Origin of the sequence: Streptomyces monomycini, from assembly GCF_022271435.1 — a bacterium.
Lineage (GTDB): Bacteria > Actinomycetota > Actinomycetes > Streptomycetales > Streptomycetaceae > Streptomyces > Streptomyces monomycini.
In genome coordinates this window covers 1-48,399 of sequence record NZ_JAFIQY010000057.1, presented here as the reverse complement: position 1 = coordinate 48,399, position 48,399 = coordinate 1, and the positions used below count along the sequence as shown (strand labels likewise).

The following is a 48,399-nucleotide window of genomic DNA, read 5'->3' as shown; positions in this document are numbered from 1 at the left end:
CGACCGCGGGCCGCTGCGCCCCGAACGGCAGCGCGGCCAGCGCCGCTCCCGCCACCGCCCCGCCCAGCAGCGTCCGCCGGTGCACACCGCGCGCACCGGCCGGCGCGTCCGCCGTGCCGTCCGGTACGGCGGTGCCGGCGGGGCCGGTGCTGGCCGTCCGCGCCCACTGGTCCTCGGTCAGGTCCGCCCGCGGCGGGATCAGCTCGTCGTCGCACATGGCTGGCTTTCTCTCACGGGCGGCGGGGCAACTGGTGACGGAGCCATGAACGCCGTGTGGACGTCTGGCAAGTACGGCGTGGCACGGCCCGGGCGTGCCACGCCACCCGGCCTCCCGGCCGGCCTTCGGGTCAGCGGGCGCGACGGGCCAGCCGGCGCAGTGTCCGGCCGCAGTGCCGGGCGTACAGGCGCTGGAACACCGGCACCACCGGCCCCGCCAGCCGGGTGTACCAGCGGCCCGGCACACTGAAGGCCGTCATCGTGAACCACACCGCGCCGTCCTCCCGCATCTCGACCACGAAGGACTCCTCGCCGCGCTGCGGGTGGCCGGCCAGCGTGCCGTACGCGAAGCCGATGCGCTCGCTCTCGTACTCGCTCCACACCACCCGGCACGGCGCCCACAGCCGGGCGGGGCCGAGCCCCAGGGCGCACTCCACCCGGACGCCGGGCGCGGCCTCCGGCGCCGAGGCCCGCACCCGGACGCCCGCCGCGCGGTGCATCCGGAAGGACGTGACCGCGTGGCCCGCGGCTTCGAGGACCGCGCGGCCGTGGCCGAGGTAGGTGGCCTCGTGCAGCTGGCGGTATCCGCCGGGCAGCGGACGGTGGCGGGTGGCGCCCTGCTCGGCGTAGTTGAAGGGGCTGGGGGCGGAGGTGCTGCCGGTGGTCATGGGGGCCTGCTTCCTCGGGTGGCGGTGGATGCGGGTGGCGGTGGATGTGGCGGCCGGGGCGGTCGGTGGAGCGGTCACGCGGGTACGGGGGCGGCCGGAGGGGACGCGGCGGGCTCGTCCCTGAGGCGGCGCCAGGCGAGCAGCGCGCACAGGGCGAAGCCGAGCGCGTTGCCCAGGCCGTGGGTGGCGGCCATCCATGCCAGTGTGGGGTGCGGGATGCCGGTTGCCTCGCCGAGTGCCCAGCTCAGGGCGAGCAGCATGGTCGCGACGAGGACGACGGCCGAGGTGCCGAGCAGGGCCCGGGTGGTCCGGTCCGGCGCGGTGGTACGGACGTCCCGCCAGGTGACCAGGGCGACCAGCCACATGCCGGTGGTGAGGATCACCGCGCCGGCCAGTTCGGCCCAGTCGTCGACGAAGTAGCCCGCCAGGACGAACAGGGTGCCCACGGGCACGCTGAGCGCGGCGAGCGGGCCGGCCCGGCCGGGGCGCGCGGCGCGGCAGACGAGTCCGGCCACCAGGGCGGCGGCGAATCCGGCGAAGTGGAAGTGCGGCACGGTCAGCGACAGGATTTCCAGGTCGAAGCCGAACAGCTGGTGGCCCGAGCGCTCGGCGACCAGGGCGGTGCCGGCGACGGCCGGGGTGACCAGAGCCGTCAGTACGGCGATCTCACCCGGGGCGAGGCTGCGGGTGCGGACCAGCCGGCGCGGTGCGTGCAGGGCGAGGGCGAGGGTGGCCAGCGCGTAGGCGGCGGCCAGTGCCGTGGCGGCGGCTCCGCGTGGCAGCCACAGGGCCACCGAGCCCGCCGTGGCGGCGAGGGGCCAGCGGCGCCGTAGCCACTGGGTGCCCGGTTCGCCGATCAGGGCGAGGCCGGTCGGCACCACGACGAACATGCCGAGCATGACGATGAGGTCGACCAGTGTGGTCATGAGTCCCCCAGACCCGGCACGGAGCCGGTTTGAACGCGTTCAACCCGTCGCGTCAGACAGTACGGGACGAGTTGAACGCGTTCAATGCCGCCCCCCCGGGGAGGGGCGGGCGGGACGTCAGTGCACCGAGCCGTCCCACTGCCACTCCGTGCGCCGCGGCAGTCCGGGAAGGGCGGTCCGGCCCGTGCGCTGGAGCAGGACGTCGAACGGCTCGTGTCCGGGCGGAGTCGCCGGGGCGCCGGGGAACAGGCGGGCCAGGACAGCGGCGCACAGACCGCTGTCCGGAGTCCAGGTCACCCCGAGGGCGCGGGTGATGTCGTACGTGTGGAGCAGCAGTTCCGTCATGCCCATGGCGGCGAAACCGACGGCGTCCGCGTGCCCCCAGGGATGCCAGGCGCGGACCTCGGCCGGGGTGTCGCGGACCGTCGCCCCGAGCAGGCGGGCCGCGATGCGCAGCCCCTCCAGGCAGGCCGGGACCGGAGCCTGGGGGTCGAGCGAGGCGAAGAGGGTGATGTAGCGGTCGGTGGGGCGGGCGATCAGCAGGCCCGCGTATCCGGTCAGCCCGAGGGCGAGGTGGTCGAGGGTTTCCCGGCAGGTCCAGGCGAGGCCGTCGGCGGGGCGCGACCAGTCCTGGTCCGCTCCTTCGAGGAGGGCGCCCAGGCAGGTGTCGGTGGCGGCGGCCAGCAGACCGGGCCACGCGGTGGCGGGCGGCACCGGCAGGAGGGGCGGGGCGGTCGTGGTGGTCGTGGTCACCGGGCGTCCGTCCCGCTCTTCAGGACCTCGACCACGCTCGCGTAGCTGTCGGTGCCGTGGCCCGCGGCACGGGTCCGTTCCATGGTGGCCTTCAGCAGGGCGGGCAGCGCGTTGTCGATGCCGCGGGCCGCCGCGGCGTGCAGGAGGTGGTCGATCGCGGCGATCTGGACGTCCACGGTGGCGTCGTCGCCCGGGTAGTGCCCGGCGTCCACCTGGGGCGCGTACGCGGTCAGGAAGCCGGTCACCGCGCCCAGCCAGCGGATCGCGACCGGAGTGAAGTCGGCGGCCCGGACGCCTTCCGCGCCGACCAGCGCGGTGCCGTGCAGCCAGCCGGTCAGGGCGGCCCACATCAGGCCGAGCAGCGCGGCGTCGTACAGCGACGCCAGCCCCGGGTCGGTGCCCAGGTGCAGCGGGTCGCCCAAGGCCGCGAGGGTGGCGCGGTGGGTGTCGAACACCGTGCGCGGGCCGCTGTAGAGGAACATCGTCTCGGGGCTGCCGACGCCCGGAGGGGTGGTCATGATCGCGCCGTCGAGGTAGCCGGCGCCGTGCGCCCGTGCCCACGCGGCAGCCTCGGCGGCCTGCTCCGGCGAGCCGGAGGTGAGGTTGACCAGCGTCTTGCCCGCCAGCGTGTCCGCCACCGGGTCGAGGACGGTGTGCAGCGCCGGACAATCCAGCACACAGGCGATGACGAGCGGGCTTGCCGCCACGGCCTCGGCGGGCGTCGCCGCCGCGACGGCACCGCGCTCGGCCAGCGCTTCGGCCTTGTGCGCCGAACGGTTCCACACCGTCGTGGCATGCCCCTTCGCCACCAGCGCGGCCGCCAGCGCCGACCCCATCGATCCCAGCCCGAGCACCGTCACGGCCGCGCCTTCGTTCCCCATGTGCGTCTCCTCGTAGAGCCGCCGGCGGGATGTTCGCACCGGCGGCGGTCGATCACGTAGGGGTCACGCTCGCAGCGCGCGGGGGCCGGAACCAGTGGCAGTACTGACGACCGCCACCAAATTCCTGCCACGGGTTTGCCGTGCCGTGCGGGCCCTATCCTTCGGGCATGAGCGCAGGAACCGTCGCGGTGGTCGTGACCGAGGAGATCGGCGTCCCGTCCTGGGACCTGTACGAACTGAGCATCCCCTGCACGGTCTTCGGCAAGCCGCAGCCCGACCTGGCCGACCCCTGGTACGACCTGCGGCTGTGCGGCACGGGCGAGCGGGGCGCCGGCCCGGCGGCCGGGGCCGGGCTGGCGCTGCGTACCCCGTACGGCCTGGACGATCTCGTCGGCGCGGACACAGTCGTCGTCCCCTCCGTGCCCGACCCCTGCGTGGAGGAGGGCAGGCCCCTGCCGTCGGCCCTGATCGACGCGCTGCGCCGCGCCTACGACGCGGGCGCCCGCATGGTGTCCCTGTGTACCGGGGCCTTCGCGCTCGCCGAGGCCGGACTGCTCGACGGCCGCCGTGCCACCGCCCACTGGATGCACACCGCCCAGCTCGCCGCGCGCTACCCGAAGGTGCGGGTCGACGACTCGGTGCTGTACGTGGACGACGGCGACGTGCTCACCAGCGCCGGGCTGACGGCGGGCCTGGACCTCTGCCTCCACCTGGTACGGCGTGACCTGGGCGCGCACGTCGCCAACCAACTGGCCCGCCGGATGGTCGTACCTGCCCACCGGCCCGGCGGCCAGGCGCAGTTCATCGACCTGTCCGTGCCCGCCACCGACGACGAGGGCTTGGCCCCCGTCCTGGCCTGGGCGCGCGCCCGCCTCGACCAGCCGCTGACGGTGGAAGACCTGGCGGAGCGCGCCGCGCTGAGTCCACGGACGTTCTACCGGCGCCTCCAGGCGGCCACCGGCACGACTCCGCTGCAATGGCTCCTCGACCAGCGTCTGGCGCGCGCCCAGAGTCTGCTGGAGTCGACCGACCTGCCGGTCGAGAAGATCGGCGAACTGAGCGGCCTCGGCACGGCGAACAACCTGCGCCACCACTTCCTCAAGCGCGTCGGAGTCTCGCCGTCCGACTACCGCCGAGCGTTTCCCCGTACGGCGCCGGAGGCGACACTCGCCGGGTGAGGCGCCACCGGTCCGTTACGTGTCCATGGCTCGTCGGTGGAGGCGCCACCGGCCCGCCACGAGGCCATCGCCCGTCGGCGGAGGCGCCACCGTTCCGCACCACGTGTCTACGCGTCCATCGCCCCATGCCTCCCCGCCCCCGAAGCGAAGCGCGCCGCGCCCTTCATCGCGTCCGCCAGGACACTTCCCCCGTACCGGAGTTCCGCGGCCATGGCGGCCTGCTCCGGCAAACCCTCCTGGGCCAGGAGGGAAGCGCGGTCGCTGCGCAGGCACGCCTGGGGGAAGCGGGCGATGGCGGCGGCCAGTTCCTCGGCCTCCGCGCGCGCCCGTCCGGGCGGCACCACCCGGTTGACCAGGCCCATCCCCAGCGCCTCGGCCGCACCCACCGGCCGCCCGGTCAGCACAATGTCCAGGGCCCGGCCGGTGCCGACGATGCGGGGCAGCCGTACCGTACCGCCGTCGATCAGCGGCACGCCCCAGCGGCGGCAGAACACTCCGAAGACCGCGTCCTCCTCGGCGACCCGCAGGTCGCACCAGAGAGCCAGCTCCAGGCCGCCGGCCACCGCGTGCCCGCCGACCGCGGCGATCACCGGCTTGTCCAGCCGCATCCGGGTGGGGCCCATCGGTCCGTCGCCGTCGGCCGCGACCCGGTTGCCGCGCTCGGTGCCGACCGCCTTGAGATCGGCGCCCGCGCAGAACGTGCCGCCCTCGCCCCACAGGACCGCGACGTGCGCGTCGTCGTCCGCCGCGAAGGCACGGAAGGCGTCGGCCAGTTGGCGCGCCGTGGAGCCGTCCACGGCGTTGCGTGCCTCCGGGCGGGAGAGGACGACCGTCGTCACCGGGCCGGAACGCTCGACCCGTACGGTGCGGGCCGGTCCGTCGTCCGGCGCCCCGTTCGGGCCGTCGTCCGGCCCCAGGCCCGAGCCGCCCACCGGCCCGCCACCTGGCCCGTCACCTGGCCCGCCCACCGGCCCGCCACCCGGGCTCCCGCCGGTCATCCGGCGCCCTCCCCGGCAGCCACGGGCCGCGCCCGATCCAGAATCGCCGTCAGATCGGCCGAGGCCGGCAGCGTCCCGAACGCGTTCCCCCACTCCCCGTCGAGCCGCGAGGCGCAGAACGCGTCGGCCACCGCCGGGTGGCTGTGCCGGACCAGCAGCGCGCCCTGGAACGCGAGCGCCATCCGCTCCGCCAGCGTCCGGGCAGCGCGCTGCGCCCGCTCCGGATCGTCGAGCGTGCCGAGCATCTTGCGGATGCCCGCGACAGCGGCGTCCAGCCGCCGGTCGGCGCCCGCGGCCGCGTCCACCTCCGCGAAGTACGCGTCCAGTGCGGCCGGTTCCTTGCCGAGGGCACGCAGTACGTCCAGCGCGGCGACGTTGCCCGAGCCCTCCCAGATCGACAGCAACGGGGCTTCCCGGTAGAGCCGCGGCATGCCCGACTCCTCCACGTACCCGTTGCCGCCCAGGCACTCCAGGGCCTCCGCGGCGTGCGCGCTGCCCCGCTTGCACACCCAGTACTTGCCGACGGCCAGCCCCAGCCGGCGCAGCGCGGCCTCCTGCGCGTCCCCGCCCTGGGCCCGGTCCACGGCGGTCGCCAGCCGCATCGCCAGCGTCGTCGCCGCCTCCGACTCGATCGCCAGGTCCGCCAGTACTGCCCGCATCAGCGGCTGTTCGGACAGCGCACGGCCGAACGCGTGGCGGTGCGCGGTGTGGTGCAGGGCCTGCCGCAGTCCGGCGCGCATCCCGGCCGCCGTGCCGATCACGCAGTCCAGCCGCGTCATGTTCACCATCTCGACGATGGTCCGCACACCGCGCCCCGGCTCGCCGACCGGCCAGGCCACCGCCTCGTCGTACTCGATCTCGGAGGACGCGTTGGAGCGGTTGCCCAGCTTGTCCTTCAGGCGCATCAGCCGCATCCCGTTGCGTGTGCCGTCCGGCAGCACGCGCGGCAGCAGGAAGCAGCTCAGCCCCTCCGCCGTCTGCGCGAGCGCGAGGAACACGTCGCTCATCGGCGCGGAGGTGAACCACTTGTGCCCGGTGACGCGGTACGTGCCGTCGTCGGCCGGCACCGCCCGGGTGGTGTTGGCCCGGACGTCGGAGCCGCCCTGTTTCTCCGTCATCGACATGCCCGCGATCAGGCCCGCCTTGGTCAGCGGGGGCCGCAGTCCGTAGTCGTACGTGCGGGCCGCCAGCAGCGGTTCGTACTGCTCCGCCAGCGCCGGTGCGGAGCGCAGGGCGGGGACGGCGGCGTACGTCATGGAGACCGGGCAGCCGTGCCCCGGCTCGGCCTGCGACCAGACGTAGAACTTGGCGGCACGCACGAGGTGGGCGCCGGGCCGGGCCTCGGCCCACGGCGCGGCGTGCAGCCCGTGCTCCACCGCCACGGTCATCAGCTGGTGCCAGGCGGGGTGGAACTCCACCTCGTCGATCCGGTGGCCGAAACGGTCGTGGGTGCGCAGCCGGGGCGGCTGCTCCTCGGCGGCCCGGGACTGCTCCTGCACCGCTTCCGTCCCGGCGAGCGCGCCCAGCTCCCGCACCTCCGGCGCGCCCCACCCGGCGCCCGCCCGGTGCAGCGCCTCCAGCAGGGCCGGATCGTCCGCCGTGCTGAACCCGGTCAGCGGCGGCGCCTGATTCACGACTTCATGGGTGACGGTCATACCGTGGACGTTACAGATTTCATACAGGCGTGGGAAGGGTGTAATGCGGTGGGGTCGGTGATCATCGGAATCGGCCCCTGAGCCCGGCCCGCTTAGGGTGGAGGCGACCGACGGACTGCGAGGGGACTGAACGTGACGAAACCGGGCCGGACCACCGGGGAGAGCGGTGCGGACCGTACGGGGCGCGCGGGCGGCAGGCGGCGGGTGCCGCTGCTCGTGGCGGTGGCGGGCGCCGCCTACCTGCTCGACCTGGGCAGCAAGGTGGCCGTGGTCGCGGAGCTGGAGCACGGCGCGCCCGTCAAGGTGTTCGGCGACTGGCTGGAGCTGCGGGTGCTGCGCAACTCCGGCGCGGCGTTCGGCATCGGCGAGGCGACCACCATCCTGTTCACGCTCATCGCCGTGGCCGTCACCGTGGTGATCGTCCGCCTGGCGCGCAAGCTCTACAGCGCCCCCTGGGCGATCGCGCTGGGCCTGCTGCTGGGCGGCGGGCTCGGCAACCTGACCGACCGCCTCTTCCGTACTCCCGGCGACTTCCAGGGCGCGGTGGTCGACTTCCTCCACGTACGCGGCTTCAGCATCATGAACTTCGCCGACTGCGCGATCGTCTGCGGCGGCATTCTGATCGTGCTGTTCTCCTTCCTCGGGTGGGAGCTGGACAACAAGGACAAGCTGGAGAGGAAGGCGGGGGAGCCGGTGGGGGACAAGGCCGTCGCCGACCCGCCGGGCGCCTCCTAGGATTCCGCCCGATGGACGACGACCCCTCCGTACGCGATTCCGTACGCGATTCCGTACGCGACTCCGTGCGCCTCTCTCCGCGCGACTCCGTACGCGACGACACGCGGCACCTCGGCCTGCGACCGCTCACCGCCCGTTCCATCGTGCTCAGCACTCTCCTCGGCCACCATCCGCCCCGCCTCCCGGCACGCGCCCTGGTACGCGTCGGTGAACTCTTCGGCATCGCCGAGGGCACCGTGCGCGTCGCGCTGTCCCGGATGGTCGCCGCCGGTGACCTCCAGCAGGACGACGGCATGTACGGACTCACCGCGCGGCTGCTGGAGCGCCAGGCGCGGCAGGACGAGAGCCGTACGCCACGCACCCGGCGCTGGACCGGCGGCTGGGAGGTCGCCGTGGTCACCGCCGAAGCCCGCCCCGCCGCCGAACGCACCGCGCTGCGCCAGGCCATGGCGGAACTGCGCCTCGCCGAACTGCGCGAGGGCACCTGGCTGCGCCCCGGCAACCTGGAACGCGGCCGCCCGCCCGTGATCACCCGGCAGTGCACCCTGTTCACCGGCACTCCGGACGACGACCCGGCGGAGCTGGCGCGCGGGCTGTGGGACCTGGACGGCTGGGCGGCGCGGGCCCGCGCGCTGCTGGCCGCATTGTCCGACGCCACGTCACCGGCCGGGCGCTTCACGGTCTCGGCCGCCGTACTGCGGCACCTCCTCGCGGACCCGCTGCTGCCGGAGGCCCTGCTCCCGGCCGACTGGCCGGGTGCCGAACTGCGCCGTCGCTACGACTCCTTCGAGGGCGAGCTGCGCGATCTGCTGCGGCAGTACGTGGCGCCGGACAGCGCGGTCTGAGGGGAAGACGCCTCTGGAAAGAGCCCCTCGGGCCGCGCCACCGGGAGGCTCCGGCGGCCACGGCCCCGTAGCTCCCAGCCCCGAGCAGCCTCTGCGGCGAAAGCCTCAGCGGCCCTCGAAGAGGAAGTCCAGGAAGAGAGCCGCCGACAGCAGCGCCGCACTCCCGCCCGCCGTCAGCCCGTTACGCGTCATCCGCGCGTCCAGCCGGACGAACGCCTTCCGCCCGCGCGCGGTGCCGAAACCGCCCGACGACAGCACGTCACGCGCGTCCATCTGCACCGACAGCAGGCCCTGCGAACCGCCGCGCTGGAGCAGCGTCGTGTCGTCGAGCGTGGACAGCAGCGCGAGCAGCGCGTCCATCCGGGCCGTCACCTCGGAGGCGCCGGCCGCACGCGACTGGCGCAGTGCGGGCAGGGCCACCCCCAGCACGTTCGGGAAGCCGGAACGGGCCTGGCCGACGGCGCCGGGCACGCCGTAGTACTGCCGGGCCCGGCCGCCGGGCGACCGGCTGGCCGCCGGGGCGCCGCCGTCCGGCAGGCGCGCCAAGGTGGCGGCGGCCTCACAGGTCTCCACGTCCGAACGGCAGTTCGTGGCGGCGGCACCGGCCACCAGCAGGCCCACGGACCACAGCGCGCCCCGCTTGCCGGGCGCGCCCGCACCCGCCTCCAGGGCCCGCTGCTCACCCGCCCGGCCCAGCCGCCCGAGCTGCTCGCGCAGCCGCCGGTCCAGCGGCCGGCCCATGGCGGCCTCGGCCATGGAGGCGAAGGGGGCGTGCAGCAGCTCGGCGGCGTGCAGTGCGAGCGGGTCCGGCTTCGGGGCCAGCACCGTCTGCGCCGTACAGGCGGCGACGGCGAGGTCGGCGAGCCGCAGGGGGAGGGGGCGGTCCGGGGAGGGGTGCGGAACCGTGTGCAGGACGGGGCGCTCGTGCGACGGCGGCACGTCGCGGCGCGCGGTGTCCGGCCGTAGCCTCTTCATGATCGACCTGCCGCGGACCGCGGAACGGGCTGAAGAAGTAGGAGTACCCATCGGTTCGCGCTCCCTCCGTGTTACGCCACGCCCTCCGAATCCCTCCCAGAAGAGTACGGCTTCGCTCACCCGGCCGACGCTCCGCCCCCTGGTATGTCCGGTCTGCGCCCCCGTGCCACCCGCCCGGAGTGCCGCACCGCCGGTCGTCCGCGCCACCGGGATCCTTGTCGCTTCCTCCAACGGGCCTCGCACTTGCCAGGTGCTTTCCCACGGAGTAATTGCAGATGAGAGATGATCTGCCATACGGTGCCGCACATGCAGTCCTACACGATCGGCCAGGCCGCACGCCTGCTCGGCGTCAGCCCCGACACGGCCCGCCGCTGGGCGGACGCCGGCAAGGTCCCCACCCACCGGGACGAATCCGGCCGCCGGCTGATCGACGGCCGCGACCTGGCCGCGTTCTCCACCGAACTCGCCAAGAACGGCACCACGGAGGATGACACCTCCCACACCTCGGTCCGCAACGCCTTCCCCGGCATCGTCACGGCGATCAAGCTGGGCGACGTGGCGGCACAGGTGGAGATCCAGGCCGGTCCGCACCGGCTGGTCTCCCTCCTCACCCGGGAAGCGGTGGAGGAACTCGGACTGGAGGTCGGCGTGCGGGCCACCGCCCGCGTGAAGTCGACCAATGTCCATGTCGACCGCGCCTGACGCGCGCCCGCCCCGCCTCGTCCCCAAGGAGCCGATCCCGATGTCCCGCACCTTCGGCGTCACCCGTCGCCGCGCTGTCTCCGCGGCCCTGGCCGTCGCCGTCCTCGCCCCGCTCACCGCCGCCTGCGGCAGCGGTGACGACTCGTCCGCGGCCGAGGGCAGGACCACCCTCAAGGTCCTCGCCGCCGCGTCCCTGACCGACGTCTTCGCCAAGGCCGCCGACGCGTACCACAAGGAACACCCCGACGTCACGGTCAAGTTCTCCTTCGCCGGCTCCCAGCAGCTCGCGGCCCAGGTCAACCAGGACTTCCCGGCCGACGCCCTGGTCACGGCGGACACCCGGACCATGGACGGGCTGCACGGCAAGACCGGCGCGCCGCAGATCATCGCGAAGAACCGCCTGGTCATCGCCACAGCCGAGGGAAACCCGAAGCACATCACGGGTTTGAAGGACCTGGCCTCCACCAACAAACTCAAGGTCGTGCTCGCCGCGCCCGCCGTCCCCGTCGGCCGCTACAGCAAGAAGGTCCTGGACCGGCAGGACATCACGGTGCAGCCGGTCTCCCAGGAGCAGGACGTGCGCGGGGTACTGAGCAAGGTCGAGCTGGGCGAGGCGGACGCGGGCATCGTCTACGCCACCGACGCGATGACCGCGCCCGACAAGGTGGACGCCGTCCAGGTGCCGGACGAGCAGAACGCGATCGCCGAGTACCCGGCGGCCACGCTCAAGGTCTCGCAGCACCAGAAGGAGGCCGACGCCTTCGTGAAGTGGCTGGGGGGCGCGCAGGCGCAGAAGCTCCTGCGCGACGCCGGCTTCCAGAAGCCGTGACCCGAGCCGTGACCCGAGTTGTGCCCCGAGCCGTGATCCGAGCCGTCTTCCGATGAAGCGCCACCACCGCGAACGGGGGCGGGCCGCCGCCCCCGGCCTGCGCGCCCCCCTCGCCCTCGCGCTGCCCGCCGTCCTGGCGGTGGCGTTCCTGCTCGTCCCCATGGCGGGCATCCTCGCCCGGACGTCCTGGGGCGACCTCGGCACCCATCTGACCTCCCCCGAGGTCACCGAGGCCCTGCGGATCTCCCTGGTGGTGTCCTTCTGGTCGCTGGGCCTGTCCCTGCTGCTCGGCGTGCCGCTGGCCTGGCTGCTCGCGCGCGTCGACTTCCCCGGCAAGGCCGTGGTGCGCTCCCTGGTGCTGCTGCCCATGGTGCTGCCGCCGACCGTCGGCGGTGTGGCGCTGCTCCTCGGCTTCGGGCGGCGGGGCCTGCTGGGCGGCCGGCTGGAGAGCTGGTTCGGTGTGCAACTGCCGTTCCACACCGCGGGCGCGGTGGTCGCCGCGACCTTCGTCTCGATGCCGTTCCTGGTCATCAGCCTCGAAGGCGCGCTGGCCGGACTGCATGTGCGCTACGAGGAGACGGCGGCCTCGCTCGGCGCCGGCCCGCTGCGCGTCTTCCGTACGGTCACCCTCCCCATGATCGCCCCCGGGCTCGCCGCCGGAGCGGCCCTGACCTGGGCGCGGGCGCTCGGCGAGTTCGGCGCGACCATCACCTTCGCGGGCAACCTGCCGGGCGTCACCCAGACCCTGCCCCTCCAGGTCTACCTGCTCCTCCAGGACAGCACCGAGGCCGCCACCTCCGTCTCCCTCCTGCTCCTCGTCATCGCGACGGCCGTCCTGGTCGCGCTGCGCGGCAGATGGGCGGGCGGGGGCGGCACGGCCCGGGGGCGCACGAGCGGCGCGGTGACGCGTACGGACGCGGACGGTGACCGGGCACCGGATGCCGGCGGCACGTGGCCCGACCACATGACCGGCGCAACCGCAGCCCCCGGCACGCCCGCCTCCCCGGGCCCGCCCGCCGCCACCACCGCGCACGCCGAGGGCGCCGACGCGGCCCCCACCGCCCCCGACGGCCCCGGCGACGGCTCCCGCACCGAGCGGTGGCCGCTGCACGCGGACGTCACCGGCTTCAACCGGCTCACCCTCGACGCCGCCCCGGGCACCACCATCGCCGTCGTCGGCCCCAACGGCGCGGGCAAGACCACGCTGTTGCGCGCCCTGCTCGGCCTCACGCCGCGGGCGCACGCCGCACTGACGCTCGGCGAGCGGGACGTCAGTACCCTGCCGCCGCACCGCCGCGGCGTCGCCTGGGTCCCGCAGGACGGCGCGCTCTTCCCCCACCTGACGGCCCTCGGCAACACGGCGTACGGGCTGCGCGCCCACGGCACCGGCCGTGCCGAGGCCCGCCGCGAGGCCCGGCTGTGGCTGGACCGGCTCGGCGTCGGCCACCTCGCGCACCGCCGGCCCGCCCAGCTCTCCGGCGGCCAGGCCGGACGGGTCGCACTGGCCCGCGCGCTGGCCGCCCGCCCCCGCCTGCTGCTGCTCGACGAGCCGCTGGCCGCCCTCGACCAGAGCACCCGCGCGCACGTCCGGCACACCCTGCGCCGGCACCTGGCCGGCTTCGGCGGCGTCTGCCTGATGGTCACCCACGACCCGGTCGAAGCGGTCTCGCTCGCCGACCGCGTCCTGGTCCTGGAGGACGGGCGCACCATCCAGGACGCCGTCCCCGCCGAGGTGACCCGGCATCCGCGCTCGCCGTGGGTGGCGCGGATGCTCGGCCGCAACGCGTGGCCGGGCACCGCCACCGGCGACGGACTGCGGATGACGGGCGCCGGGCGGCTGGTCGCCGCCGACCCGCTGCCCGAGGGCACCGGCGCGCTGGCGGTCATCGGCCCCGAAGCGGTATCCGTGCACCGCACCCGCCCGTCCGGCAGCCCGCGCAACGTCTGGCCGGGCCGGGTACGGGAGATCACCGCGCTCGGCGGCCGGCTGCGGGTCCTCGTCGGGTCGCCGGAGGTGCCCGACCTGGTCGGCGAGATCACCCCGCAGGCCGCCGCGGAACTCGGTCTGGCCGAGGACACCGAGGTCTGGGTGAGCGTGAAGGCGACCGAGGTGACGCTCGTACCGGTCTGAGCGGCCGCCCGCCGTACCGGAACCAAACCCTCCGCGGGGAGGGTGGCGTTGCGCCGCCCCGGGGGCCCGTGCGCGGTGCGTGCGGACGCCCGCCGCGCGTGCCCCGAGCCCCCGAACGCGCTCCTGCGGCACCCCCGGCTCGGACAAGCGCTCGATACGCCCGGGCAGACCATGCGCTCCGTCACCGGGGGTGCGCCCCTACCCGGCAGAAGGGGGTGCCATGCGGAGCCGTCGGCCCCCACTCCGGCGGTGCGGAGGCAGGACGGACCGCCGAGGCGCTACCGCGCGCTCTGCCGGTGCCGTCGGTGGCCGTGGTTGTCTCGTACTCGTCGAATTCATGACGGCTCGGAAAACGCACCGCAGAAACTCGGTGGAACCACGGGGAAAGCCCGCGGAAAAGCCGGGAAAGAGCGTGCTTCCACGGGACGTCATGCATCCCCAAGGCCGCCGGGAAACCGAGCGGTGAGCGACGGGAGCACAGGTCGATGGAATTTCCTCAGGGAACGGAAACGAGCGGACGCGGTGAGGTCCGGGGGCGTGGGGCCCGAGGAGCGACGGCGGCGGCGGTCCTGCTGGCGGCCGGCGCGCTGAACGTGGCGGCCGAAGGGCCGGCCGAGGCCCGCAGCGGTGCCACGTGGGACCGGCTGGCCGGGTGCGAGAGCGGAGGCAACTGGCGGGCCGACACCGGCAACGGCTACTCCGGCGGACTGCAGTTCGCCCACTCCACCTGGCGTTCCTTCGGCGGCGGCAGGTACGGGTCCCGGGCCGCGCGGGCGTCCCGGGCCCAGCAGATCAGGATCGCCGAACGGGTGCTGGCCCGTCAGGGCTGGGGCGCCTGGCCGGCCTGTTCGGCCCGGCTCGGCCTGCGCTCGTCCGGCGCGCGGCACAGCGCTCCGGAGTCCGCCCGGCGGTCGGCGCCGCGCGCCGACACCCAGGCCCGCACGAACAGTTCGAGCCGGTACCGCGAGCGGCTGCGCAGCCCCCGGCACCGGGACGCGTCCGGCAGCCGGTACGGCCACGCCAAGCCGTACAAGCAGCGCGACGCCCGGCCCCGGCGGGCCTCCGGCGGGCATGTCGTCAATCCCGGGGAGACGGTGAGCGGGATCGCGTACGCGTACGGCTGGGGCTGGCGGGAGTTCTACCGCCTCAACCGCCAGGTGATCGGGGCGAATCCGGACCTCATCCACCCGGGAACGCGACTCGCCGTACGCCGTTCCGGCACCGGCTGACGGTAAGCCGACAAACCGTAAATCGGCCGGCCGGAGTTCGGCCGGCCACGAAGAAAAGCGGTAGGTAATCCCTTCCCACCCTCCCGGGAATTCCCCGTGACGAATTCCCATGGAACGGCGGTCCGGCTGGGGGCGGGCGGACCGCCGCGGGAAGCGGTGGGCACCGGCAGGCCGTCCGTGGCGCCGCGGACGGCCTGCACACCACAGGCTCCGGCGGCCGCGCACCGGGTCCATCCGGTTCAGCCGGTGGCGCGCCGCCGCCGTACCTCGTAGGCCGCCAGGACCACACCCACCGTGAGCAGGCTCAGCCAGAACTGCGCCCGGCTGTCCGGCAGGAAGGCCATCGCCACGATCACCGTGGCCATCAGCGCGACGGTGGCCCGGCTGAGCCAGGGGAACAGCCACATCCGCAGCGTCAGCCGCTGCGGTTCCTCGCGTTCCAGCTTGCGGCGCAGGCGGAGCTGGGCGACCGCGATCGCCAGGTAGACGAACAGGGCGACGGCACCGTAGGAGTTGATCAGGAACCGGAAGACGACGTCGGGGGAGGTCCACGCCGCGATCACCGACAGATAACCGGCGGACGTCCCGGCGAGCAGCGCCCGGCGCGGCACCCCGCCGCGGCTGAGCCGGGTGAAGCCGCGCGGCGCGTCCCCGTTGCGGGTCAGGGCGAACAGCATCCGCGACGAGGTGTAGAGCGCGGAGTTGAGACAGGAGAGCACGGCGATCAGAACGACGGCGTTCATGACCGTGGCGGCGGCGGGCACGTCCAGCCGGTCCAGCACCGCCGCGTACGGACTGACCTCGACGGCCGGGGAGGTCCACGGCACGACCGCCACGACGACGAGCACCGACAGCACGTAGAAACCCACCACGCGCAGCACGATCGAGCGGATCGCCGCCGCCACGGCGCGCTCCGGCTCCACCGACTCGGCCGCCGCGACGGTCACGATCTCCGCGCCGGTGAAGAAGCCGACGCAGGGCACCACCGCCGCCAGGACCGCGCCGGCCCCCGCGGGCGCGAAGCCGCCGGAGTCGGTGAGGTGCGCCAGGCCGCCGTGGGCCTGCGGCCACAGCCCGGTCAGGTACAGCGCGCCGAGGAAGAGGAACACCACGATCGCGATGACCTTCACCGACGAGAACCAGTACTCGAACTCGCCGAAGGAGCGGGCCGAGACCAGGTTGGTCGCGGTCAGCAGCGCCATCAGGGCCAGGCTGACGGCCCACAGCGGCACGCCGGGCAGCCACAGCCGGACGATCCGGCCGCCCGCCACCGCCTCGACGGCCACCACGATCACGAAGAAGTACCAGTACAGCCAGCCGACCGTGAAACCGGCGCGGTGCCCCAGGGCCTCCCGCACATGGGCGTAGAACGAGCCGAGGGCCGGCCGGGCCACCGTCATCTCCGCCAGCATCCGCATGATCAGGACGGTGAGGAGACCGGCGGCGAGGAACGCCAGCACGGCGGCCGGGCCGGTGGACCGGATGACCACGCCGCTGCCCACGAAGAGGCCCGCGCCGATCACGCCGCCCAGCGCGATCAGGCTCATGTGGCGCCGCTGGAGGCCCTTGCGCAGGTCCCCGCCGGCCTGCCCCTCGGCCGGCCCGCCGCTCTGCCCGTCGGCCTGTCCGCTGTCCGCCGCGGTGGCCGGTGCCGTGTCGCGTGGTGATCCCGTACTCATGCGGGCCGACGCTATCGGCGCATTCCTGCGGGGCTGTTGCCGCAGTGTTTCGGCTGCCGGGGCAGAGGTCCCCGGGCGTCAGAGCGGCAGCACGCACACCGGAACCGGCGCCGCGAACGGCTCACCCAGCCGCCGCAGCCCGCCCCGGGCGCCCACCGCGAACACCGTCACAGCCCCCGATCCCTGATGCGCCGCGAAGAGCAGCCGCCCGTCCGGCGAGAAGGCGAGGTGGCGGGGGAAGTCGCCGCCGGACGGCACCGTGTCCAGCAGCCGCAGCCGGGCGCCCGCCGCCTCGACCGCGTAGCGCGTCAGGCTGTTGTGGCCGCGGTTGGCGAGGTAGGCGAAGGCGCCGTCGCGGGTCACCAGGAACTGCGCCGGGTAGCTGGTGCCGGGGCCGGTCCCGGTGGACTGCGGCGCGCCCGGCGTGAGTGTGCCGGCGGCCGGGTCGTACGCGCAGACCACGGCGGTGTTGTCCACCTCGTTGGCCAGATAGGCGTAGCGGCCCGACGGGTGGAAGGTGAGGTGCCGCGGGCCCGCGCCGGGGCGCAGCGTGACGTACGAGACCTGCGTGAGCTTTCCGGCGGTGGTGTCCAACCGGTAGGTGTAGACGGTGTCGTTCCCCAGGTCGACGGCGAGGACGTGGCGGCCGTCCGGGCTGGTGACGATCTGGTGCGCGTGCGGTCCGTCCTGCCCCGGCCCCGGCGGGGGAGCAGTGTGGGTGACCAGGTCCGTACGCTCGCCGAGCGCGCCGTACCGGGCCGGATCGACGGGGTGCACGGCGACGCTGCCCGACAGGTAGTTGGCGCTCAGCAGCCAGCGCCCGCCGGGGTGCACGGACAGGTGGCACGGCCCGGCGCCGCCGGTGGAGCGGCTGCCGAGGACCCGGTGGCGGCCGTCGGCGCGCAGGGCGACGGCGGTCACCGCCCCCTGCTGCTGCTCATTGACGGTGTACAGGGTCCGGCCGCAGGGTGAGAGGGCCAGGTAGGACGGGTCGCCGATGCCGTCGATCACCCCGGTCGCGGTGATCCGGCCGCGGGTCGTGTGGTATCTGCCGAGGCCCACGCCGGTGCCGCCGCCCGGTACGGAGGTGTACGTACCCAGGAGCAGCGGCCGGACCGCGTACGGCCGGGGGCGAGCACCGGACCCGGCCTGCCCGGACGCGGCCTCCCCGGACGCGGCCGCGCCGCCCAGGCTGCCGCCGGCCGCGGTCAGCGCGGCGCCCGCCACGACCGTACGCAGGAAGCGGCGGCGGCCGGTCTCTGTCCGTGCCCTGCTGTCCATGCCACACCTCGGGGTCCGGAGATCGCGGTCGGCAGCCAGCGTGGCCCGGACCGGCCGCCCCGGCAAGGGGCGCGCCGCGGCTCGCGGGGCGCTCCGGTGTCGGCCGAAGGCCGGACGACCCGTACGTCCCGATGATGACCAGGTCCCCCTCGCGTAGGACCGGAGGCATACGGCACGACCAATCCGTGGAGGGATTCGCCGGACCCCCTCCCTTCCGTAGCTTCGTGATCAAGCACATGCACGACCAGGAGGCCACGGATTCATGTACGGCAAGGCATTCGCCCCGGAGTACCAAGGCGAGCTGGGCACCGCCCTCAGTGTGAACTCGTCCTACGAGGACGTGCTCACCACGGCCCGCCGCGCGCGGCGCGACGCCCGCACGGATCTGGAGCGCGCCCGTGCCTCCCTCGCCGTCGCCGAGGCCAACCGGCGTCTGGGACGGGTCGACGAGGCCCGCACGGCCTGGCGCGACAGCTACCGCAGCGCCCGCGGAGCCGATGACCGCGGCGCGATGTCCTGGGCCCTGTGGAGCGGCGGCACGCTCGCCCGCCAGTGCGGCTCCCTCGCACTCGCCCGCAGGCTGCTGGCCCTGGCCGTCACCCTCGCCGACGAGGGCGGCGACCGCCTCGCGCACGGCTACTCCCTCGCCGGACTCGCCGAGACCGGCCGCATACAGGGCGACTACGCCGCCGTCGCCGACCTGCACGAGCAACTGCTCGAACAGGCACGGGCGCACGGCGAGGCCCGCCACATGGTGTGGGCGATGTCCGGCATCGCGCAGATGCACCGCAACACCGGCGACTACGCCAAGGCCCTGGAGCTGTTCGAGGAGTCCGCCCGGATAGCCGCCGACGGCGACGACGCACGGGGCCGCGCCTGGTCGCTGCGCGGGGTGGCCGACGTCCTGTCCGTACAGGGCCACACCGAACAGGCCCTGACCCTGCTCAGCGAAGCCGAGACCATCTGCCGCACCATGGACCTCGCCAGCGCCCTCGCCTACAACCACAAGATGCGCGGCAACGTCCTGTTCCGGGCCGGGCGTTACGCCGAGGCCTGCGCGGTCTACGACGGCGCGCTGCGCGAGTTCGAGGCCATGCACGAGCCGCGCGGCACCGCCCTCTCCCGCCTCGGGCTGGTCAAGTCCCGCTCCCGGATGGGCGGCTCGAAGGACCAGACGCTCACCGAACTGGACGAACTGGAGCGCGACTTCGGGCGCATCGGACTGCGGCACGCCCGGGACATGGTCATCGCGTTCCGCGCCGAGCTGCTCCCGTCGGCGGAAGAAAGTCCCGCAGCTCCGTACGGTGCCACCATGCACCGGTCTCCCGCAGTTCCCGCCACGTCGTGAAGCGGTACTGGAACAGCCGGGCCCGCACCAGCGCGGGCGGCGCGTCCGGGAACGGGTTGTGGCGCAGCAGCCGCAGCGTGTCGGGGTCGTTCTCCAGCAGGCGTTCCACGAACGGCCCGAACCAACTGCGCGCGTAGCCGGGCGACAGCGCCGCGAACCACATCAGCCAGTCCAGCCGCAAGTGATAGGGCGCGAACTGGCGCGGCAGCCGCCGTACCCCGCCTGGCTTGCCCCGGAACCCGTACTCCCGCCACACCGCGTCCGGCGAGGCCACCGGCGCGTCCGTGCCCTCGATCACGATCTCCCGGCGGACGCGGGTGACGCTGCCGAAGGCCCCGTAGGAGTTGACCAGGTGCAGCGGGTCGAAAGAGGTGTTCATCAGCTGCTGCCGGGACAGCAGATTGCGTACCGGACGGTAGCTGCGGTAGGCGACGAAGACGGTGACGGCCACGGTCAGCACCGCGAACCAGACCGGGGGAGCGGCGGAGGCGGACGCGGGCGCGTCGGCGAGCCAGGAGACGTCCACGGCGGACAGGGCCAGGGCGACGGTCAGCCAGTTCAGCCAGGCGAAGTTGCCGGACAGCACCAGCCACAGCTGCGTCACGGCGATCCCCAGCGCCGCCCAGGTGGCCACCGGCTGCGGCGTGAACAGCAGCACCGGCAGCACCAGTTGCGCGAAGTGGTTGGCAGCCGTCTCCACCCGGTGCAGCGGCTTGGGCAGCCGGTGGAAGAACCAGCTGAGCGGGCCCGGCATCGGCTGCGTCTCGTGGTGGTAGTAGAGGCAGGTCAGATCACGCCAGCAGCGGTCACCTCGCATCTTGATCAGCCCGGCCCCGAACTCGACCCTGAACAGCAGCCAGCGCAGCAGCCACATCACGAGCACCGGCGGCGCCGTGTCGTCGTTGCCGAGGAAGACGGCGAGAAACCCGGTCTCCAGCAGCAGCGACTCCCAGCCGAAGCTGTACCAGGTCTGTCCGACGTTGACGATCGACAGGTACATCGCCCACAGCACCGCCCACATCGCCATCGCCACGCCCAGCGGCACGGCGTCGGCCGCCCCGGCGGCCACGGCCGCGGCCAGCAGGGCGCCCGCCCAGGACCACAGCGCGAAGAACCGGTCCGAGTAGCGCCAGTGGAACACCGAGGGCGCCTTGCGGAACGGCGCCCGGCGCAGGAAGTCCGGCACCGGCGTCATCCCGCGCTCGCCCAGCAGCGCCCGGAACTGCCGCGCCGCCGCCACGAACGCCACCAGATACAGCACGGCCAGCATCCGCTGGAACACCAGCCGCCCCAGCCACACGTCGCTCTCCGTGAACCAGTCCACAGGACCATCCCTAGCACCGCCGGGCACCGCGCCGCCCGTCCGGCGCGCGGCGCGCACGAGATGTACCGGACCGCCGCACCGTGCAGGCTGGAACCATGCCCGAACTGCCGGAAGTCGAAGCCCTGCGGGAATTCCTCGACGGGCACGCCGTCGGCCGGGTCCTGGTCCGCGCCCAGCCCGCCGCCGTCAACGTGCTCAAGACGTACGACCCGCCGCTGACCGCCCTCGAAGGCGGCACGGTCACGGCGGTGGCCCGGCACGGGAAATTCCTGGACCTCACCGTCGGCGGCCTGCACCTGGTGATCCACCTGGCCCGCGCCGGCTGGCTGCGCTGGCAGGACGCCCTGCCCGACGCCCCGCCGCGCCCCGGCAAGGGCCCGCTGGCCCTCCGCGTCCGGCTGAGCACCGGAGGAACCGGCCCGGCGCCCGGCTTCGACCTCACCGAGGCCGGTACGCAGAAGCGGCTGGCGGTGTACTGCGTGACCGACCCGGCGCAGGTCCCCGGTGTCGCCCGGCTCGGTCCCGACCCGCTCGCGGCGGACTTCACGGAGGAGTCCCTGGCGGCCCTGCTCAAGGGGGAGCGGCGGCAGGTCAAGGGCGTACTGCGGGACCAGAGCGTGCTGGCCGGCATCGGCAACGCCTACTCCGACGAGATCCTGCACGCGGCCCGTATGTCCCCCTTCAAGCCCGCCGCCCGCCTCGGCCCCGAGGACACGGCCCGGCTGTACGCCGCCGTACGGGACACGCTCCTGGCGGCGGTGGAACGGTCCAGAGGGGTGGCGGCCGGGCAGCTGAAGAAGGAGAAGAAGAGCGGGCTGCGGGTGCACGGCCGTACCGGCGAGGCGTGCCCGGTCTGCGGTGACACCGTCCGCGAGGTCTCCTTCAGCGACTCCTCGCTCCAGTACTGCCCCACCTGCCAGACCGGCGGCAAGCTGCTGGCCGACCGGCGGATGTCCCGGCTGCTGAAGTAGGGCCCGGTACGGTGGCGGGTACGGCAACCGGGTGAACGCCGGACGACAACCGGAAGGGCGCCGGGCGGCGGACGGGCGGGGCCGCGGAGCCCGCCGGAGCCGGTGCGGCGACCGGTGCGCGGGACGAGGCGGAATCTCTGCATTGTCCCCGACTTGACTTCATATCCGGTAAATGTCGAGCGGTCGCCGGTCGCGGTCGCTAATCTGGTGGACGACGGACGGCCTGTCCGGTAGATGCCAACACCCTTGGCCCGTCGCGGGAAGTGCCGCAAACCCTGGCCGACATCCCGGTTTGTGCGAAGGCGCCACCGCGTCGGAAGTGTTCCCTCGATGAAGGAGTGCGTGGTGGCATTGGAAAACGCGCAACGCAAGCAGCCGCGGCCCAAGCCGGGCGAGCGGCCGGGTCGGATCAAGGAAGTCCGCAATCTGGAGGTCTGGGGCCGCTGTGTCCCGGTCAGAGTCGCCGGCTGCGACGACGACCCCACCGAGACCCACATCTTCCGCGGCATCGACTGACCGGGACCGCCGCACCGGACGGCCGGCCCGCGGGCCACGCACGGTCCACGGACTCCGGCCGGCCGGCGCCGTCGGTCGTCACGGCCGGCGGCCCAGCAGGCACAGCAGCCGGGTGAGGTCGTCGGCACCGGGCGGCGGCGTGACGGGTTCGGCGAACATCGACGTACCGGCGAGTTCGTCCGCGTACGGCTCGACCTCGCGCAGGGCGGCGGCCGCCAGGTCCTGCGGCAGGTTCTCGTCGGCGCGGATCGCCCGGGACAGGTCCCAGGAGTGGACCACCGCGTCCATCATCATCTGCGAGCAGTACCCGGCGGCCGTACCGGTCCCGGACGAGAGATGCACCGTACGGTCCAGCGCGCCGGGCTCGGAGAACGCCGCGACCGCGGCCACCGCCGCCCGGTCCCAGGCGCCGGCCGGGTCGTCGCCCAGCTGGTCACCGTCGTAGGCGTCCCCGACCTCTTCGATCGTGGCGCCGTCCCGCACCAGCCGGGGCACCCACAGCTGCTCCACGGTCAGGTGGCCGACCAGATCGCGCACCGACCACTCGGCGCACGGGGTCGGGTCGTCCCACTGCTCGTCCCGCACCCGGTGCACCCGGCTGCCGAACAGGGCGATGGCCTCACCGTGCCGGCGCAGAATCTCGGCGTGATGTCCGGTCCCTTCCGCATCGGGACCGTTCTTGTCCTCTTCGTGTTGGCTCATGTTCACCGAGGATAGGAGCGGGTACGGCGGCCACCGTGGCGCGACGCACGGACACAGCCAGGGACGCATGGACGAGCTGAGCGACGCACGGACATCCTCGGGACTCACGCAGCCCCCTCAGGACGGATACAGCGCGCTCCGCGGCACGATCCGCTGCTCCTGACCGGGACTCGACCACAGCAGCTTCATGTGCGCCTCACCGGTCCGTTCGGTGTGCTCGACGCGGAGGGTGTGCCGGTGCCCGGCGGTCAGCGCGACGGACGCCCGGTCGGTCCGGGGCTCGTGCGGAACGGTGCTGTCGATGACGAGCCGGCCGTCCACCCACACCCGTACGGTGTCGTCGGAGACGACGGTGAGGGTGTACGGCTGGCTGTACAGCGGCCGGATCGTGCCGGTCCAGCGGGTGGCGAAGTGGTCCGCCGGAATGCTGACGGCGGGGGAGCCGTCGAAGCGGTAGGACTTGTTGATCACCGGATCGACGGTGGTCACCGCGGGCGGCCCGGCGAACCTGTCGTTCGCCCAGCTCCGCGCCGTCAGCCCGGTGCCGTGCCCGGCGGGCGCGGCGGCCGGCGGCCGGACGGCGAGCCGGATGACGGTCGCCTCGGGGCCGGTGGGCGGCCCGGACGGCGTGAGGTCGAAACCGTCGCCCGCCGGGGTGACGGTGACCTTCCGCGAACTGCCCAGCACCCGCGCGGACGTGACGCGCAAGGGCGCCTTGGCGGTCAGGTGCAGCGACTTCCCGGCGGCGGGCCAGTCGGTGACGGACGCGTGGAGGGCGTCGCCCTTCCGCGACACCGTGCCCCACGACGGCTCGGCGACCAGCCCCGTGTGCCCGGCGCCGTACACGGCGTCGCCCTGCCCGTGCGCGGCCAGCCAGCGGCCCGTGGCGCGCAGCCGGTCCACGGACGGCTGCGGGATGCGGCCGTGCCGGTCCGGCCCCACGTTGAGGAGGTAGTTGCCGCCGCGCCCGGCGACGGCGAGCAGGTTGCGGACGACGGTGGCGGTGGACTTCCAGTTGCCGTCGTACCGGGCGAAACCCCAGTGGTCGTTGAGCGTCATGCAGCTCTCCCAGAGCTGGCCGGCCACGGGCTCCGCGGGGATCTCCTGCTCGGGCGTGCCGTAGTCACCGTCCACGACGCGCTTCTTGCCGACCCGGTTGTTGACGACCAGGCCGGGGTCGAGGCGGTGCAGGTACGCCTGGAGCTCGGCGCCGTCCCGCGGTGACCAGCGGTTGACGGGGTGGTCCGCGTCCCACTCGCCGTCGAACCACAGCAGCGCCGGGTCGTACCCGTCCACCAGCTCCTTGAGCTGCGCGTACATCCGCTTCTTGTAGCGCGGGAAGGTTGCCGGGTCCGCGAAGTCGGGGTCGTGCCAGTCCCAGATCGAGTAATAGAACCCCAGCTTGACGCCCGCCGCGTCGGCGGCCGTCTTCAGCTCGGCGAGGATGTCGCGGTGCGGGTCGAAGGCGGAGTGGTCACGCAGGTTCCAGCGATTCTGCCGCGTCGGCCACATCGCGTACCCGTCGTGGTGCTTGGACGTGACGACGATGTAGCGCTGCCCGGCCTCCTTGGCGGTCCTGACCACCGCTTCCGCGTCGAACGCCGCCGGGTCGAAGGTGGCGGCCTGCCGTTCGTACACGTCCGTGGGGATCGCGCACTGGCGTTTGATCCACTCGGCGTTACGGCAGACGGTCCCGTCCGGCCGGGTGTACTCGCCCTCCAGATTCGAGTACGCGCCGAAGTGGATGAACATGCCGAAGCGGTCCTGGCGCCACCAGGAGGTGCGCTCGGAGACGAAGGGGTCGTCGACGGCGTGGTTCGTGCCCGGTCCGGCGGCCTGCTGCCGGGGAGCGTGGCCGGGCCCGCGGCCTGCCGCGACGGCCGCGGCCGGTGTGCCGGGGCCGGACAGCAGGGCGCCGAGCAGGGCCGTGGCCGCGCCCAGGGTGCCGAGAAGCCGGGCGGATCTCGTACGGCTGCGCATCACATGCTCCTTCCGGTCGGTCACCGGCCGGTCGACCGCTCCGGCCGGTCATGTCCGTGCCTGGCCATGTCTGGCCATCCGCATGGTGGGGCCCCCGGCTTTCCTCCGGAAGCCCTCCGACGGACCAGACATCGGAGCACCAGCCCCGAATCCGTGGCGCGATACGGGCGGTTGTCGACCCCACGCACGACAGACCTCGGACCTCACGCGGCATCCGGACGCCCGCCACCACGTCCCCAGGGCCACCGGCGTCCCGCCCGTACCACTGCCGGAACCGTTCCGCCGCCCTGTCCCGAAATGTTGCTGACAAGGTGTCAGCACTCTGGCGGGCTGCCGGAAGCACTTGTTCAATGGGCGCCAGCCGCAACCGTCTGGAGGCTCCATGGACGACGCCGTCACGCCCTCCATCCGCTGTGCCGGAGTGGAGCACACCTACCCCGTGTTCCAGGAACGGGCCGCGCGCATCGCTGCCGGACTGCGCGCCCTGGGCGTCGAGCCCGGGGAGCGGATCGCGATCGTGATGCGCAACGAGCCCGCGCACCTGGAGATCGCCGCCGGAGCGGCCCGGCTGGGAGCCTCGGCCGTCCCCGTCAACTGGCACTTCCGCCACGACGAGCTGCGGCATGTGCTCGGCGACAGCGACAGCAAGGTCGTCTTCGCCCACACCGACCTGGTGCCGGGCGTCGCCGCGGCCCTCCCGGAGCGGGCCCGCCTCATCGAAGTGCCGGTACCCGACGGCACAGCCGCCGCCTGCGGCTTCCCGCCGCCCCCGGCGACCGGCGACCACCCCCTCCTGGACACCTGGCTGGCCGGCCACCCGCCACTTGCCGAGGAAGCCGCCCGCCGGCCGTCCACCGTCATCTACAGCTCGGGCACCACCGGCCGGCCGAAAGGTGTGCTGCGCGACCCGGTCGGCAGCGAGCAACTGGCCGAAGCCGTGGCCAAGTTCCTCGAATACTTCGCCGTGGAACCCGGCGGCCGCACCCTGATCCCCGCACCGCTGTACCACGCCTCACCCAGCCAGCACGCCGTCCTCGCCCTCGCCGGCGGCCTGGACATCACCCTGATGCCGCGCTTCGACGCCGAGGAGTTCCTGCGGCTGGTCGAACACCACCGCATCCAGCAGGCGCAGGTGGTGCCGACCATGTTCGTACGGCTGCTGCGCCTGCCCAAGGACGTCCGCGAGCGCTACGACCTGTCCTCGCTCACCTCGGTCGTGCACGCCGCGGCGCCCTGCCCGCCGCACATCAAACACGCCATGATCGACTGGCTGGGCCCGGTACTCCGCGAGTACTACGGCGGCAGCGAGACCGGAGCTGTGACCTGGTGCGACAGTCAGGAATGGCTGGCACACCCCGGTACCGTCGGCAGGGCCGAAGGCACCTGCTCGGTGGTGGTCCTGGGCCCCGACGGCGCGGAACTGCCCACCGGCCGGACCGGCGAGGTCTACATCAGGCCGTCCGACACCTGGCCGCAGTTCACCTATCTGGGCGATCCCGCCAAACGCGCGGCGATGGAGGCCGAGCGGCTGCCCGGCTACGTCACGATCGGCGACATCGGCCACCTCGACGCCGACGGCTACCTCTACCTCAGCGACCGCCGCAACGACCTGGTCATCTCCGGCGGCGTCAACATCTACCCGGCCGAGATCGAGGGCTGCCTGCTCGCCCTCGACGGCCTGCGCGACGTCGCCGTCTTCGGCATCCCCGACGAGGAGTACGGCGAAGCCCTCGCCGCCCACGTCGAACCCGAACCGGGCGCCGCCCTCACCACCGAGGACGTACGGGGACACGTCGCCGACCGCCTCGCCTCGTACAAGGTGCCGAGGACCGTGGTCTTCGAGGAGAGCCTGCCGCGCGACGAGTCCGGCAAACTGTTCAAACGACGGCTGCGGGAGCCGTATTGGGCTGGGCGGGGTCGCGGGATTTGAGGGGGCGGGGACGCAGGGGCACCGCGTTCGATGTGCGGCACTCGTACGGGTGAGCGCCGTCTCATCCCATGGTGACGTGATCGATGGCGTGCGGCCCGGAGGCATGCTTCCGTACGCCCCTCCGTGCCGACGCCGGTCTGCTCTCGTCCTTTCCGCGGAGTGGAGCGTTCCTCTACTGTCGCGAACAGCACCTCGGCGACATGACGGAGGTACTTCGTGTGCGGACTCCGCATGGCGGTCCTGGCCGACGACGGCAAGCACGCCGGCCCGCCGAGTGGCAAACCGTGGACGCCGCCGCCGAATCCGCCGTCCCCCGACGGCAACGGCAGGGCGCTCATGGACGCAGACCTGACATGGTGACGACAGTGGAGCCGCAGGCTCACGCAGGACAGGCCGCACTGGTCGGCAAGCTGGCCGGGCACGGCCTGCTCGCGCCGCCATGGCGGGAGATCTGGGAGCACGTCCCCCGCGAGCACTGGCTGCCGGAGCGGATCTGGGTCCAGCGGCCGGACCGGTGCGAGCCCGTGACGGACGCGGACGCACGGTACCGGCTGACCTACAGCGACTCGCCCGTGGTGACCCAGGTGGACGACGGCCGGGCCGAGGGGCCGAAAGTGGCGACCTCCGCCAATTCGATGCCGTCCATGGTCGCCAGGATGCTCGGTCTCCTGGACCTCCGGGACGGCATGACGGTTCTGGAGATCGGTACGGCGACCGGCGACGTGGCGTCCAAGCTCTGCCTGCGGGTCGGTGACGACAAGGTCACCTCCGTGGAGATCGACGCGGACCTGGCGGCGCAGGCGCGGACCCGCCTCGCGCGGGCCGGCCTGGCGCCCGCCGTCCACGTCACGGACGGCGCGGACGGATGGGCGCCGGGCGCGCCGTATGACCGCGTCCTCGCGACGTGCGCGCTGCGTACGGTCCCGTCCGCACTTCTGCGCCAGCTACGGCCGGGCGGTGTCCTGGTCGCCCCACTGGTGCGCGACTTCTCTTCCGGGCTGCTGTCCCGGTTCGTCAAGGACGCCACGACCGGGGCCGTCACGGGCTCCTTCCACGGTGGCGCCTCGTACATGCCGCTGCGGGCCCACCGGTCCACGGCGTTGTCAGCCGTGGACGGAACCACGCCGCGCCACTGTCACGAACTGCTCGACGGGCAGCTGGAGCAGTTCACGCATCCGGCCTTCGGCCTGTACGCCGGTGCCCGCCTGCCCGGGGTCCACATGACCGGGACGTCCGCCAGGCTCTTCCTGTGGGACGGGGCCGGGTCCGGTGCCCTGGCCGAGGAAGGCTGGGCCGCGGTCTACGGCCGCCGCCGCGACCTGTGGCTGGAACTTGTGCAGGCCTGGCAGGAGTACGTCGCGGAGGGCCGGCCACCGCTCGGCGACTTCGGGGTGACCGTCACCGAGGACGGCGGGCTCCGGATGTGGCTGCGCACGCCCGGGAACCGCGTTCGTACCTCGGGGCCGCATCAGGGCAGCCGTCGTGGAGGGCAGCGCTGACGGGACCACCGCGAGAGCGCTCAGTCGACACAGAACTCGTTGCCCTCGATGTCCAGCATCGGAATGCACGCGTCGTTGCCGTCGTACAGCGTTCGTACGTGGATCGCGCCCAGCGGGATCAGTCGCGCGCATTCGGCCTCAAGCGCGGTGAGGCGCTCTTTCCCCACGAGCCCGGTGCCGACCCGCACATCGAGATGCACCCGGTTCTTGGCGGCCTTCCCTTCGGGGACGCGCTGGAAGTACAACCGCGGACCCACACCCGAGGGATCAACGCAGGCGAACCAGGCGTCGCGCTGTTCGGGTGGCTGCGCACTCCTGAATGCGTCCCAGGTGGCGAATCCCTCCGGGGGCGGCGGTACGACGTACCCCAGCACATCGCACCAGAAACGAGCGAGACGCTCGGGTTCCGCGCAGTCGAAGGTGACCTGGAGCTTCCTGATCGCTGACATCGGCGCACCCTACCAAGCGAACTGCCGCTGAGCACCGGTTAATTCGTCCACGCTTCCGACGTACCGCAGGCGCCGCCCCCGACGCCCCGCTGTCACCGGCTCTCAGGCCGGACGGGTCCGGTCAGACGGGCGTGGGCCGCCTCGCGGAACGCCGTGACCAGGCGACTGCGGTCCTCCGCGCGGGTCGCCAGAAGGACCTGGCTCGGCTCGACGCCGCGCAGGGGCACGCCGGTGACGTCCGGGCGCATCGTGGCCGCGCGCAGGCCTGCCGCGACGGCCACGGCGTCGCCGGATGCGATGAGTTCGAACTTGTCCTCCAGCGCGTCGATGAAAGGGCCGTCGGGAGCCGGGCGCCCGTCGGGCCGGGGATCGAAGCGCCAGTAGGCGTTCCAGGCAGGGTCGGCCCGGCGCAGGCGGGGGAGGGGTTCGTCGGCGATGTCGGCGAGGGTGACGGACTCCTGGCCCGCGAGACGGTGATCGAGCGGTACGAGCAGCACCCGCGGCTCGTCGTACAGCACCGACACCCGCAACCGGTCGGCCGGGAACGGTGACCGGGCCACCATCGCGTCCACCTGGTGGTCGAGCAGCGCCGTACGGATCTCGTCACAGCCCACGAACTGGGTGTGCACCTCGGCGTCCGGGTACCGTCGGCGCAGCTCGCGTACCGCCGGGGTGACGATGACGCCCGTGCTGTACCCGATGCTGATCCGGGACGGGTCGGAGGCGGCACGGGTACGGGCCACGGCCTGCGCGGCGGCCCGCAGCAGCGCCTCGGCGCGGGGCAGGAAGGTTTCTCCGGCCGCGGTGAGCCGGCTGCCCCGCGGAGTACGGTCCAGCAGCCGGGCGCCCACCTGCTGTTCGAGGCGGCGTATCTGGCGGCTCAGGGAGGGCTGGGTGATACGGAGGGCCTCGGCGGCGCGGCCGAAGTGCCGGTGCTCGGCGACGGCCGTGAAGTAGCGCACGAGTCGCAGGTCGAGGTCGGGCGCGGAAGCTGGGTCGGGCATGTTCGCAGGGTAGTCCGGGGTGGTTCGGGTCGGTTCGGGGGCCGTCGCCGTGCGCCGTGTCGAGCGCTGGTCCGGGTGGCGAGCCGGGTGACGAGCCGTACACCCGGCTCTGCCAGCGGTGATGCCTGAAGCGCATGACCCCATGCGGAAGAGGCTTTGGACGCGCGACGGTCCGTACCCGGACGATGGAGCAGCACCGGCCGGGGGCGGCACAGCACCCGCCGGGCGGCCCGTCGTCCCTCTGCCGACCGGGCCCGTACTGCCTCTCGTTCACCACCGAAGGAACTCACCCATGCGCGTATTCGTCACCGGAGCGACCGGATTCATCGGGACCGCGGTGGTCCAGGACCTCCTCGCGGCCGGCCACACGGTCGTCGGCCTGGCCCGCTCGGACACGGCCGCCGCGACATTGCGGGCGGCCGGTGCCGAGGCGCACCGCGGCTCCTTGGACGACCCCGGCAGTCTGCACGACGGGGCCGCCGCGGCGGACGGTGTCGTCCACCTCGCCTACCGCCACGACTTCTCGGACCACGCGGCCTTCGTGGACGCCGGCAGGCTGGACCTGCGTGCCGTCGAGGCGATCGGCAAAGCGCTCGACGGCACCGGCAAGCCCTTCCTCGCCACCTCGGGAACGCTGTCGCTCGCGGCGATGGCGCCGGGCCGCCTCGGGACCGAGGAGGTCAGGGCCGAGCCCGGCACGGACCGGCCCCGGCTCGCGACGGAGAACGCGGTCGTGGCGCTGGCCGGACGCGGCGTACGCGCCTCGGTCGTACGGCTCGCGCCGTCCGTGCACGGCGAAGGCGACCGGGGCTTTGTACCGCTGCTGATCGACACCGCCCGCGCCCAGGGCGCCGCGGCTTACGTCGGCGACGGCGCCAACCGCTGGCCCGCCGTGCACCGGCTCGACGCGGCCCGCCTGTTCCGGCTGGCGCTGGAAACGGCACCGGCGGGCTCGGTCCTGCACGGCACGGCCGAGGAAGGCGTGCCGTTCCGCGACATCGCCGAGGCGATCGGCGCCCGGCTGGGCGTGCCCGCCGTCAGCATCACCGCCGAGGAGGCGGGCGGGCGCTTCGGTGTCCTCTCCGGCATGGTGCCGGCCGACAATCCCACGTCGAGCGCCCTGACCCGCGAGCTGGTCGGCTGGGAGCCGGCGGGCCCGTCCCTCCTTGAGGACCTCGGAGCGGGGCACTACTTCACGGGGCGGACGAGCATTTTCTGAGGGGTGAGGGGAAGGGCAGAGGGCGGCCGTCCGAACGCCCACCGTCCCTCACCCCACCGGCCCCCTCAGCCCACCGGCCCGTTCGGGACGATCTGCAGCTTCCGGCCGGTGCCCAGCTCGAAGGTCTTCAGCGCCTCCGCGTACTGATCCAGCCCGAAGCGGTGCGTGATCATGGTTTCGCAGTCGATCACGCCCTTGCCGAGCATCTCGACCGCCCGGCCGTACGTGTGCAGGATCGCCATGCTGCCGACGACGCGGATCTCGTCGTTGTAGATCCGGAACGGCGAGAACCGCGCCATCTCCTGGTCGGGCGCGCAGCCGAACTGCTGGAACGTGCCGCCGCGGATCGGCCGCGTCAGGCCGTCCTCGATGGCCCGTACGTTGCCGGTGCAGTCGGTGACCACCTGCCAGCCGAGCGGGTGGGCGGCGGTGAGGCGGTCGGCGCTGGTGGCGACGGCGTCGGCGCCCAACTGCCGGGCGACCGCCAGCCGGTCCTCGTTGATGTCGACCACCGAGACCGACGCGGCGCCGGCGCGCTGGGCGACCTGGAGGTAGAGCAGGCCCATGGTGCCCGCGCCGTAGATCAGGAAGTGGTCGCCGAGCTTGGGACCGACGATGTCGAAGCCGCGCAGGATGGTGGAGAGCGGCTCGATCAGCGGGGCGTGCCGGAGTGCGACGGTCTCCGGGAGGCGGTAGCAGTTGCCGGCCGGAACCTTGACGTACTCGGCGGCGGCACCGTCCACCGTGATGCCGATGGTGCCCCACTTCTCGCAGAGGTTGCCGTGGCCGATGGCACAGAAGTGGCACGTACCGCAGTAGACCGCGGGGTCCGCGGCGACGGCGTCGCCCTCGGCGAGGCCGGTCACCGCCGAGCCCACCGCCACGATCTCGCCGGCGAACTCGTGACCGGGGATCACCGGATACCGCGTCGGCCCGAACTCGCCCGCCAGCATGTGCACATCGGTGCCGCACAGCCCGGCGGCGGTCACCTTGACGACCACGTCGTCCGGGCCGGGCACCGGGTCGGGGACCTGGCTGACGGACAGTTTGTGCGGTTCCTCGATGACAACTGCGCGCATGGTCGTGACCGCCTTTCGGAGGGGGAGGGGGGCGGGACAGCGGGGGCGGGCTCAGACCGCGGGCAGGCCAGGGGCCGTCAGGTTGCGCGACTCGACCTGCCTGATCTTCTCCACCTTGGGCGCCGAACCGCCCCCGGCGAAGTCGGAGACCAGCCAGTGCTCCAGGCACACCAGGGCGGCCTCCACGCCCATGGTGCGGCTGCCGAAGCAGGCGATCTGCGCGTCGTTGGACTTGCGGGCGCGCTCCGCGCTGTAGCTGTCCGGTATCTGGGCGGCCCGGATGCCCGGCACCTTGTTGGCGGCGATGGCCATGCCGATGCCGGTGCCGCAGACCAGGACGGCGCGCTCGTGCTCGCCGCGTGCGACGCCGCGCGCGACCCGTTCCGCGACGTCCGGGTAGTCCTCGCCGTCCGCGGCGCTCAGGTCGGTGACCCGATGGCCGCGCTCGGTGAGGTACGCGGCCATCGCGTCCTTCATGGCGGTCGCGGCGTCGTCGGCGCCGAGGGCGATGCGGTACGTGTCCTGCACGGTGAACTCCCTAGGGGCGGAGGGGAAGCGGGGCGGGCGCGGTGGCCGCGGCGACTTCTTCGAGGACGTGGCGCAGATTGGCGGTGTCGTGGGCGAGCCGGCCGAGGAACAGGCCGTCGACGCTGCCGGCCAGCCGGCCGAAGGTGCCGGGCCCGGCGGTGCCGCCGTAGACGACCCGGCCGCGCACCCCGTGGTCGCGCAGGCAGGCGCGGACGGCCGAGGCCACCGTCCGTACGTGCCGGGCGGGCGCCGGTTCGCGGGCGCCGATCGCCCAGACCGGTTCGTACGCGATGATCACCTCGCTGTCCGGTCCCGCGCCGCCGAGGGCGGCCCGCACCTGGATCAGCGTCTCCTCGACGGCCTGCGCGAGGCCGTTGTCGTGCCGCTCGCCCGCGCAGACGACGGGCACCAGTCCGGCCCGTACGGCGGCGCCCGTCTTGGCGGCCACGGTCGCGTCCGTCTCACCGAAGTGGCGGCGCCGCTCCGCGTGGCCGACTTCGACGTACCGGGCGCCCGTCTCGGCGAGCATGCCCGCGGAGACCTCGCCGGTCCACGCGCCGGACTCGGCCCAGTGCACGTCCTGGGCGCCGTACGCGACGCCGGTGTCGGCCAGCAGTTCCCGGGCGTCGGCCAGGGCGGGGAAGGCCGGCAGGACGAACAGGTCCACGGGGCGGGGCAGCGCCGCCAGGGCGCCCCGGAGCGCGGCCACGTCGGTGAGCCACTGCCTGGTCGCGGCCAGTCCGAAGTAGAGCTTCAGCGATACGCCGACGACCGGGCGGCGGCCCGCTTCCGGGGGCCCGTGGGCCCCGGATGTCCGGGCCGCCGCCGTCGACGTCGAGTTCTCAGGGATCACGTCGTTCATGATGCTTCAAACAAAAGCACATGTGAAGTTCTCAGATCAAGACGTTATGTTTCCCAGTCTCGCGAGATTTTCTGTGCGGAAGGGCGGTGACGGCGTCAGGCCAGCGGCTTGGACAGGACGGCCTTGCGGTGGCTGAACGTCTCGATCGAGTACCGGCCGTGGTAGCGGCCCATCCCGCTCTCGCCCACCCCGCCGAACGGCAGGTCGGAGACGGTCAGATGGGCGACCGGCAGGCCGAAGCCGAGGCCGCCCGACGAGGTCTCTCCGGTCAGCCGCCGCCGGGTCTCCGCCGACTCCGTGAAGGCGTACAGCGCCAGCGGCTTGTCCCGGTCGTTGACGAAGCCGATGGCCGCGTCCAGGTCCGCCACCTCGACGACCGGCAGGATCGGCCCGAAGATCTCCTCCCGCATCACCGGGGCGTCCGGCGCCACGCCGCCGAGCACGGTCGGCGCGATGTACTTGCGGTCCCGGTCGTACGTACCGCCGGTGACCGTGCGGCCGGAGCCGAGCAGGCCGGTCAGCCGGTCGAAGTGCCGCTCGTTGACGATGCGGCTGTAGTTCGGCGCGGCGGCCGGGTCGTCGCCGTAGAGGGCGGTGACGGCGCGGGCGAGGGCGGGCTCCAGGCGGGCCGCCGTCTCCGGGTCGGTCAGGACGTAGTCCGGCGCGACGCAGGTCTGGCCCGCGTTGAGGAACTTGCCGGCCACCAGCCGCGCGGCGACCGCGTCGGTGTCCGTGTCGCGGTCCACGAAGGCGGGGGACTTGCCGCCCAGCTCCAGGGTGACCGGGGTCAGGTGCTCGGCCGCCGCACGCATCACGATGCGGCCGACGGTGCCGTTGCCCGTGTAGAAGATGTGGTCGAAGTGCTGCTCCAGCAGCGCCGTCGTCTCCGGAACGGCGCCCTCCACCACCGCGACCGCGTCCGCGTCCAGGAACCGGGGCAGCAGGCGGGCCACGGCGGCGGAGGTGGCGGGCGCCATCTCGCTGGGCTTGGCGACCACGCAGTTGCCGGACGCCAGGGCGCCGACCATGGGCGCGAGCAGCAGTTGCAGGGGGTAGTTCCAGGGGGCGATGACCAGCACGACGCCCAGCGGGTCGTACACCGTCCACGCTTCCGCGCCGCTCAGGTGGGGCGGCACCGGCGCGGCCTCGGGCCGCAGCCACTCCGCCAGGTGGTCGAGGGTGTGGTCGATCTCGCGCAGCGTGAAGTCGATCTCGGTGCGGTACGCCTCGGTCTCCCCCTTGCCCAGGTCCTCGTACAGGGCCGCGGCGAGGTCCTTGCCGTGCTCGGTGAGCAGGGCGCGCAGCCGTCGCAGCTGGTCGGTGCGCCATTCCAGGGGGGCGGTGCGGCCGGTGCGGAAGGTGGCGCGCAGCCGCGCGACCACGGCGTCCGGCTGCTCGGGGGTGCTGCTGGTCATGGTGTCTCCGATGCGTACGGGGTGGAGCGGCCGGGCGGCGGGGGCGGGGGTGCGGTTCCGCCGCCCGGCCGGTTCGCCTGACATTCGTTTGACAAGGTCAAGCACACGTTCCATGTAAATACCAACGATTGCCGAAGTCAAGTAACCCGCTATCCTGGCCGCGTGTCCGACACCATCCGGCCCGCCCCCGACGACCTCCTCCAGCCGTTCGCCCGCACGGTCCGCGGCTACTACGACGATCTCGCCGCCGCCGCGCTGCGGCACGGCCTGAGCACCGCGCAGGCCCGCGCGCTCATCGCCCTGGAGGAGCCGCTCTCGATGAGCGCGCTCGCCGGCCACCTGGTCTGCGACGCCTCGAACGCGACCCGGCTCATCGCCCGGATGCAGGAGCGCGGGCTCGTACGGCGGGAGGCCGCACCCCGGGACCGCCGGAGCAAGGTGGTCACCGCCACCGAAGAGGGCCGGGCGCTCGCCCTGCGGGTGCGCGCCGACATGCACGCCGTGCGCGGCGCGCTCGAAGCGCTCACGCCCGAGGAACGCACCGCACTGCTGCCCCTGCTGGAACGCCTCGGCGCGCTTCTCGGCCGCTGAGTCCGGCCCCAGGGCGCCGAACCCCTCTCCCCGGGCCGCTGGCGCCTGCCGGCCGTCCTGGTCGGATCCGGTCCGGCCCGGCAGGGGACGACCCGTCGGGATCCCGCTAAAGTCGGATGAATACCCGCTGGTGAACGGGCCTGCGCGGGCTGTTTCGGGGTGGGCTGCCCCAGGGGAGGACGTAGATCCGCATGAGTCGCCGCTCCAACGGATTAGTGGCCGTCTGGGCCGAGGCGCAGCGTCAGCAGCAGCGCCGCCAGGAGGCGCAGCGGCGGGCCGGTGAACAGGCCCGCCGCGATCAGGAGCGGCAACAGCGCGACACCGAACGCGCCATGGCCCGGATGCAGCGCGAACGCCGGGACGCGTACCGGCAGCAGCGCGAGGCCGACGCCCGCCGCCGCACCGAGGAACTGGACGCGCGGATGGCCGAGCTGTCCGGCCTGCTGGCCGACGGCTGCCGGGCCCCGGCGTTCACCGCCGACACGCTGCGGCGCCCCGAGCACGTCGAGGCGTTCGCGCCCGGCCGGCTCGCCGTACCCGTACCGATGCCCGACCCGGCCGCCTACCAGCCGCAGGCCACCGGCTGGAGCCTCGGCGGCGCCCGCCGCGCGCAGGCGCAGGAAGAGGCCCGGGTCCGCTACGAGCACGACTGGCACGCCGCACAGGCCGCGGAGGCGCAGCGCCTGCGTCAACTGGAGGACTACCGGCGGCAGTACGACCAGTGGGCCGCCGGTCAGCTGGCGGAGATCAGGAGCTACAACGCCGCGGTCGGGGAACTGCTGACGGGCCTGCGCGGCGGCGACCCCGACGCGGTGGTGGAGTACTTCTCCGCCGCGCTGTACGCCGCCACCGGCTGGCCGGAAGGCTTCCCGCGCCGGGTCCACGCCGCCTTCGACGCGGCGGCCCGCCAGCTCGTACTGGACTGGGAACTGCCCGGCTACGACGTCGTGCCGGCGGCCAAGTCGGTGCGCTACATGTACGCGGCCGACCAGGACAAGGACGTCGCCCGGCCGGCGACCCAGCGGCGGGCGGCCTACCGCGACGTACTGGCCCAGTCCGTCCTGCTGGTGGTGCACGACCTGTTCGCGGCGGACCCGTCCCGCACCCTCGACTCCGTGGTGGTCAACGGCTTCGTCGACGACGTGGACCCGGCCACCGGACGTCCCGCGCAGCTGTGCCTGGCCACCGTCACGGTCCCCAGGGACGCCTTCGAGGAACTGCACCTGGCGCAGGTCAGCGCCGTGGACTGCCTCACCGACGGGCTGCGCGGCCGGCTGTCGGCGCGCCCCGAGCAGCGGTCGGCGGTCCGGCCCGCGCGGCAGCCGGGCGAGGTCGGCGGCGGCGTGGTGACCCACGGCGGCGCGGCGGAGCCGGACCTGTTCACCATGGACCCGATCGCCTTCGAGGGGCTGGTCGCCGAACTGTTCCGCGCGATGGGGATGCAGGCCGTGACGACACAGCGGTCCGGGGACGGCGGGGTGGACGTGGACGCGCTGGACTCCGACCCCATCCGGGGCGGCAAGATCATCGTGCAGGTGAAGCGCTACCGCAACACCGTGCCGCCGACCGCCGTGCGCGACCTGTTCGGCACCGTCCAGTCCGAGGGCGCCAACAAGGGCGTACTGGTGACCACTTCCCGCTTCGGCCCCGGCGCCCACGCCTTCGCCAACGGCAAGCCGCTCACCCTCGTCAGCGGACCCGAACTGGTCGACCTGCTGGCCCGCCACGGCCTGCGCGGACGCCTCGGGGACGCCGCGGTCCCGGCCCAGCGGCAGCCGCCCGCCGAGGAGGAGGCGGCCCAGGACCCGGACCCGGCCCCGGAGGCGGAGCGGGACGCGGGCAGCATCCTCGGCATGAACTGGTCGGGCAGCGTCTCCCTCGACGTCTGCGCGCTGGTCTGCCAGGGCAACCGCGTCCTGAGTGACGACCACTTCGTCTTCTACAACAACCCGCGCACCCCGGACGGCACCGTACGGATGCTGTCCGGCTTCGCCCCCGACCGGGCCGCCATGCAGGTGTCTTTCGACGCCCTGCCCGCCACCGCCGACCGGCTCGTCCTCGTCGCCGCCGTCGACCCGGAGACCGACCCGCACGCGGACCTGTCCGGCTTCACCGACGCGTGCGTCCGCCTGGTCGACGCGTCCGGCACTGAACTCGGGCAGCTGGAGGTCTCCGACGGCCGCAGCGGCGAAACGGCGCTGGTACTGGGCTCCTTCCGCCGCCGCGCCAACGGCGACTGGGACTTCGTCCTCGGCGGCAAGGGCTACGAGGGCGGCCTGGAGGCGTTGGTGCAGGAGTACGGAATCGAGGTGGCATGAGCCACGGACGAGCGCTGATCGCTAGGTTGTGGGCATGACGAAGAAGGAGAACCCCGCTGCGTTAGAGACCGACTGCGGCGACCGGGACTGGGCCGGCACCCGCGCCTGGGTGGAGAAGCACGGGGGCGGCGGCTGCCGGGTGGAGGCCGCCGAACGGCTGCGCGGCGGCTGGACCTCGGAGATGCGGCGGCTGCGGATCAGCGGGGACGGCGAACCCCGGTGGCTGGTGCTCAGATCCTTCGTCCGGCCGTTCTTCGCGCGGCACGCGGAGGGCCTGCTGACGCGCGAAGCGGACACCCTGCGTCTGCTCGGCGGAACGGACGTACCCGCCGCGGAGTTCCACGCGGTGGACGCGACGGCGGCGCACTGCGACCACCCGTCCCTGCTGATGTCCCTGCTGCCCGGCGCCGTGCGCGTGGACGAGGCGGAGGCAGCCCTGCGTACGCCGCTGCTGGCGCGCCAACTCCTCGGCATCCACCGGGTACACGTACCGGCCGAGGCCCGCCCGCGCGCGTACGAGGCGTGGGCCGCGCCGGACCGGGTGCGGCTGCCCGGACACACCGGCCGCCCGGAGCTGTGGCAGCGGGCCGTGGACGTCATCCGCCGCGATCCCCCCGCGTACCGGCCGTGCTTCCTGCACCGGGACTTCCACCCCGGCAACGTGCTCTTCACCGGCCGGGGCAGCAGCCTGCGGATCACGGGCGTCGTCGACTGGGTGGAGACGTCCTGGGGGCCGGCCGACCTGGACGTGGCGCACTGCTCGACGGCCCTGGCCCTCCTGCACGGCGTCGAGGAGGGGATGCGGATGGCCGACGCCTACGCGGCGGCCGGCGGGACGTTGAGCGACGACCCCGCGGATCATCTGTACTGGCGCGTTCTGGACGCCCTCGGGTTCGCCCCGGACGCCGAGAAGGTCGGGCTGCCCTGGCGGGAACTGGGGCGCGACGACCTGACCTCCGACCTGCTGGCGAGCAGGCTGGAGGACTACCTCCAGGAACTCTTCCACCGCTACGGCTGAGCCTCACAGTCCTGCCAGCGCGGCCAGCGTCGCCGCCACCTCCAACTCCTCCTCGCCGTCCTGGACTTCGCCGTGATCGGCACACCACAGGGCGTTCTCCACCGTACGGGCCGTCGCCCATGCCAGCAGACGGTCCGGGTCCTCGCCGAGGGCGTCGGCCAGCAGCGTGCAGCGTTCGCGCAGGACCGGGCGCGGATCGCCGTACTCGAAAGGGTCGTCGATCTGCTCCAGGAGCGGCCAGGGATCGTACCCGGGGTCGCCGATCATGGACTTGGGGTCGATGGCCAGCCATGGGCGGCGCCGCGCGGAGAGGATGTTGCCGGGGTTGAAGTCGCCGTGCACCACGACCTCGCGGGGCGCGGTGGCGGGAAGTTCGCGCAGCAGCCGGGCGCCGAGCCGGACGAGCCCGGGGTCGTAACCGGGCCGGATCCGGGCCATGCGGTCCTCGACCGTACCGGCCCACTCGGCGCAGACGTCGGCGACCCGCTCCAGGCCGCAGTCGGGCGGTACCGGCGCGGCCCACAGCTCACGCAGCACGCCGGCGGCGATCAGCAGCCGCTCGCCGGCGGGCAGCGGGCTGTCGTCCAGCTCTCCGCCGGGTGTGCAGCGCTCGACCAGCAGCGCGTACCGCTCCCGGTCGTGACGCAGCAGCCGTACGGCACCGCTGCCGTCCCAGACGCGCAGAGCCGGCGCCTCCCCGGCGGCCTCACGGTGCGGCCAGGACACCTTGAGCACCGCCTCACCACCGTCCGGGAGCCGCACCGGGGCGACCCACGAGCAACTGCCGCCACGCAGCGGCACGCCGAGCCGCAGATCCCACTCCTCCTGGACGGCCCGGACGGTGGCGGGCAGCTGGTCCAGCCAGGCGCGTCCGTCCGGGGTGCTGCCCACGGTGGCGTACACGGGGAGATCGGTGGGGAACAGGTTGTCCCTCAGGGGGGCTGGTGCCATCCGGGCACAGTAGCCGCGCGGCGGGCACCGGATCGAACGGATTATGCGCGGGTGCCGCCGGTTCGCGCGAGCCGGTGCGTACCGGTCGGGCGGTGGCGTGGGACCAGCGGTGTCGCGGGGTGATTAATCGGTTTATCGACTCTTTTAGCCTGTTATGCGTCTGGCATGAACCAGTACCGACCGTACGGCGCCGCCCTGCTCCTGATAACCCTGGCCGTGGGCTGCGCGGCCCAGCAGGGCACCGGACGGCCCGCGGGCCCCGCCTCCGGGCCCGCGCCACGCGACTCCGCCTCCGCGACCGGGGCGCCGCACCACTCCGTCCACCGGGCTTCCCAGGGCTTCACCCTCGCCGCCTCCGGGGACGTCATCGCCTCGTACCCGTCCGTACTGGAGACGGCCCGCCAGGACGCCGGAGGCGACGGATACGACTACCGGGCCGTTCTCGCCGGGGTCAAACCCGTGATCGAGGGGGCCGACCTGGCGATCTGCCACCTGGAGACGCCCTTCGGGCCCGACGGCGGGCCGTTCACCGGGTATCCGGCCTTCAAGGCGCCGCCCCAGGTGGCGGACGCGCTCAAGGACACCGGCTACGACTCCTGTTCCACGGCGTCCAACCACACGCTCGACGACGGCGCCGAAGGCGTCCGGCGCACCCTCGACCGGCTGGACCGGGCCGGGATCAAGCACACCGGGTCGGCCCGCGACGCGGCCGAGGCCGGCCGGCCCGCGCTGCTGAAGGCGCCCGGCGGGGCGCGGGTGGCCCAGCTCTCGTACACGTACGGCACGAACGGAGTGCCGCAGCCGCAGGGCAAGCCGTGGACGGTCGGGGTCATCGACGCCAAGAAGATCGTCGCGGACGCGCGGGCCGCCCGCCGGGCCGGAGCCGACGTCGTCGTGGTCAGTCCGCACTGGGGTACCGAGTACCGGACCGAGCCGGACGCGCAGCAGATCGAGGTCGCCAAGGCGCTTACGGAGGCGCGCACCGGCGGCCGGCCCGACGTCGATCTCGTCATCGGGACGCACGCGCACACCCCGCAGCCGTACGAGAAGCTGAACGGCACCTGGGTCGTCTACGGCATGGGCGACCAGATCGCCGGGATCATGGAGAGCCCGCGCGGCAACTGGGGTACCATCGCCCGCTTCCGCTTCGAGCCGCCCGCGAAGGAGGGGGAGCGCTGGCGGGTCACCAAGGCCGAGTACATCCCTCAGCTCTCCGCGCACGGGCCCCCGCTGCGCATGGTCAACCTCGCCGCCACCGGGGACCGTGCCGACGTACGGGAGGGCATCCGCGAGGCCGTCCTCAGCCGGGGAGCGGAGGGGGCCGGGCTGACGATGGGCCGCTGACGGGCGCGCGGCCGGGCGTCGCGCCGGTGGCCCGGTACGGGAGGGTTCCGCGATGTGAAACCCTGAAGACCGGCCCGGACCGGTCGTGAGCACCACGGACGCGGGCGCGCCGGGCGGCAGCGTCGCCCGGCGGACGGCCGGCGGCGGACGTCCGGAAGCTCGGACTTCCGGACGTTCGGACGGCGAACGGTGGACAGCGGCGCGGGGCGCGGAAAGGGCGTGACGGCGGTGGGTGAGAGTGCGGCCGTACGGCCCCGTAATCCGCGCGGGCAGGGCGAGCGCCTGCGGGAGGAACTCCTGCGCGCCACCGAACGCCTCCTCGAAGAGGTCGGCAGCGAGGACGCCCTGTCGCTGCGCGCCGTGGCCCGCGAAGCGGGTGTCGCCGCCCCCAGCATCTACCGGCACTTCGCCGACAAGACCGAGCTGGTGTGGGCCGCGCTGGAGGTCAGCTACGAGCGGCTGAGGGCGGCGATGGCCGAGGCGTCGGCGGCCGCGGACACCGACGACCCGGTGGACCTGCTCCGCGCCCAGCTGCGCGCGTACTGCCGGTACGCCGTCGAGCACCCCGCCAAGTACCGCCTGCTGTACGAGACCCGCCAGACACCGGTCGAACCGGAGCGGCTGGCCGGCCACCCGGCGGGCCGTCTGGTGCGGGGCCTGCACGACGCCCTCACCGCGTGCGAGGCCGCCGGATGGCGGGTGCGCGGCACCCGCGAGGAGGCGCCGTACGTGCTGTGGGCGGCGGTGCACGGCCGGGTCATGCTGTGGCAGGTGATGCCCAGCCGTAAGGACGCCGGACGGCTGTACCGCTACGTGGACGAGATCCTGCATCTGCTGATGGAGCGGGCGGACTGAGCGCCTGAACCGGGCGCTCCGGGCGGACTGAGCGCCTGAACCGGGCGCTCCGGGCGGACTGAACGCCTGAACCGGGCGCTCCGGAGCGCTCCGGCCATTTCCGGCACCCCCGCCGACGCGGTGTGCCGCTCGACGATCACCACCCCCACCCCCCACCGTCGCACCCCTGCATTACGCATGTAAGTTTACGGGCGTTAGGTGAACGTCCGACACCGGGCGCACGCCCCTGCCCGCGTGCTCCCAAGGAGCGACATGACCCCCTCTCCCGCCTCTCCCGCCCCCGCGCCGGCCGCCGCGCCCGCGCTGCCCGTGCAGCCGCCGCAGGGCTGCCCGTTCGACCCGCCCGCCGAGTTCGCGCGACTGCGCACCGAAGCGCCGCTGTCCAAGATCTCGCTGCCGGACGGCACCGAAGCCTGGCTGGCCACCCGGTACGCCGACATCCGCGCCATCCTCGGCGACACCCGCTTCAGCTCCGACACCACCCGCCCCGGCTACCCGCTCAGCGGCATGACCGGCGGCGCCACCACCGAGCACCGCGGCTTCATCCGCATGGACCCGCCCGAGCACACCCGGCTGCGCCGCATGGTCACCCGGGAGTTCATGGTCAAGCGGGTCGAGGCGATGCGCCCCGACATCCAGCGCCTGACCGACGAGCTGTGCGACGCCATGGAGAAGCGCGCGGGTCAGGACGTGGACCTCGTCGAGGCGCTGGCCCTGCCGGTGCCCTCGCTCGTCATCAGCCTGCTGCTCGGCGTCCCCTACGACGACCACGAGGTGTTCCAGCGGCTCACCGGCACCCTGCTCTCCCGTACCGTCACCGACGAGGAGCGCGAGAGCGCGCGGTCCGAGCTGCGCGCCTACCTGCACCAGCTGGTGAGCGCCAAGGAGGCGGCGCCCGGCGACGACATCCTCGGCCGCCTGATCACCGAGCAGCAGGTACCGGGCGAGATCACCCACGACGACGTGGTGGCCTTCGCCGCGCTGCTGCTCATCGCGGGCCACGAGACCACCGCCAACATGATCGGCCTGAGCGCGCTCACCCTGATGCGCGACCGGGAGACCGCGGACCGGCTGCGCGCCGAGCCGAACCTGATCCGCGGCGCGGTCGAGGAACTGCTGCGCTTCCACAGCATCATCCGCAACGGCCCGCGCCGCGCCGCCACCGAGGACATCGAGATCGGCGGGCAGCTCATCCGGGCCGGCGAGGGCGTCGTGGTGGCCGTACCGTCCGCCAACCGCGACCCGGAGGTCTTCGAGGACCCCGACGCGCTCGACGTGTGCCGCCCCAACGCCCAGCACCACGTCGCCTTCGGCTACGGCATCCACCAGTGCCTCGGCCAGGCGCTGGCCCGCGTCGAGCTCCAGGTCGTCATCGGCACGCTGCTGCGCCGCTTCCCCGGGATGCGGCCCGCCGTCCCCGTGGACGAGATCCCCTACCGCAGCGACATGGCGATCTACGGCTGCCACACCCTGCCCGTCACCTGGTGACACCCCTCCTCCCCGTCCCGCCTGCCCTCAGGAGCCACCTGCCATGAACATCACCCTCGACGCCGACAAGTGCTGCGCCGCCGGCCAGTGCGTGCTGATCGCGCCCGACGTCTTCGACCAGCGTGACGAGGACGGCGTGGTCGTCCTCCTCGACGCCGCGCCGCCCGCCGACCAGCACGACATGGTCCGCGAGGCCGCCGCCATCTGCCCGGCCGCCGTGATCCAGGTACACGAGTGAGCCCCCGCCGCATCGCCGTCGTGGGCGCCTCGGCGGCGGGACTCGCCGCCGCCGAGGCCCTGCGCCGCTTCGGCTGGACCGGCACGCTGACCCTCGTCGGCGACGAGCCGCACCCGCCGTACGACCGGCCGCCGCTGTCCAAGCAACTCCTCCAGGGCGCCTGGCAGCCCGACAAGCTGCACCTGCGCGCCGCCGACCAGCTCGACACCCTCGCCCTGGACCTGCGCCTCGGCACCCGTGCGACCGGCCTGGACACCGCGACCCGCACCCTCACCCTGGACGACGGTGAGCAGCTGGCCTGCGACGGCGTCATCGTCGCGACGGGCGTCGCGGCCCGCACCCTGCCGGAGGCGGCCGGGCTGGGCGGAGTGCTCACCCTGCGCACCCTGGAGGACGCGCTCGCCCTCAAGGAGCGGCTGTCCGGCACGGACCGGCGCCTCGTGGTCGTCGGCAACGGCGTCCTGGGCTGCGAGGCCGCGGCCGTGGCGCGCGAACTGGGCCACCAGGTCACGCTCGTCGGCCGGGAAGCACTGCCGATGGCCCGTACGGTCGGCCCGCAGATCGGCGAACTGCTGGCGGCCGAGCACCAGGAGCACGGCGTACAGCTGCGCACCGCGGCCGTCGACGGCTTCGAGGCGGACGGCGACGGACCGGCGCGGCACGTGACCGCCGTACGGCTGGCCGGCGGCACCCGGCTGCCCGCCGACACCGTCCTCGTCGCCATCGGCTCGGAGCCCGCCGTCGGCTGGCTGCGCGGCGACCCGGGCCTGGACACCACCGACGGGCTGCGCTGCGACGCGTACTGCGCCGCCGCGCCCGGCGTCTACGCCGCCGGGGACGTGGCCCGCTGGCAGCACCCCGTGCACGGGCGCCACCTGCGCGTCGAGCACCGGATGAACGCCACCGAGCAGGGCATGGCCGCCGCCCGCAACCTCCTCGCCGAACTGGAGGAGACCCTTCCGGACGACGGGGACGGGGCACTGGCCCCCGCCGCCGGGCGGGAGCGGCGCCCCTTCACGCCCGTGCCGTACTTCTGGTCCGACCAGTACGGCCTGAAGATCCAGGCGTACGGCGTGCTCAACGGCGCCGACCGGTCCGAGGCCACCGTCCTGGACCCGGACGCCCGGAAGGCCGTCGCTCTCTACGGGCGCGACGGACAGGCCACCGGCATCCTGGCGATCGGCGTGCCGCCCCGCCGGACCAGGGGCCTGCGGGCGCTCATCGCCACCCCCGCTCCCTGGGAAGAGGCCCGCGAAGGCGTACGCAACGCCCTCGCGTGACGGCCGCCGCGGGCCCGGCCCCACCCCGACCACGGGGGCGGGCCCGCGCGCTGCCGATCGGCGTTGACCGATCATGGAAGGTATGACCGACTCCTACGTACGGGTGCGCGGCGCCCGGGAACACAACCTCCGCAGTGTCGACGTGGACATCCCGAGGGACACCGTCACGGTGTTCACCGGCGTGTCCGGCAGCGGCAAGTCCTCGCTCGCCTTCGGCACCGTCTACGCCGAGGCGCAGCGCCGTTACTTCGAGTCGGTGGCCCCCTACGCACGCCGCCTGATCCACCAGGTCGGCGCCCCGAAGGTCGAGGACATCACCGGACTGCCGCCCGCCGTCGCCCTGGAGCAGCGGCGCTCGGCCCCCACCTCCCGCTCCTCCGTCGGCACCGTCACCACCCTCTCGAACTCGCTGCGGATGCTCTTCTCGCGCGCCGGTACGTACCCGGACGACGCCCCGGAGCGGCTCGACTCCGACGCCTTCTCGCCGAACACCGCGGCCGGCGCCTGCCCGGAGTGCCACGGCCTGGGCCGCGTCCACCGGGTCACCGAGGAGTCGCTGGTACCGGACCCGTCGCTGTCCCTCCGGGACGGCGCGATCGCCGCCTGGCCCGGCGCCTGGCAGGGCAAGAACCTGCGGGACGTACTGGCCGCGCTCGGGTACGACATCGACAAGCCGTGGCGCGACCTCCCTGCCGCAGACCGGGACTGGATCCTGTTCACCGACGAGCAGCCCGTCGTCACCGTGCACCCCGTACGGGAAGCGGGCCGCATCCACCGCCCCTACCAGGGCCAGTACATGAGCGCCAAGCGCTACGTACTGCACACCTTCGCCGACTCCAAGAGCGAGACACTGCGCAAACGCGTCCAGCGCTACCTGGTCTCCGCACCCTGCCCCGCATGCGGCGGGCGACGACTGCGGCCGGAAGCGCTGGCCGTCACCTTCGCGGGCCGCGACATCGCGGAGCTTTCCGGACTGCCGCTCAGCGGCCTCGCCGAGCTGCTGCGCCCGACGGCCGCCTCCGACGACGACGGGGTGGCGCCGACCCTGGCCCGGGACCTCGTCGCCCGTATCGACGTCCTCACCGAGCTGGGGCTGGGCTACCTCAGCATGGACCGGGCCGCCCCCACCCTGTCCTCCGGCGAACTCCAGCGGCTGCGGCTCGCCACCCAGCTCCGCTCCGGCCTCTTCGGCGTCGTCTACGTACTGGACGAGCCCTCGGCGGGCCTCCACCCTGCGGACACCGAGGCGCTGCTCACCGTCCTCGGCCGCCTGCGGGAAGCGGGCAACACCCTGTTCGTCGTCGAGCACGACATGGACGTGGTGCGGCACGCGGACTGGATCGTGGACGTCGGGCCGGAAGCAGGTGAGCATGGCGGGCGGGTCCTGCACAGCGGGCCTGTCGCGGACCTTGCGCAGGTCACCGAGTCCGCCACCCGGCGCTTCCTCTTCGACGACGCGCCGCGCGCCCCACGCCCGCCCCGCGAGCCCACCGGGCAGCTGTCCCTGCACGGCGTCACCCTGCACAACCTGCGCGGAGTGGACGCCACCTTCCCACTCGGCGTCTTCACGGCCGTCACCGGCGTCTCCGGGTCCGGCAAGTCCACGCTGGTCACCCGGGTCCTCGCAGATGCCGTCACCGACCATCTGGGCGCCGGTCCCGACGACGACGAGGAGAGCGCCACGCGGGCCCGGCTCGCCGCCGCCAAGGGCCTGGAGGCGGTCGACCGCCTCGTACGCGTCGACCAGAAGCCCATCGGCCGCACCCCGCGCTCCAACCTCGCCACCTACACCGGCCTTTTCGACGCCGTACGTAAGGTCTTCGCCGCCACCGACGAAGCGCGCGCCCGCGGCTACACGGCGGGCCGCTTCTCCTTCAACGTCGCGAGCGGCCGCTGCGAGACCTGCCAGGGCGAGGGCTTCATCGCTGTCGAGCTGCTCTTCCTGCCCGGTACGTACGCGCCCTGCACCGCCTGCCACGGCGCCCGCTACAACGCCGAGACGCTGGAGATCACCTACCGCGGCCGTACCGTCGCGGACGTACTCGGCATGACGGTGGACACCGCAGCGGACTTCCTCGCCGACGTACCGGCCGCCGCCCGCAGCCTGCGTACCCTCCAGGACGTCGGCCTCGGCTACCTGCGCCTGGGGCAGCCCGCGACCGAGCTGTCCGGCGGCGAGGCCCAGCGCATCAAGCTGGCCACGGAACTCCAGCGCGCCCACCGCGGCCACACCCTCTACCTGCTGGACGAGCCCACCACCGGCCTGCACCCCGCCGACACCGAGGTGTTGCTGCGGCAGCTGCACGGGCTGGTGGACGCCGGCAACACCGTGGTGGTCGTCGAGCACGACATGGGGGTGGTCGCGGGCGCGGACCACGTCGTCGACCTGGGCCCGGGCGGCGGCGCGGCCGGCGGCCGCATCGTGGCCACCGGGACACCGGCCGAGGTGGCGGCGTCGGCGGACAGCCGTACGGCGGCGTATCTGGCGCGCCGGATCGGGGGCTGACCCGGGCGCGGGGGCCGGGGGCACGGGCCGGGGCGTGGTCGGGGGCGTGGTGACAGTCGGTTAATGTACCCAGGTCAATTCAGTGGTACAGCGACTTCAAGGGGGCATTCCCGTGGCAGACATCGAGGCGGCCAAGGCAGCGTTCAACCGGTTCGACGCGGACGGCGACGGCCTGATCACCGCGGACGAGTACAAGCGGGCGATGGCGGAGATGGGGGACCCCTACGTCACCGGCCCGGTCGCCGAGGCCATCATCGCCGCCAAGGACGCGAACGCGGACGGCAAGCTCTCCTTCGAGGAGTTCTGGAAGTCGCTGCAGGGCTGATCTGGTCCGGGGGCGGTTCGGGGCTGGTTCGGGGGTGATCCTGGGGCGGCTGGAGGGCGGTTCGGGGCTGGTTCGGGGGTGATCCTGGGGCGGCTGGAGGGCGGTCCGGGGCTGGTTCGGGGGTGATCCTGGGGCGGCCGGAGGGCGGTCCGGGGCTGGTTCGGGGGTGACCCTGGGCGGCTGGAGGGCGGTCCGGGGCTGACCCGGGGGCCGGGGGTGGTCCGGGGGGCCGGGGCTGTCCCCGGGGGTGGTCCGGGGGACGGGGCTGTCCGGAGGGTGGTCCGGGGATGGTCCGGGGCTGTCCCGGGCCGATCCGGGGGCAGCCCCGTGGTCGGCCCTGCCGGGGCCGCACGGCGCGGGCCCGATGCGGGGCGGAGGGTTGTGGCTTCGTTCCGGCCCGCTCCGGGTAAGCCCCCGGTGGGGGGATGTGCGCGTGCGCCCCGTATGGCGGGCGGGCCGGCTCCGGCTCGGGACCGGCTCGGTTCTGACCTGGCTCGGTCTGGACGCGCGAGGTTCGGCCCCACTGGGTTCGTACGCGCGGCGCGAGCTTTGGCCCCACTGGGTTCGGGCGCGCGACGCGAGCTTCGGCGCGGCTATGCCTGGGTAGGCCCCCGGTGGGGGAATGTGGGCGTGCGCCCGTAGTGCGGGCTGGCTGGCCCCCGGCTGGTCTGGACGCGCGAGCTTCGGCCCCACTGGGTTCGGGCGCGCGGCGCGAGCTTCGGCGCGGCTACGTCTGGGTAGGCCCCCGGTGGGGGGGATGTGAGCGACCGCCCCGTAGGCGCGCAGCCGCCCTCGGCCCGCCCCGGGCCCGCCCCGTTCAGGCCGCATCCGCCCAGGCCGCCCTCGGCCCATCCGGCCCGCCCCACACAGGCCGCCCTCGGCCCGCCCCGGGCCCGCCCCGCTCAGGCCGCATCCGCCCAGGCCGCCCTCGGCCCATCCGGCCCGCCCCGCCCAGGCCGCCCTCGGCCCATCCGGCCC

The 48,399-nt window shown here is 73.7% G+C and carries 42 protein-coding genes and 1 pseudogene; 23 read left to right on the top strand and 20 right to left on the bottom strand.

The window, feature by feature from the left end; translation table 11 throughout:
- The 5 genes and pseudogenes from JXZ78_RS37255 to JXZ78_RS37235 form a co-directional block, all read right to left on the bottom strand.
- Nucleotides 1-217 (bottom strand): annotated as a pseudogene (locus tag JXZ78_RS37255) (metallophosphoesterase); the annotation flags it as partial.
- Between the two features lie 130 nt (nt 218-347).
- On the bottom strand, nt 348-884 hold the full coding sequence (locus JXZ78_RS37250; protein WP_030022452.1) for a DUF1990 domain-containing protein: 537 nt from the start codon (nt 882-884) through the stop codon (nt 348-350).
- A 74-nt stretch (nt 885-958) separates the two neighbouring features.
- On the bottom strand, nt 959-1,810 hold the full coding sequence (locus JXZ78_RS37245; protein ID WP_030022453.1) for a YndJ family protein: 852 nt from the start codon (nt 1,808-1,810) through the stop codon (nt 959-961).
- Nucleotides 1,811-1,927: 117 nt separating this feature from the next.
- Entirely contained in the window at nt 1,928-2,563 is a 636-nt protein-coding gene (locus JXZ78_RS37240; RefSeq protein WP_050502778.1) for a maleylpyruvate isomerase N-terminal domain-containing protein, read from the bottom strand.
- Entirely contained in the window at nt 2,560-3,444 is an 885-nt protein-coding gene (locus JXZ78_RS37235) for an NAD(P)-dependent oxidoreductase (protein ID WP_030022455.1), read from the bottom strand. Before JXZ78_RS37235 ends, JXZ78_RS37240 begins: the two co-directional genes overlap by 4 nt.
- 188 nt (nt 3,445-3,632) lie before the next feature.
- On the opposite strand from JXZ78_RS37235, the gene JXZ78_RS37230 reads away from it, so the two are divergent.
- A complete protein-coding gene (locus tag JXZ78_RS37230; RefSeq protein WP_425274960.1) occupies nt 3,633-4,622 on the top strand; it encodes a GlxA family transcriptional regulator in 990 nt (329 codons plus the stop codon).
- Nucleotides 4,623-4,729: 107 nt separating this feature from the next.
- Here the strand turns inward: JXZ78_RS37230 and JXZ78_RS37225 are convergent, their stop codons facing one another.
- Entirely contained in the window at nt 4,730-5,539 is an 810-nt protein-coding gene (locus JXZ78_RS37225) for a crotonase/enoyl-CoA hydratase family protein (protein WP_050502784.1), read from the bottom strand.
- A gap of 77 nt (nt 5,540-5,616) precedes the next feature.
- On the bottom strand, nt 5,617-7,275 hold the full coding sequence (locus JXZ78_RS37220; protein ID WP_030022458.1) for an acyl-CoA dehydrogenase family protein: 1,659 nt from the start codon (nt 7,273-7,275) through the stop codon (nt 5,617-5,619).
- A 132-nt stretch (nt 7,276-7,407) separates the two neighbouring features.
- Here JXZ78_RS37220 and lspA point away from each other — a divergent pair, with 132 nt between their 5' ends.
- Nucleotides 7,408-8,010: a signal peptidase II gene (lspA, locus tag JXZ78_RS37215; protein WP_063726136.1), complete on the top strand. Its 603-nt coding sequence runs from the start codon at nt 7,408-7,410 to the stop codon at nt 8,008-8,010.
- Nucleotides 8,011-8,021: 11 nt separating this feature from the next.
- Complete coding sequence (locus tag JXZ78_RS37210; protein ID WP_078624493.1) at nt 8,022-8,855, top strand: PaaX family transcriptional regulator C-terminal domain-containing protein; 834 nt, start codon at nt 8,022-8,024, stop codon at nt 8,853-8,855.
- Between the two features lie 105 nt (nt 8,856-8,960).
- Here the strand turns inward: JXZ78_RS37210 and JXZ78_RS37205 are convergent, their stop codons facing one another.
- Nucleotides 8,961-9,830 (bottom strand): triphosphoribosyl-dephospho-CoA synthase, encoded by an 870-nt coding sequence (locus JXZ78_RS37205; protein ID WP_050502780.1) that lies wholly within the window; start codon nt 9,828-9,830, stop codon nt 8,961-8,963.
- 306 nt (nt 9,831-10,136) lie between these two features.
- On the opposite strand from JXZ78_RS37205, the gene JXZ78_RS37200 reads away from it, so the two are divergent.
- The 4 genes from JXZ78_RS37200 (at nt 10,137) to JXZ78_RS40550 (ending at nt 14,721) form a co-directional block, all read left to right on the top strand.
- On the top strand, nt 10,137-10,532 hold the full coding sequence (locus JXZ78_RS37200) for a TOBE domain-containing protein (RefSeq protein WP_030022462.1): 396 nt from the start codon (nt 10,137-10,139) through the stop codon (nt 10,530-10,532).
- 40 nt (nt 10,533-10,572) lie between these two features.
- Entirely contained in the window at nt 10,573-11,361 is a 789-nt protein-coding gene (gene modA, locus JXZ78_RS37195; protein WP_030022463.1) for a molybdate ABC transporter substrate-binding protein, read from the top strand.
- Nucleotides 11,362-11,413: 52 nt separating this feature from the next.
- Entirely contained in the window at nt 11,414-13,492 is a 2,079-nt protein-coding gene (locus JXZ78_RS37190) for an ABC transporter permease (protein ID WP_030022464.1), read from the top strand.
- A 485-nt stretch (nt 13,493-13,977) separates the two neighbouring features.
- A complete protein-coding gene (locus JXZ78_RS40550; protein WP_033038876.1) occupies nt 13,978-14,721 on the top strand; it encodes a LysM peptidoglycan-binding domain-containing protein in 744 nt (247 codons plus the stop codon).
- A 239-nt stretch (nt 14,722-14,960) separates the two neighbouring features.
- Here JXZ78_RS40550 and JXZ78_RS37175 read toward each other — a convergent pair whose 3' ends face one another.
- Both JXZ78_RS37175 and JXZ78_RS37170 read right to left on the bottom strand, forming a co-directional pair.
- The gene (locus JXZ78_RS37175; protein ID WP_030022466.1) at nt 14,961-16,400 is read right to left on the bottom strand and encodes an amino acid permease; all 1,440 of its coding nucleotides are present in this window, start codon (nt 16,398-16,400) and stop codon (nt 14,961-14,963) included.
- A 78-nt stretch (nt 16,401-16,478) separates the two neighbouring features.
- Complete coding sequence (locus JXZ78_RS37170) at nt 16,479-17,681, bottom strand: lactonase family protein (RefSeq protein WP_030022467.1); 1,203 nt, start codon at nt 17,679-17,681, stop codon at nt 16,479-16,481.
- A gap of 262 nt (nt 17,682-17,943) precedes the next feature.
- On the opposite strand from JXZ78_RS37170, the gene JXZ78_RS37165 reads away from it, so the two are divergent.
- Complete coding sequence (locus JXZ78_RS37165; protein WP_033038879.1) at nt 17,944-19,029, top strand: tetratricopeptide repeat protein; 1,086 nt, start codon at nt 17,944-17,946, stop codon at nt 19,027-19,029.
- On the opposite strand, the gene JXZ78_RS37160 is transcribed toward JXZ78_RS37165, so the two are convergent.
- Complete coding sequence (locus JXZ78_RS37160) at nt 18,926-20,353, bottom strand: lipase maturation factor family protein (protein ID WP_030022469.1); 1,428 nt, start codon at nt 20,351-20,353, stop codon at nt 18,926-18,928. The genes JXZ78_RS37165 and JXZ78_RS37160 overlap by 104 nt on opposite strands.
- A 95-nt stretch (nt 20,354-20,448) precedes the next feature.
- Between JXZ78_RS37160 and JXZ78_RS37155 the strand changes: the two genes are divergently transcribed.
- Both JXZ78_RS37155 and JXZ78_RS37150 read left to right on the top strand, forming a co-directional pair.
- Nucleotides 20,449-21,324 carry an Fpg/Nei family DNA glycosylase gene (locus tag JXZ78_RS37155; RefSeq protein WP_030022470.1) on the top strand — a complete coding sequence of 292 codons (876 nt, stop codon included), beginning with the start codon at nt 20,449-20,451 and terminating at the stop codon, nt 21,322-21,324.
- Nucleotides 21,325-21,669: 345 nt separating this feature from the next.
- On the top strand, nt 21,670-21,840 hold the full coding sequence (locus JXZ78_RS37150; protein WP_154806360.1) for a hypothetical protein: 171 nt from the start codon (nt 21,670-21,672) through the stop codon (nt 21,838-21,840).
- A 78-nt stretch (nt 21,841-21,918) separates the two neighbouring features.
- Here JXZ78_RS37150 and JXZ78_RS37145 read toward each other — a convergent pair whose 3' ends face one another.
- Together JXZ78_RS37145 and JXZ78_RS37140 are read right to left on the bottom strand one after the other, a co-directional pair.
- A complete protein-coding gene (locus JXZ78_RS37145; RefSeq protein ID WP_050502781.1) occupies nt 21,919-22,542 on the bottom strand; it encodes a TIGR03086 family metal-binding protein in 624 nt (207 codons plus the stop codon).
- Nucleotides 22,543-22,659: 117 nt separating this feature from the next.
- A complete protein-coding gene (locus JXZ78_RS37140; protein WP_030022473.1) occupies nt 22,660-24,522 on the bottom strand; it encodes an alpha-L-fucosidase in 1,863 nt (620 codons plus the stop codon).
- 382 nt (nt 24,523-24,904) lie between these two features.
- Here JXZ78_RS37140 and JXZ78_RS37135 point away from each other — a divergent pair, with 382 nt between their 5' ends.
- A complete protein-coding gene (locus JXZ78_RS37135) occupies nt 24,905-26,452 on the top strand; it encodes an AMP-binding protein (protein WP_030022474.1) in 1,548 nt (515 codons plus the stop codon).
- A 353-nt stretch (nt 26,453-26,805) separates the two neighbouring features.
- Complete coding sequence (locus JXZ78_RS37130) at nt 26,806-27,951, top strand: methyltransferase domain-containing protein (protein ID WP_050502782.1); 1,146 nt, start codon at nt 26,806-26,808, stop codon at nt 27,949-27,951.
- A 20-nt stretch (nt 27,952-27,971) separates the two neighbouring features.
- Here JXZ78_RS37130 and JXZ78_RS37125 read toward each other — a convergent pair whose 3' ends face one another.
- Nucleotides 27,972-28,400, bottom strand: coding sequence for a VOC family protein (locus tag JXZ78_RS37125; protein ID WP_030022476.1), 429 nt, complete (start codon nt 28,398-28,400; stop codon nt 27,972-27,974).
- A 92-nt stretch (nt 28,401-28,492) separates the two neighbouring features.
- The gene (locus JXZ78_RS37120) at nt 28,493-29,404 is read right to left on the bottom strand and encodes a LysR family transcriptional regulator (protein WP_030022477.1); all 912 of its coding nucleotides are present in this window, start codon (nt 29,402-29,404) and stop codon (nt 28,493-28,495) included.
- Nucleotides 29,405-29,696: 292 nt separating this feature from the next.
- Between JXZ78_RS37120 and JXZ78_RS37115 the strand changes: the two genes are divergently transcribed.
- Complete coding sequence (locus JXZ78_RS37115) at nt 29,697-30,623, top strand: SDR family oxidoreductase (RefSeq protein ID WP_030022478.1); 927 nt, start codon at nt 29,697-29,699, stop codon at nt 30,621-30,623.
- A gap of 65 nt (nt 30,624-30,688) precedes the next feature.
- Here JXZ78_RS37115 and JXZ78_RS37110 read toward each other — a convergent pair whose 3' ends face one another.
- The 4 genes from JXZ78_RS37110 to JXZ78_RS37095 form a co-directional block, all read right to left on the bottom strand.
- A complete protein-coding gene (locus tag JXZ78_RS37110) occupies nt 30,689-31,702 on the bottom strand; it encodes a zinc-dependent alcohol dehydrogenase family protein (RefSeq protein ID WP_030022479.1) in 1,014 nt (337 codons plus the stop codon).
- A gap of 51 nt (nt 31,703-31,753) precedes the next feature.
- Nucleotides 31,754-32,230, bottom strand: coding sequence for an RpiB/LacA/LacB family sugar-phosphate isomerase (locus JXZ78_RS37105; RefSeq protein WP_030022480.1), 477 nt, complete (start codon nt 32,228-32,230; stop codon nt 31,754-31,756).
- 10 nt (nt 32,231-32,240) lie between these two features.
- Nucleotides 32,241-33,083, bottom strand: coding sequence for a triose-phosphate isomerase family protein (locus tag JXZ78_RS37100; RefSeq protein WP_238783640.1), 843 nt, complete (start codon nt 33,081-33,083; stop codon nt 32,241-32,243).
- Between the two features lie 104 nt (nt 33,084-33,187).
- Nucleotides 33,188-34,507, bottom strand: a complete 1,320-nt coding sequence (locus JXZ78_RS37095) for an aldehyde dehydrogenase family protein (protein ID WP_030022482.1) — start codon at nt 34,505-34,507, stop codon at nt 33,188-33,190.
- A gap of 162 nt (nt 34,508-34,669) precedes the next feature.
- Between JXZ78_RS37095 and JXZ78_RS37090 the strand changes: the two genes are divergently transcribed.
- From JXZ78_RS37090 to JXZ78_RS37080, 3 genes are all read left to right on the top strand, one after another.
- On the top strand, nt 34,670-35,098 hold the full coding sequence (locus JXZ78_RS37090) for a MarR family winged helix-turn-helix transcriptional regulator (RefSeq protein WP_030022483.1): 429 nt from the start codon (nt 34,670-34,672) through the stop codon (nt 35,096-35,098).
- Between the two features lie 191 nt (nt 35,099-35,289).
- On the top strand, nt 35,290-37,416 hold the full coding sequence (locus tag JXZ78_RS37085; RefSeq protein ID WP_238783639.1) for a restriction endonuclease: 2,127 nt from the start codon (nt 35,290-35,292) through the stop codon (nt 37,414-37,416).
- Nucleotides 37,417-37,450: 34 nt separating this feature from the next.
- On the top strand, nt 37,451-38,434 hold the full coding sequence (locus JXZ78_RS37080) for a phosphotransferase family protein (protein WP_030022486.1): 984 nt from the start codon (nt 37,451-37,453) through the stop codon (nt 38,432-38,434).
- 3 nt (nt 38,435-38,437) lie between these two features.
- Here JXZ78_RS37080 and JXZ78_RS37075 read toward each other — a convergent pair whose 3' ends face one another.
- Nucleotides 38,438-39,385, bottom strand: coding sequence for an aminoglycoside phosphotransferase family protein (locus JXZ78_RS37075; RefSeq protein ID WP_030022487.1), 948 nt, complete (start codon nt 39,383-39,385; stop codon nt 38,438-38,440).
- A 165-nt stretch (nt 39,386-39,550) separates the two neighbouring features.
- On the opposite strand from JXZ78_RS37075, the gene JXZ78_RS37070 reads away from it, so the two are divergent.
- The 7 genes from JXZ78_RS37070 (at nt 39,551) to JXZ78_RS37040 (ending at nt 47,421) form a co-directional block, all read left to right on the top strand.
- The gene (locus JXZ78_RS37070; RefSeq protein WP_030022489.1) at nt 39,551-40,729 is read left to right on the top strand and encodes a CapA family protein; all 1,179 of its coding nucleotides are present in this window, start codon (nt 39,551-39,553) and stop codon (nt 40,727-40,729) included.
- A 228-nt stretch (nt 40,730-40,957) separates the two neighbouring features.
- Complete coding sequence (locus JXZ78_RS37065; protein ID WP_030022490.1) at nt 40,958-41,584, top strand: TetR/AcrR family transcriptional regulator; 627 nt, start codon at nt 40,958-40,960, stop codon at nt 41,582-41,584.
- A 252-nt stretch (nt 41,585-41,836) separates the two neighbouring features.
- Complete coding sequence (locus JXZ78_RS37060; protein ID WP_030022491.1) at nt 41,837-43,072, top strand: cytochrome P450; 1,236 nt, start codon at nt 41,837-41,839, stop codon at nt 43,070-43,072.
- Nucleotides 43,073-43,115: 43 nt separating this feature from the next.
- Nucleotides 43,116-43,310, top strand: coding sequence for a ferredoxin (locus JXZ78_RS37055; protein ID WP_030022493.1), 195 nt, complete (start codon nt 43,116-43,118; stop codon nt 43,308-43,310).
- Entirely contained in the window at nt 43,307-44,590 is a 1,284-nt protein-coding gene (locus JXZ78_RS37050) for an NAD(P)/FAD-dependent oxidoreductase (protein WP_030022494.1), read from the top strand. Before JXZ78_RS37055 ends, JXZ78_RS37050 begins: the two co-directional genes overlap by 4 nt.
- Before the next feature lie 82 nt (nt 44,591-44,672).
- Nucleotides 44,673-47,096 carry an excinuclease ABC subunit UvrA gene (gene uvrA / locus JXZ78_RS37045; RefSeq protein WP_106968862.1) on the top strand — a complete coding sequence of 808 codons (2,424 nt, stop codon included), beginning with the start codon at nt 44,673-44,675 and terminating at the stop codon, nt 47,094-47,096.
- A gap of 112 nt (nt 47,097-47,208) precedes the next feature.
- Nucleotides 47,209-47,421, top strand: a complete 213-nt coding sequence (locus JXZ78_RS37040; protein WP_030022498.1) for an EF-hand domain-containing protein — start codon at nt 47,209-47,211, stop codon at nt 47,419-47,421.
- Nucleotides 47,422-48,399 lie beyond the last annotated feature (978 nt).

What these genes read in the sequence shown, in the direction of transcription:
- JXZ78_RS37075 (WP_030022487.1), bottom strand. Translation starts at nt 39,385, where the DNA reads ATGGCACCAGCCCCCCTGAGGGACAACCTGTTCCCCACCGATCTCCCC.
- JXZ78_RS37070 (WP_030022489.1), top strand. Translation starts at nt 39,551, where the DNA reads ATGAACCAGTACCGACCGTACGGCGCCGCCCTGCTCCTGATAACCCTG.
- JXZ78_RS37200 (WP_030022462.1), top strand. Translation starts at nt 10,137, where the DNA reads ATGCAGTCCTACACGATCGGCCAGGCCGCACGCCTGCTCGGCGTCAGC.
- JXZ78_RS37165 (WP_033038879.1), top strand. Translation starts at nt 17,944, where the DNA reads ATGTACGGCAAGGCATTCGCCCCGGAGTACCAAGGCGAGCTGGGCACC.
- JXZ78_RS37110 (WP_030022479.1), bottom strand. Translation starts at nt 31,702, where the DNA reads ATGCGCGCAGTTGTCATCGAGGAACCGCACAAACTGTCCGTCAGCCAG.
- JXZ78_RS37125 (WP_030022476.1), bottom strand. Translation starts at nt 28,400, where the DNA reads ATGTCAGCGATCAGGAAGCTCCAGGTCACCTTCGACTGCGCGGAACCC.
- JXZ78_RS37120 (WP_030022477.1), bottom strand. Translation starts at nt 29,404, where the DNA reads ATGCCCGACCCAGCTTCCGCGCCCGACCTCGACCTGCGACTCGTGCGC.
- JXZ78_RS37095 (WP_030022482.1), bottom strand. Translation starts at nt 34,507, where the DNA reads ATGACCAGCAGCACCCCCGAGCAGCCGGACGCCGTGGTCGCGCGGCTG.
- JXZ78_RS37235 (WP_030022455.1), bottom strand. Translation starts at nt 3,444, where the DNA reads ATGGGGAACGAAGGCGCGGCCGTGACGGTGCTCGGGCTGGGATCGATG.
- uvrA (WP_106968862.1), top strand. Translation starts at nt 44,673, where the DNA reads ATGACCGACTCCTACGTACGGGTGCGCGGCGCCCGGGAACACAACCTC.
- JXZ78_RS37210 (WP_078624493.1), top strand. Translation starts at nt 8,022, where the DNA reads ATGGACGACGACCCCTCCGTACGCGATTCCGTACGCGATTCCGTACGC.
- JXZ78_RS37115 (WP_030022478.1), top strand. Translation starts at nt 29,697, where the DNA reads ATGCGCGTATTCGTCACCGGAGCGACCGGATTCATCGGGACCGCGGTG.
- JXZ78_RS37250 (WP_030022452.1), bottom strand. Translation starts at nt 884, where the DNA reads ATGACCACCGGCAGCACCTCCGCCCCCAGCCCCTTCAACTACGCCGAG.
- JXZ78_RS37175 (WP_030022466.1), bottom strand. Translation starts at nt 16,400, where the DNA reads ATGAGTACGGGATCACCACGCGACACGGCACCGGCCACCGCGGCGGAC.
- JXZ78_RS37170 (WP_030022467.1), bottom strand. Translation starts at nt 17,681, where the DNA reads ATGGACAGCAGGGCACGGACAGAGACCGGCCGCCGCCGCTTCCTGCGT.
- JXZ78_RS40550 (WP_033038876.1), top strand. Translation starts at nt 13,978, where the DNA reads ATGGAATTTCCTCAGGGAACGGAAACGAGCGGACGCGGTGAGGTCCGG.
- JXZ78_RS37140 (WP_030022473.1), bottom strand. Translation starts at nt 24,522, where the DNA reads ATGCGCAGCCGTACGAGATCCGCCCGGCTTCTCGGCACCCTGGGCGCG.
- JXZ78_RS37220 (WP_030022458.1), bottom strand. Translation starts at nt 7,275, where the DNA reads ATGACCGTCACCCATGAAGTCGTGAATCAGGCGCCGCCGCTGACCGGG.
- JXZ78_RS37245 (WP_030022453.1), bottom strand. Translation starts at nt 1,810, where the DNA reads ATGACCACACTGGTCGACCTCATCGTCATGCTCGGCATGTTCGTCGTG.
- JXZ78_RS37205 (WP_050502780.1), bottom strand. Translation starts at nt 9,830, where the DNA reads ATGAAGAGGCTACGGCCGGACACCGCGCGCCGCGACGTGCCGCCGTCG.
- JXZ78_RS37145 (WP_050502781.1), bottom strand. Translation starts at nt 22,542, where the DNA reads ATGAGCCAACACGAAGAGGACAAGAACGGTCCCGATGCGGAAGGGACC.
- JXZ78_RS37190 (WP_030022464.1), top strand. Translation starts at nt 11,414, where the DNA reads ATGAAGCGCCACCACCGCGAACGGGGGCGGGCCGCCGCCCCCGGCCTG.
- JXZ78_RS37130 (WP_050502782.1), top strand. Translation starts at nt 26,806, where the DNA reads ATGGTGACGACAGTGGAGCCGCAGGCTCACGCAGGACAGGCCGCACTG.
- JXZ78_RS37055 (WP_030022493.1), top strand. Translation starts at nt 43,116, where the DNA reads ATGAACATCACCCTCGACGCCGACAAGTGCTGCGCCGCCGGCCAGTGC.
- JXZ78_RS37060 (WP_030022491.1), top strand. Translation starts at nt 41,837, where the DNA reads ATGACCCCCTCTCCCGCCTCTCCCGCCCCCGCGCCGGCCGCCGCGCCC.
- JXZ78_RS37135 (WP_030022474.1), top strand. Translation starts at nt 24,905, where the DNA reads ATGGACGACGCCGTCACGCCCTCCATCCGCTGTGCCGGAGTGGAGCAC.
- JXZ78_RS37085 (WP_238783639.1), top strand. Translation starts at nt 35,290, where the DNA reads ATGAGTCGCCGCTCCAACGGATTAGTGGCCGTCTGGGCCGAGGCGCAG.
- JXZ78_RS37080 (WP_030022486.1), top strand. Translation starts at nt 37,451, where the DNA reads ATGACGAAGAAGGAGAACCCCGCTGCGTTAGAGACCGACTGCGGCGAC.
- modA (WP_030022463.1), top strand. Translation starts at nt 10,573, where the DNA reads ATGTCCCGCACCTTCGGCGTCACCCGTCGCCGCGCTGTCTCCGCGGCC.
- JXZ78_RS37155 (WP_030022470.1), top strand. Translation starts at nt 20,449, where the DNA reads ATGCCCGAACTGCCGGAAGTCGAAGCCCTGCGGGAATTCCTCGACGGG.